The following is a 57671-nucleotide window of genomic DNA, read 5'->3' on the forward strand; positions in this document are numbered from 1 at the left end:
GTCACCCAGGACTGGGACGTCGACTGGGCACCGCTGGGCGTCACGCTGCCCACCCAGCTCGTCGGCCTGCTGTCCGGCCCCTTCACCCCCGACGGCAACAACTTCGCCCACCTGACCAACACCACGTACGACAGCCTGACGGCCAAGGCGAGCACGCTGCCCGGAACCACCGGCTGTTCGCTGTGGGAACGCTCGGAGAGCGCCCTGTTCGACGACGCCGACCTGGTCCCGGTCGTGGACAAGACGCAGACGGTGGCGGCTTGGGACGCGACCTTCCAGATCTCCTCCGGCCTGTTCTCGCCCACCACGATCCGCCTGACAGGGGCCACGAGATGACCGCGCACGCCTCCCCTCCCGCTCACGCCTCCCCTCCCGCTCCCGACCGCCGCGGCCGGCGGCCGGGCGCCGGCTTCCTCGCCCGCCACCTGCTGCGTCTGCTGCTGTCGCTCACCGTCCTGGTCGTGGCGTCCTTCGCGATGATCCACCTGATCCCCGGCGACCCGTTGCGGCAGATGCTCGGACCCTCCGCGCCGAAGGCCCTGGTGGACCAGCGCCGTGCCCAACTGGGCCTCGACCAGCCGCTGGTCGTCCAGTTCGCCCACTACGTGCGGCATCTGTGCACCGGCGACCTGGGCACCTCGTTCTTCTCCTCCGAGCCGGTCAGCGAGATCATCCGCCAGGGCCTGCCCAACACCCTCGCCCTGGCCCTGCTCGCCACACTCGTCGCCCTGGCGGTGGCGATCCCCCTCGGCATGTGGAGCGCGGTGCGTGCCCACCACGGCCGCGGGCGCCGTACCGACACCGTCTTCGCCACGCTCACCGGCGCGGCCGTCGCGGTCCCCGAATACCTCTACGGGCTCGCCCTGCTGCTGGTCCTCGCCCTGGGCGCCCACCTGCTGCCGCCCGCCGGTCTGACCGGCCCGTCCTCCTACGTGCTGCCGGTCCTCTCGCTGGCGATCGCGCCGGCCGCGATGATCGCCCGCCTGGCCCGGGTGGAGACCCTGCGGGAGCTGGACACCGACTACATGCGACTGGCGCGCGCCAAACGCCTGCCCCCGTGGCGTACCTACGCCGTGCACCTGCTGCCCAACACCCTCACCGCGACCCTCACCATGGGCGGCCTGCTGCTCAGCGGCCTGGTCACCGGCAGCGTGCTGGTGGAGAACGTCTTCGCCTGGCCGGGCCTCGGTCTGCGCACGGTCGAGTCGATCACGCAGAAGGACTATCCCGTCGCCCAGGCCATGATCCTCGTCTACGGCGCGCTGGTCCTCGTCATCAACTTCCTCGTCGACGTGGCCCTGGGCGTCCTCGACCCCACGTCCACGCTGTCCGCCGGACCCAAGGAGGCATGATGCGCCGCCTGCTGCGCACCCCCGCCGGACTCGTCGGCACCACCCTGGTCGCCGCCCTGCTGGTCCTCGCCGTCGTCGCGCCGTGGATCTGGGGCTCCGATGCCACCCGCATCAACCCCGCGCAGATCGGCCAGGGATCCAGCGCGGCCCACCTGCTGGGCACCGACGCGCTCGGCCGCGACCTGCTGGCCCGCACGCTGGTCGCCACCCGGCTGACCCTCGGCCTCGCCGCGCTCGCCACCGGCATCGGCACGGCCGCCGGGATCGTGCTGGGCGCCCTGCCCTCCCTGCTGCCGCGCGGCTGGGGCCGCTGCGTCGTCGCGGCCGTCGACATCCTCGTCGCCTTCCCCGCCCTGCTGCTGGCGATGTTCACCGCGGTGGTCACCGGACTCGGCGGGCGCGGAGCGGTCCTGGGCATCGGGGTGGCCCTGGCCCCCACCTTCGCCCGCCTCACCCACACCCTGACCGCGTCCGTCGCCGGCAGCGACTACATCGCCGCCGCGAGGATGCTGCGCGTCCCGCGCCACCGCGTCCTCACCCGGCACGTGCTGCCCAACATCGCCGAGCCGCTGATCCTCAACCTCGCCCAGTCCATGGGCGCCGCGCTGCTCGGGCTGTCCGCGATGTCGTTCCTCGGCATGGGCGTCCAGGCGCCGTCGTACGACTGGGGCCGCCTGCTCAACGACGCCTTCGGGCACGTCTACGTCACCCCGTCCGTGGTCGTCGCCCCCGCGGTCGCGGTCACTCTCGCCGGGCTCGGGTTCATGCTGCTGGGCGACGCGTTCGCCGCGGCGGCCGCCCGCACCATCGACCCCGTCGGCGACGCCGTGCTCCCGGACCTGCCGAAGGCCGCTGCCCCCGCCGACCCCGACGCCGTGCTGGAGATCCGCGACCTGACGGTCGCCTTCCCCGGTGGCGTCACACCCGTCCGCCAGGTCTCCTTGACCGTGCGGCCGGGGGAGATCGTCGGCGTCGTCGGCGAGTCCGGCAGCGGCAAGAGCATGACCGCCGCCGCGATCGGCGACATCGTGCCCCACCCCGGCCTGGTCGGCAGCTCCCGCTCCCGCCTGTGCGGGGTCGACCTCGACACCCTCACCCCCGCCGCCCGGCGCAAGCTCCTCGGCTCCTGCCTGGCCATGGTCTTCCAGGACCCCACCTCCTCCCTCAACCCCGCCCTGCGCGTGGGCGGCCAGCTCGCGGAGGTCGCCACCCTGCACGCCGGAGCCACCAGGGCCCAAGCCCGCGCCCGCGCCGTCGAACGCCTCGACCGGGTGCACATCAAGCACCCCGAGCACGTCATCCGCCAGTACCCCCACGAACTGTCCGGCGGCATGCGGCAGCGCGCCGTCATCGCCATGGGCCTGATGGGCACCCCGCGGCTGATCATCGCCGACGAACCCACCACCGCCCTCGACGTCACCGTCCAGCGTGAAGTCCTGCGCGTGCTGCGCGAGGTGGTGGACGAATCCGCCGCAGGCGCGCTGTTCATCTCCCACGACATCGCCGTCGTCGGCGAACTGTGCGACCGCGTCGCGGTGATGTACGCCGGCCGCGTCGTCGAGGAACTGCCTGCCGCCGACCTCGCCGCCGACGCCCGCCACCCCTACACCCGCGCCCTCATCGGCTCACTGCCCGACATGGCCACCGACCGGTCCGCCCCGCTCACCACGATCCCCGGCCGCCAGCCCGCGCCGGGCGACGTGCCGACCGGCTGCGCCTTCGCCGACCGCTGCGCGCTCACCACCGCACGCTGCGCCACCCGCCCGCGCCTGGTCCGCGACGGACAGCACGCGGTCGCCTGTTGGGAGGTCTCGTGAACATCGAACAACTCACCGTACGGTTCGGCCGCTTCACCGCCGTCGACCACGTCACCCTCGCGGTGCCCGACGGCACCGCGCTCGGCCTGGTCGGCGAGTCCGGCTCCGGCAAGTCCACCCTGGCCCGCGCGGTCGCCGGACTCCTCCCGCACCGCGGCAGCGTCACCGGAGTCACCCCGGGGCGGATCCAGATGGTCTTCCAGGACCCCTACTCCTCCCTCGACCCGCGGATGACCATCGGCGAGGCCGTCCTCGAAGGCGCGCGCACCAGCCGCCACCAGCGCGCCGCGCAGATCACGCGCCTGCTCGACCTGGTCTCGTTGCCCACCTCCTGCGCCGCCAAGTACCCGCGCGAACTGTCCGGCGGGCAGCGGCAGCGCGTCGCGATCGCCCGGGCGCTCGCCGCACGGCCCGAAGTGCTCATCGCCGACGAGATCACCTCCGCCCTGGATGTCTCCGTACAGGGCGCGGTGCTCAACCTGATCCGCGAACTGCGCGCCGAACTCGGCCTGACCATGCTGTTCATCTCCCACAACCTCGCCGTCGTCCGCTACGTCTGCGACACCGTCGCGGTCATGCGCGGCGGCCGCCTCGTCGAGAACGGCCCGGTCGACGAGGTGGTCAACACGCCGACCGACCCCTACACCCGCGCCCTGCTGGACGCCGTACCGCGCCTGGCCCCCGCCTGACGGCGATCGCGCCGCCCCCTCAACCCCCCTTCACCGGAAAGGCGTTGCCGTGTCCGAGGACCTCCACCACCGCGCCGTCGTCGCCGACGCGCACAACGACCTGCTGATGGCCGTCGCCGCCCGCCCCCCGAAGCGCTGGGGCGCCTTCTTCCGCGAACGCTGGCTTCCGCAACTGCGCGAAGGCGGCATCGATCTACAGGTCCTGCCCGTCTTCATCGACGACCCGTACCGCCCCGAAGGCAGCCTCCGGCAGACCCTGCGCATGATCGAATGCGCCCACGTCCTGGCCGAGGAGAACGCCGACCAGGTCGCCCTGTGCACCAGCGGCACCGAGATCGACGCCGCCCTGGCCGCGGGGAAGACCGCCCTCGTCCTCGCGCTGGAGAGCGCCCCCGGCATCGACGCCTCCGTCGAGCTGTTCTCCACCATGCACCGCCTCGGCGTACGGATCGCGTCCATCGCCCACTGGGGCCGCACCCCGCTCGCCGACGGCAGCCGCGAGGACGCCACCGGCAGTCGGCTGACCGCGCCCGGCGTCGCCGCCGTACGGGAGATGGAACGCCTCGGGATCCTCTTCGACGTCTCCCACCTCGGCGCGACCGGCGTCGCCCACGTCCTGGAACTGGCGACCCGCCCGCTGATCGCCACCCACTCCTGCGCCCGCGCGCTGCGCGACCACCACCGCAACCTCACCGACGAGCAGATCCGCGGTGTCGCCGCGACCGGCGGCCTGGTCTGCGTCGCCTTCGTCCCCGACTTCCTCACCGACCGTCAGGACACCGTCCACGTCGACCGGATCGTCGACCACATCGAGTACGTCGTCTCCGTCGCCGGTGTCGACCACGTCGGCATCGGCGCCGACTTCGTCCGCGAGGTCATGACCGACGTCATGCCCCCGTGCTGCGAGGACTTCCCCGATGAGGAGGACCCGGGGTTCACCTTCCCCGGCCTGGAAGGCCCCGCCGGCATGCCCCTGGTGACCAAGGCCCTGCTGACCCGCGGTCTGCCGGAAGCCGACATCCTCAAGATCCTCGGCGGCAACCTGCGCCGCCTGCTCACCACCCACCTGTGACGCCTCCGGGGCTGACCGGCCGCATGCGGTCCCCGGCCGCCCGTTGGTCGTCACGAACGAACCGGTCCCTCACGATTCAGACCGTACGACCAGCGGCCCGCACACCGCGCTCGACAGCATGAACGTGCGATGGCCGCGGACGCCCGGGCGGGCGGACCGCCACGCCGGGGCTCGAAGGGACGGGCGAGCCGGACCGGCGGACCCGAAGCCCCACACCTCCGCGGTCATCGCCACCAGGCGACGGACCACCGCCGCCCTCCGCCACCGAAAGGCAGGCAATGTCCACCGTCGTACCCGACCTCGAGGCCATGCTGGCCGACCTGGAAGCGCTCGTCACCTGCGAGTCCTTCTCGGCCGACCACGCCGCCCTCGCCACCTGCGCCCGCGTCCTCGCCGCCCGTGGCAGCCGCCTGCTCGGCGCGGAGCCCGACCTGATCGTCACCGACGGGGTCACCCACGTGCGCTGGGCCTTCGGCACCCCGCGGGTGCTTCTCCTGGGCCACCACGACACGGTGTGGCCGACCGGCTCCCTGCGCACCCATCCGTGGCAGGTCCGCGACGGCATCGCCACCGGGCCCGGGGTCTTCGACATGAAGGCCGGACTCGTCCAGCTCCTGCACGCCGTCGCCGCGCTGTCCCCGGCCGAACGCGACGGGGTGTGCGTCCTGGTCACCGGCGACGAGGAGGTCGGCGGCGACGCCTCCCGCACCCTCATCGAGGAGACCGCCCGCACCTGTGCCGCCACGTTCGTGCTGGAGGCGTCCGCGGACGGCGGCGCGCTCAAGACCGCCCGCAAGGGGGCCTCCTGGTACGAGATCCACGTCAAGGGCCGCGCGGCGCACGCCGGCCTGGAGCCCCACAAGGGCGTCAACGCGGCCGTGGAAGCGGCCCACCAGATCCTGGCCCTCACCGCCCTCGCCGACCAGGTCGGCGCCGACACCGGCGAGACCGGTACCACGGTCACTCCGACGCTGCTCACCTCCGGCACCACCGGCAACACCGTCCCGGCCGCCGCCCGCATCAGCGTCGACGTCCGCGTCCCCAGCCAGGCCGCGCAACGACGCGTCGACGACCTCGTACGCGGCCTGCGCCCCGTCGACCCGCAAGCCGCACTCCGGGTGAGCGGCGGGCCCAACCGCCCACCCCTGGACGCCGACAGCTCGGCCGCGCTCTACGCCCTCGCCCAGCGCAAGGCCGCCGACCTCGGCATGCCGCCCCTACGAGGTGTCTCCGTCGGGGGAGCCTCCGACGGCAACTTCACCGCGGGCGTCGGCTGCCCCACCCTCGACGGCCTCGGCGCCGTCGGCGGCGGAGCCCACGCCGACCACGAACACGTACAGGTCCACCACCTCCCCACGCGCGCCCGGCTGCTCACCGAACTGATCCGCGAGGTGAACCGATGACCATCCCGGCCCCGGACATCAGAGAACTGCACGACCTGGACGACTTCGCGGACGTCGTCGCCCTCTTCGCCCGCATCTGGCAGTGCCCGCCCGAACACTCCCCGGTCAACGTCGAGCAGATGCGCGCCCTGTCCCACTGCGGCAACTACGTCGCCGGCGCCTACCACCAGGGCCGCCTGGTCGGCGCCTCCGTGGCCTTCCTGTCCGCGCCGGTCGGACGCGGCCTGCACTCCCACGTCACCGGCGCACTGCCCGGGCTCGGCGCGGGCCACGCCCTCAAACTCCACCAGCGCGCCTGGGCTTTGGAACGCGGCCTGGACCGGATCACCTGGACCTACGACCCGCTGGTGCGGCGCAACGCCCACTTCAACCTGGTCAAGCTGGGCGCCCTGCCGGAGGAGTACCTGCCCTCCTTCTACGGGCCCATGGACGACGGCATCAACACCGGCGACGAGACCGACCGCGCCCTGGCCGTCTGGCACCTGCTCGAACCCCGCGCCGAAGCGGCCGCCCTCGGCCACCCCCAGCGTCCCGACCTCCCCTCGGCAACCCACTACGCCCTGCGCGACCACCACGGACGCCCTCGGCCAGGCACCCTCACGGCCGGATCACTCCTCGTCCAACTCCCCGCCGACATCGAGACCTTGCGCAGGACGGACCCCGCAGCCGCGAAGGACTGGCGCCTGGCCCTGCGCGACGTCCTCGGCACCCTTCTGTCCGACGGCGCGAGCGTCATCGGCTTCCACGACAAGAGCAGCTACCTCCTCACCCGAAAGCCCACCGCCTGATGAAGATCACCGGCATCGAACTGCGCCGCATCGCCATGCCCCTGCGCGCCCCGTTCCGCACCTCCTTCGGCACCGAGCACGACCGTGACGTCCTCCTCGTCCGCGTCGTCACCACCCACGGCGACGGCTGGGGCGAATGTGCCGCCATGACCGCCCCCCGCTACAACCACGAATACGTCGACGCGGCCCAGGACCTCCTGCGCCGCCACCTCATCCCCGCCCTGCCCGCCACGGTGGACGCGCACGCGGCCGGCCGCGCCCTGGAGCAGTTCAAGGGCCACAAGATGGCCAAGGCCGCGCTCGAGACCGCGATCCTCGACGCCCAGCTCCGCGCCACCGGCGAGTCCTTCGCCTCCTACCTCGGAGCCGACCGCGCGAGCGTCCCGTGCGGCGTCTCCGTCGGCATCGCCGACTCCCTCCCCGAACTCCTCGACACCGTCGACGACTTCGTCCAGCAGGGTTACGTCCGCATCAAGCTCAAGATCGAACCCGGCTGGGACGTCGAACCCGTCCGCGCGGTACGCGAGCGCTTCGGCGACCAGCTCCTGCTCCAGGTCGACGCCAACGCCGCCTACACCCTCGCCGACGCCCGCCACCTCGCCCGGCTCGACGCGTTCGACCTGCTCCTGATCGAACAGCCCCTCGCCGACGACGACCTCGTCCAGCACGCCCAGCTCGCCCGCCGCCTCACCACCCCGATCTGCCTCGACGAGTCCATCGAGTCCGCAGCCCACGCCGCGGCCGCCATCACCCTCGGCGCCTGCCAGATCATCAACATCAAGCCCGGCCGCGTCGGCGGCTACCTGGAAGCCCGCCGCATCCACGACCTGTGCCGCGCCCACGGCGTCCCCGTCTGGTGCGGCGGAATGCTGGAAACGGGCCTCGGCCGCGCCGCCAACATCGCCCTCGCCGCCCTCCCCGGCTTCACCCTCCCCGGGGACACCTCCGCCTCCAACCGCTACTACGCCACGGACATCACGCCCCCGTTCGAGCTCACCGACGGCCACCTCGAGGTCCCCACCGCCCCCGGCATCGGCACCGACCCCGTCCCGGATGTCCTGGCGGAGGTCACGACGACGACGGAATGGATCGCCCTGTAGGGCCGTCCCGTGAAACGCGACCGTCGGGAGCTGACGCGAAGGACTCTTCGACGGGAGATCCGCCGCGGCGGGCCCTGCCGTTGTGGCGCGGCAGGCGGTGGGCAGAGTCCGGCCGTGCACCGGGTGCCGCCGCTAGACCGCCATCGCCGTGAGCGTGGCGAGTTCGGTGTCGGACAGTGCGATCACGGCGGCTCGGGTGTTCTCCTCCAAGTGGGCGACGCGGGAGGTGCCGGGGATCGGCAGCATCGCCGGGGAGCGCCTGAGCAGCCAGGCGAGCGCGAGCTGTGAGGGCGTCGCACCGTGCCGGCGCGCCAGGGTGGCGAGGGGTCCGTTGCGCCGGGTGAGACGGCCGGTGTCCAGGGGAAACCAGGGGATGAAGCCGATGCCGTGGCGGGTGGCGTGGTCGAGCAGTGGTTCGGCGGTGCGGTCGGTGAGGTTGTACAGGTTCTGCACCGAGACGATCGGCGTGATCCGGGCCGCCGCCTCCACCTCCTCGACGGACACTTCGGAGAGGCCGACGTGACGGATCTTGCCTTCCTCCTGTAGCAGTCTGAGGGCGCCGATCTGGTCCACGAGGGGCACGAGCGGGTCGATGCGGTGCAACTGGAACAGGTCGATGCGCTCCAGACCGAGGTTGCGCAGGCTCAGTTCGACCTGCCGACGCAAGTACTCCGGTCGGCCGACGGGGTGCCACTGGCCCGGTCCGGGGTGGGTGAGACCGGCCTTGGTCGCGATGACCAGGTCGTCCGGGTAGGGGTGCAGGGCCTTCCTGATGAGCTGTTCGGCGATCATCGGACCGTAGCAGTCGGCGGTGTCGATGAAGGTCACCCCCAGGTCCGCGGCCCGGCGCAGGACCCGGACGGCCTCGGCCGGATCCTCCGGGGCACCCAGGGCGCCCGGGCCGGTCAGGTGTTTGGAGCCGAAGCCGAGGCGGGTGACCGTGAGGTCCCCGCCGAGGGCGTACCTGCCCGCGGCCAGGGCCGGGCGCTGGTCCGGGTTCATCGCGGCTCTCCTCGGTTCACTCCGGTGCCGGACCGCCGCTGCCGCGGCGGATGTTGGTGGCGAAGTTCAGGGGGTCGCAGGCGTGGCAGCCGAGGCGCCCGCTGTTGTGGGCGGTTGCCAGGGCGTGGCGTCGGCGGGCGAGGATCGCCTTGGCCGACTCCTCGTGAAGGTTGCCGAAGCCGATGGTGCGGCGTTCCTCCCAGGCGATGGAGTTGCACGGCAGCACGTGGCCGGAGGCGTCGATGTAGAGCTGGCCCAGTTCCACGGTGCAGGAGCGTCCCCGGACGGCGGAGCCGGTCGGGCGGGAGGTACGGACCTCGGTGAGCGGTATGTCGGCGAAGCCGGAGGGGAGCGGGCTGATCAGGGTGGGGCCCGGCCCGGGGGTGGCGTGGAGCGTGGCGACGGTGGTCCTGAGGCGGCGGCGGGTCTCCTCGTTCCAGGTCCTGGCGATGGCTCCCTTGACCGGGATCAGGTGCCACAGGTGCAGGCTCGGCCAGAACGGCAGGGTGGTGAAATCCGCCAGGTCGTCCGCGTTGGTGGGCATGAGAACGGTGTTGAGCTGGCAGAAGACGCCCCGGTCGGAGATCCGGGCCAGTGCCTGCGTGATGTCCTGTTCGGGGAAGGCCGGCAGCTTGCGCCAGGTGGCGTGGCGCTCGGGGTCGGCGAAGTCGCGGGAGTACACGACCTTGGCCAGGCGCGGGGAGTCGAGCAGCCAGTCGTGGCCGGGTTCCAGAACGGTGCCATTGGTGATGAAGCCGAAGTCGAGGCCGAGTCGCCCGGTCAGGGTGAGGAGCGCGTCGAAGTCTGGGTGGGTGACGAACTCCCCACCGGTGAAGATCACGCGCTGCCAGCCCTCGTCGGCCAGGGCACGCAGGGCGTCACGGACGGTGCCGGCCGTGAGGACGCTGTCATCGCGCCAGCTCAGGCACATCGGGCAGCTGGCGTTGCAGGGGTTCTGCAGCGAGAGGTAGGCGGTGCCTTCCAGCTCCGCGGGGTCGGTGGGGTTCAACGGGCCGTCCCTTCGGGTGAGTCGGCGTGGCCGGCACCGTGCCGGGGGGTGGCGGACAGGCGGGCGTCCAGTGCGCTCAGCGCAAGAGTCAGCCGCTCGTGCAGTGCGGTGCCGCCCAGGCGCAGGGTGACCAGTTCCAGGTAGTCCTGGTAGGCGATGGCCCGGGTGTCGAACAGCCAGCCCGCCAGGCACAGTTCTTCGTAGGCACCGGGGCCCAGGGCCTGCCCGGCACCCGAGGCGGTGTCGTGGACGAGGGCGCGCAAGGTCCGGTCGTCGAGGTGGACACGGCGAAGGTAGGGCTCTTCGAGGTTGAGCGAGACCCCGCTGTCCTCGTTGCGCTCCCAGTACCAGAGGTCGTGTTCGTCGAGGAACCTGCACCAGAGCACCGCCAGCACGTACTCGCAGAGCAGTGGTTCGCCCCGTTGGGCACGGTGAGTGTCCTCGTGGGCCTGGAGCAGGAAGACGTACAGGCTCATGATGCCCGCCCGTCCGTGCCGCTCCAGGAGCCGCTCACACTGGCGGGGGCTGAGGCGTTCCACGAACGTGGGCCCGGGGATGGCCGGTGGATAGAACGGGTAGAGCACGGAGTCGCGGAACAGCTCCAGCCAGCTCCGGCCGTCGGGAGGCTGGAAGAGGGCCGGGTCGTAGGTGATCCCGAGGCCGGTCAGGTACCTGCGCCAGCGGCCGAGCAGGTCGTGCACGAGCGGGGTGTCGGTGACGGGTTGTTCCAGCCGCACCGCCGGCAGGCCGGCGCCCGGTATCCCGCGCAGCCGGGAGCGGGTCAGCTCCTGCCAGCGAGCCGCCTGCGGTGCGAAGGGGCGGGAGAAGCGGTCCGCGATGCGGACCCCGAACCCGTCGGCCAGATAGGCGCGGAAGGCGTACCGGTCGACCAGGTAGCCGGGCACCTCCCCGGGTACCGGTGGGGCGTCCGCGGGCCCGGACAGCGCGCGCCAGTCGCGCCCGGCCCGCTCGCGCCAGTGGTCCAGCTCGTCGGTGAAGGAGCCGGTGAACGCGCCGGTGGCCGCCTCGTCGAGCGGGCGGGGCTGCCCCGGCGCCTCGGTGCGGTGGGCCCGCAGCGCGAGGCCGGTCATCGCCGGCCGCCGTTCACGGGCCCGGGCGGCTCGGAAGGCTCGGGCAGCTCAGGCATGACTGTGGCTTTGTCCTGACGTTCCGTCAGATTCGTTGCCTGAAGGATGAGTTCGTCGAGGTCCTGGAACGGCCACAGTGTGACGCCGACCAGGCGTCCCCACAGGTCGCGACAGCGGTGGGCGATCTCCTCGGTGTAGAGGGCGTGCCGGGCCACCACGGGTTCGTCGACGAGCGCCGCGATGTAGAAGCGTTCCAGCCACGGGTGCTCGGCCAGCACCTGTTCGGCCCGCTCGGGGGTGTCCAGGGTGACGGCGACCCGCTGCCAGGCGCTGAGCGCGTCGTGGTCGATGTGCTGGAGGCGGGCGTGCGGCGACACGCGGGGCAGGTGCTCACGCAGGAGCAGCGCCGTCTGCGTGCGGATCTGGGCCAGTTCCTCGAAGGCCTCGAACTGCGGTTCCAGGACGGCTGCCTGGAATTCCGTCAGCAGCGACTTGCCGCCGATCTCGTGGGCCAGGAAGCGCCCGTCGGGCACCTCGCGCAGCCCGGCGTGGCGGATGGCCTTGGCCCGCTCGTGGACCCGCGGGTCGCCGGTGGTGAACATACCGCCGTCGCCGCAACTCAGCGGCTTGGAGGTGTTGAAGCTGAAGGCCGCGCCGTCGCCGAGCGAGCCGACGGCGCGGGTGCCCAGTCGGGCGCCGAGCGCCTGGGCGGCGTCCTCCAGCAGGAGCAGGCCCCGTTCGGTGCAGAACTGCGCCACCCGGCCCGCTCCCGAGGGGTTGCCGAAGGTGTGGACGAAGATCACGGCTCTGGTGTCCGGGGTCAGCACCGCCCGCACGTGCTCGGGCTCGGGGTTGAAGGTGGTGTCGTCGACGTCGCAGAGCACCGGCCGGGCGCCGGTCAGCAGGACGGCCTGGGCGGTGGCCACGAAGGTGGAGCTGGGGATCACCACGTCGTCGCCCGGCCCGATCCCGTGGGCCCGCAGGCCCAGTTCGAGGGCGGCCGTGCCCGCGTTGGTGGTCAGGCACGGCACGCCGAGGAGTTCCTCGGCGCGGGCCTGGACGGCGTTGACGAACCGTCCGCGGTAGATGTTCCACTGCTTGCTGTCCACCAGGTCCAGGAGGTTCTCCCGGATCCGTGCCTCGATGCGCTCCTGGAGGCCGTGTCGGTTCGTCGCCACGTGGGTCCTCTCAGAAGGCGGTGGAGTCGAGGTCGGGCCACTGCTCGTGCAGGCCCTGGAAGTAGGCGGGCAGGGATTCCGGCGCGCGCTCACGCATGATCGTCACCCCGGCACCGAACGGCAGGTCCAGCAGCTGCCACTGCGGGTGGCGTTCCTCGATCTCCAGGAGCAGGCGGCGCGGGCCCGACCACTTGGGGTTGGCGCTGCGGCTGACGGTGTCGTGGAAGATGATCGTGCCGCCGGGCGCCAGCCGGGGCGACATCAGCCGGAAGTCGGTCTCCACCGCCTCGTAGAAGTGCCCTCCGTCGATGAACAGCAGGTCGATCGGCGGGAGCTGGGCACAGGCCTCGGTGGCCGCGAACTGCTCGGTGGTCATCAGATGGTGGACGATGTGCTCCTCGACGCCGAAGGACTTGAACCAGGTGCGCACCTGCTCGGCGTCGGTCCAGAAGTCGTCGTCGAAGGAGGGGTCCACGAAGGTGATGGCGGGCGCGTCGCGGTCGCGCTGAGCCTTGGCGAGCAGGATCGGCACGAAGCCGCGCCCCGAGCCGATGCTCAGCACGACGCGTGGTTCCAGCGCCCTCGTGAGGCCGTAGTACAGCCAGCCGAGCCCGAGGCTGTCGCGGTGCGCGGCGCGCACCGCGTCCGGCGCGTCCCGCCCGCCCCAGGTCGGAGGACCGGCCGGAAGCTTCGCGTGGCCGGTGCGGTTCGGTTCCATGTCGGGATGGGACAGGAAGTGCGACACCCAGTTCTCGTCCATGCGGTCCTCTCCTTACCGTTCAACCTTGTTGAACGTCGATTTGCGAAGCAGCATCCGGGCGACGGCGTTGCCCGCTCCGAGCGACTTGAAGGCCACCGCGAGCGGGACCAGGCCCCGGGCGGAGCGGGTGGCGGCGCCGGTCGCGGGAGGACTGGTGAGCCGCAGCGCCTGCGCGCCCAGTTCGTAGTAGCCGTACATCAGCCCGGTCAGCGCCACCGGTCCACGCCATCCGGCCATGCGGTGGGCGCCGGCGGCGGCGAGGGCGAACACCGCGGGGCGGCACAGCCACCGGCCGGCCAGCGCGGTGTGGGTGAGCAGGGGCAGCACGGTGTCCGGGGCGAGCGAACTCGGCCTGTACCAGCGGAAGAACTGAAGGTTCCCGGAGTACCAGAAGGTGTGCTGGCGGATGAGTCCGGTGTGGCTGGTGGGCGACTGGCAGGCGTCGTCGAAGGGCACCGGATGGATGGCGATGCCTGCCCGGGAGAGCGCGAAGCCGATCTGGATGCCGTCGCACGGTCCGGTCCGGGGGAACCCGCCGACCGCTTCCAGCGTCCGCAAGTCGAAGAACTCGCCGTGGCCCATGCAGTAGGGCGGGAACGGCAGGCTGCGGCCGGCGGCGATCCGGTCCCGGCAGGCGAGCAGCCGGGGGACCTCGAAGATGTGGTTCCACGCGCCCTGGTAGACGGCGTTGGCGTGCAGCAGGCCGCGGCTGCGGGCCAGGGCCTCGCCGTTGGCCAGGTAGGTGACGGTCTGCTGGAACGCCGAGGCCTGCGGGCGGCGGCGCAGTTGGTCGTCGAGGTAGGCCAGCGTCGGCGCCTCGGGACGGGAGTCCGCGTCGTAGACGCCGACCAGGATCCGTTGCCCGGCCAGCCGCTCCCGCACCTGCTCCTGGACGTGGCCGAGCGCGGCGTTGAGCTGGAGGCTGCGGCGCTGCTCGGGGCCGGTGTGGGTGACGACGGTGATCGGCGCGCCGTCGGGGTGGCGCTTGGCGTACTCCTCCACCACCTGGGCGGTGGAGCGCTCGCCGTTCTCCTTCCCGTCGACGGCGACCAGGATCTCGAACCGGTCCGCGGGGTAGTCCAGTTTCCGCAGGTGGGCCAGCGTTCCCTCGATGACCCGTTGTTCGCGCAGCGCCGGGACCAGCAGGAAGACGTAGGCCGTGCCGGGCTCCCGGTCCGCTCGAACGGCCGCGAAGCCTCGGCGGGCCTGGTGCTTCCAGCGGGCCGAGCGCACGATGTTGCGTACGCCCGCGGCCGTGCCGCCGAGCACAGTGACCAGGGCCGCCCGCTCCGCCAGGGCCAGCACGCCGGTGGCCCGCGAACCGCGCCCGCGCGCCCGGCTCACCGGGAGCCGGCCCAGGAGCCGAGGTCCGTCACGGCGGTGACGACGGCATCGGCGAGGGTGGTGATGAGGTCGCGCGGGTAGGCCGCCTCGACGTACTCCAGCAGGACCGCGCCACCGTGCGGGCCGGAGCGCGAGGTGACCACCAGGGCGGGGTCGTGGCGCGTCCCCGGGCGGAGTGCGGGGCGCAGGGCGGTGAGCCGGAGGTCGGGGGTGAAAGGCGTCACCGGGAGCTCCTGGCGGTGGTGGAACAGCAGGTAGGGGCGCTTTCGCAGCCGCTCCACCTCGGCGCCACGGCCCTCGGCACGCAGCTGCGCCAGGGCGGCGGCCAGCGGTGGGGGATCGGTGACCAGGTGCACCAGCTGCCGCCGGGCGTCTTCGAACAGCTCGCCGGGCTCCGCGCAGCGCCGGCGTTCGAAGTGGACGAAGGCCAGCTCGGTCAGGCAGCCGACGGTGGTGTCCGCTCCCGGCAGGTGCCGCCCGGACTGGGAGATCTGGAAGCCGAACTCCTCGCCGTCGACGACCTCACCGACCGCGCGGGCCAGCACGCTCAGGTAGAAGCAGGCGGGTGTGATCCCCCGGGCGGCCAGCGCCGCCTCGCTCGCGGCCGGCACCCGCGGCAGCTCACGCTCGACGGTGGCGGTGCGCCCGGTCGCCAGCGGATCGTGGCCGGGGTGGGCGGGCAGCGGCAGCGGGGGGCGGAACCCGCGCAGGTAGAGATGGTCGACGGCCCGGGCGAGGGCGGCGCGGCCCTCGGGGGTGGCGTACTGCTCGGCCTGGCGGCGCGCGTACTCCTGGTACTGGGTCACCGGGCCCAGCGCGGCCGGCGCGTGGCCGTGGGCCTGGCCGTAGAGCGCGGCGAGTTCGCCGACCAGGATCTCGGCGGACACCTCGTCGAAGGCGATGTGGTCGACGCACAGCGCGAGGACGTGCTCGCTCGCGCCGTCGGTGACCAGCAGGGCACGGACCACGGGACCGTGGGCCATGTCGAAGGGGAGGCGGCCGAATCCCCGCTCGCCGCGGATGGCCTCGATCTCGGCCTCGTGCCGGCCTCGGGGCAGCGTCCGGACCTCCAGCGGCCAGTGGCGCCCGGCGGCCGGGGCGATGACGGCGACGAAGTCGGGGTCATCGCGGTAGCGGGTGGCCAGGATGTCGTGGCGGACGGTCAGGGCGTCCAGGGCGGAGCGCAGCGCCGTCACGTCGAGGGGGCCGCGCAGGCGGTGGAGGATGAGCACCGGCTGGGTGCTGCCGTCGGCCGCGGCGCGGTAGGCGCCCAGCCGGGCGCGCTGTTGCAGGGAGGCCGGCGCGGTGAACTCCCCGGTGGGCGCCGGACCGGGGGAGGGTGCGACCGGCTCCGGTGCCGCCCGCCGTGCGCTCTCCACCGCTTGGGCGACCCGCGCCAGGGTCGGGTTCTCGAACATGACGGCGAGCGGCAGTTCGACGCCGAGCCGGGCGCGGATCCGGGCGACCACCCGGGAAGCGCCGATGGAAGTGCCGCCGCAGCCGAAGAAGTCGTCCCCGGGGCCGACCGCCTCCAGCCGCAGCACCTCGCACCAGATCCGCGCGACCTGGTCCTCCGTCAGGGAGAGCCGCGCACGCGGCTGCGTGGCGGCGGCGGGGGAGGGCAGCAGCAGGCGGTCCACCTTGCCGTTCGCCTTCAGCGGCAGCTCCTCCAGCCACACGTACTGTCCCGGCACCAGGTAGGGCGGCAGCAGGGCCGCGAGGTGCTCGCGCGTCCGGTGGGTGTCCAGCGGCGGCTGCCCGGCGGCGGGCACCAGGTAGGCGACCAGGCGCTGGTCCGTGCCGGGCTCGCGGACCGCGTGCACGAAGGCGTCGGCGACCCGCGGGTGGCGGCGTAACGCGTGCTCGATCTCGCCCGGTTCGATCCGGTGGCCCTCGATCTTGACCTGGTCGTCGATCCGTCCGGCGAAGACGATGTCGCCGTCCGGCCCGCGCCGCCCCAGGTCCCCGCTGCGATAGAGCCGGCGCCCGGGCGTGCCGTCCAGGTGGGGGACGAACCGCTGCTCGGTCAGCTCGGGCGCGCCCAGGTAGCCGTTGGACAGTCCGGCGCCGCCGAGCCACAGTTCGCCCAGCTCCCCGTCCGGCACGACCCGCCCGTCCGGCCCGACGACGTACACCTCGGCGCCGGCGATGGGCCGGCCGATGGGCACCGGGGAGGGGACGGGGCGCTTCGGGTCGATCGTGAACGTGGTACTGAAGACCGTGGTCTCGGTGGGGCCGTACCCCTCGACGAACCGGCAGTCCGGCAGGGCCAGCCGGGCGCGCTCCAGATGCTCCGTGGAGGCCGGCTCGCCACCGGTGAGCAGCACCCGCACCTCGCTGAGGGCCGCCAACTCCTCGTCCACGACGAGGTGGAGGAGCGAGGCGGTGAGGTAGAGCGTGGTGACGCGGAACTCGTGCAGCACCTTGCCGAGGTCGGCGGGGGAGAGCCGTCCGGGCGGGGCGATCACCAGCTCGCCGCCGTTGAGCAGCGGGCCGAAGATCTCCAGCAGGCTGGCGTCGAAGGAGAGCGGGGAGTGCTGGAGCACGGTGTCCCGGGGGCCGAACCGGACGAACTCCTGGTCGCGTACCAGGCGCAGCACCCCGCGATGCGGCACCGAGACGGCCTTGGGCTGACCGGTGGTGCCGGAGGTGGAGAGCACGAAGGCGGCCTGCTGCGCGTCGCGCGGTCCCGGCGGCGGCTCGGTGGCGGGACCGGCCGATCGCAGCTGCGCGAGGCTGAGGACCTCGATGCCCGCGGCCACGGCTCCCGGCGCCAGACCGCTCTCGTCGACGAGGGCCAGCGTGACGCGGGCATCGGCCAGCAGGCCCGCCGTCCGGATGGCCGGCTCGCCGGGGTCCAGCGGGAGGCAGGCCGCTCCGGCGGCGAGCACCCCCAGCAGGGCGACCACCACGGGGGTACCGCGCGCGGCCCGCAGCGCGACCACGTCCGAGGGGCGCACGCCCCTGTCGTGCAGGGCCTGGGCGCACCCCGCCACGTGGGCCTGGAGCTCTCGGTAGGTCAGCCGGCCGTTCGCGTCCCGCACGGCTGTCGCGTCCGGCGTGCGCAGCGCCTGCTCGGCCAGGGCCTCGGGCAGGGAAAGCGGAGCAGGATCCATCTGCTGACTCTCCTTCGGATCGGTTCTGCTGCGGGAGTCCGCAGGGTGCCCGACGAAACGACAGGCGGCGGTGGCCGCCGAAACAGCGGGTGTGCCCTTGTGGGCAAGGCCGTATCCGAAAGGGCAAAACAGCATGCCCTAAAGGTCACGGACATAGTGGCGCACGGGGAATAGGGAGGGCTGGCGCACGGAGAATGGAGAGGCTGTCCGGGCAGGGGTATTTGCCGAATATTGATCGATCATAAGAGGTCCGGTGGTGACCGCGTCAACCCCTGTCGGCGATTTCGCGGATAATTCCGACGAGCTGTCAGTTCCGGCATCGAGGGGGTTGGGCGCCCGGTCGGAACTTCGGACAAAGATTTATGAATCATGCTGAATAGGGTGATCTCGGCCCCCTTGAATGTGGCGCGCGTCACATCTCCGGGTGAATCTGGCATCCCGTCAACCGAGAAGTTATGTTGATCCGCGGACCCTCATTCTGGGTTTCCCGGTGAAATCGATATTCCTCCAGCGTGAACACCCGCGCGGAGCAGGCGCCCGTTCCGGTGGCGAAAGGAAAGAGACATGCATTCCCCTGGTGGCCTGCTGAGAAACTGACCGGCCCGCATTTCGACAGGAGTCGGCCACGCGGCTCGGCCGCGAGATCGGCGATCGCGGGCGCGCTCCCGGCTCCCGGCCCCGGGCCGCCCCTGACACTGCGGCGCCGCCACCCCGGCGTCGCCATGCCCGAGCGCCGCCACGGCAGCGAACCGCCCCGCAGGCCCGCAGGAGAAAACATGACAGTCAATCAGGCCAGTGCCGCCGATGGCGGTTGTCGGACCCCCCTGTCCGTAGGGCAGCAGGCCATGTGGGTCGCCTGGCAGATCGACCCGGACCAGTGGACGCACATCATCCCGCTGGCCTTCGACGTCGAGGGCGAGCTCGACACGGCACGGCTGCACGACGCGCTGGCCGCGGTCACCCGCAGGTACCCGCAACTGCTCGGCCGGGTCGTCGAGAGCGCGGGCGTCGCGGTACTGGACTGGTCGGCGATGCCGCCCGCGCCGGTGCGCGAACGGCAGACGGCCGAACCGGCGGAACAGGCCGCCCGAAGCGCCTGGCAGCACCCCTTCGACCTGCGTGGCGGACCCCTGATCCGCGCGGACGTCATCCACCATCCCGACGGCACGCTGCTCCTGATCGCCATCCACCACCTGGTCTGTGACGGCGCGTCGGTCCTCACCCTGCTGCACGAGCTGACCCGCGCCTGGAGCGGGCAGGAGCTCGGCGAGCCCGACCACGTGGCACTGCTGGAGGCCTCGTCCAGGCACTCGCACGCACTGGCCGAGGGCCCCGAGGGCGCATCCCACCGGGACTACTGGCGCGGCTTCCTCGGCGCCGACCCACCCGCCTTCGAACTCCCCGCGCCCCTGGAACCGCCGCGCTACCAGGTCCTGGGCGGCCCGCTGGATCCCGCGCTGCTGGAGCGCGTCGCCGCCGTCGCCGACCGGCTCCAGGTCAGCCGCTTCACGGTGATGTTCGCCGCCTTCTTCGTGCTGCTGCGCCGCTACAGCGGGCAGGACCGCCTGCTGGCCTCCGTCCCGTTCCACGGCCGGGGCCTGCCCGGCACACAGGGGCTGGTCGGCTACTTCGTCAACGCCCTGCCCGTCGTGCAGACGGTCACCGGGTCCGACAGCTACGCCGAGCTGATCACCCGGCTGCACCAGGACGTGCGCGCCTGTCTGCGCCACGGCGACCTGCCGCTGCCGGCCATCCTGCGGGCCGCCGACCTCACCGGCCCCGCCGCCCACGCGCGCACCCACCAGGTGGTCTTCCAGTGGTGGGACGCCGGGCGCCACGAGCACGTCGACGTACGCGCGTTACGGCTCACCGACCCGCGCGGCAACTCCGCCGTGCTGAGCCTGCGCCCGCTGGAGAGCACCGCGGACTACCGGGCGACCCTGATGCTGCGCGGTGACAAGGGCGGCCTGTCGATCCTCTGGAAGGACCCGGGCGCCACCGTGGGAACGAGCCTGCTCACCGCGATGGCATCCGACTACCTGGCGCTGCTGGAAGACCTCTGCGATTGTCCCGAGCGCCGCATCCATGACGTGGCTGCCGCACTGGAGCAGGCCAAGCAGGCCAACCATGCTGACCAGGGCAGCGGGGGCGATCGGAGCGCCGCCCGGGACGGCGGGCAGAGCGCCGCCGGGTCGACGGGGCCGTACTTCAGCCGGGACGAACTGATCGCCGCCGGGGCGCCGCCGGCCGCGACCCGCACGCTCGCCGCCGTGCCGGTAGGCGTGCCGGTGCTCGTCGTCGACCAGGACGGCAACCCGGCACCCCTCGGTGTGCCCGGACGGCTCTGGCTCGACCTCGCGCCCGCCACCTCCGGCCACGGCGCCGACCAGGACGCGGCGCCCGTCGACGGCCAGTGGCTGCCGCTCGGCACCGCCGCCGACGGCATCGCGCTGCGCACCCCCCTCCTTGCCAGGACCCTGCCCGGTTCGCGGCTGGAACTCCTCGGCCTCGCCACCGGGCCCGCCCCCGCCACCGGGCCGGACCTCGCCGCCCCGGCTGCCGCCGGGCAGCACCCCACGGGCGCGGCCGACCCCGGCAGCCTGGCGGCGCTGGCCGGGATCTGGAAACAGGTCCTGGTCATGGACGCGCCGCTCGCGCAGGACTCCTTCTTCGAACTCGGCGGCCACTCCCTGCTGGTCGGCCGACTGGTCACCGAGGTGGAGGAGCAGCTCGGCGTGCGGATCTCGCTGCGCGACGTGTTCGACCACCCCAGGCTCGGCCAGCTGGCCGAGCTCGTCGACGAGCGCCGAAGCGCCACCGGCCAGGGCCCGGCACCCGACGGCCCGGCACCCCACGCCGCACAGACCGCCGCCTCCGGCTTCCAGGAGCGGATCTGGCTGGCCGAGCGGATGGACCCCGGCCACGCGGTCTACAACATCGTGCTGGCCTGGCGGCTGCGGGGCCGACTGGACCCGGGCATCCTGGAGAAGGCATTGGCGGCCCTGGTGGCCCGTCACGAGATCCTGCGGACCCGGTTCCTGGACGACGACGGCCGACTGGTCCAACAGATCGAAAGCCCCTGGTCCCCCGAGCTCGAACACCACGACCTCACGCGTCTGCCCGAGCAGCAGCGCTCCCCGGCGCTCGAACACTGGCTGCGCAAGGCCGCGCGCACCCCCTTCGACCCCGCCACCGGACGACTGGTCCGCTTCGCCCTGGCCGATTTGGACCAGGACACCCAGGCGCTGCTGGTCTGCGCCCACCACCTGGTGCTGGACGGCGAGTCCGTCCAGGTGCTGGCGGCCGAACTGGCCACGGGCTACGCGGCCGCCGCGCACGGCGGTACGCCGCGCGAGCCGCAACCGGCGCAGTACCGGGACTTCGTCACGGCCTCCCGCGACCCACGCGTGCGCGCCGCCGCCACCGCGGCCGCCGAGTTCTGGGCCGAGCGCCTCGCCGGTGCCCCGCCGCGCCTGCCGCTCGCGCCGCCGACCGTGCCCCAGCCGGACGGCGCGTTCGTCCTGGAACTGCCGGACGACCTGCTCGCCCGCCTGCGCCAGGTCGGGACCGGACGCGCGACCTCGTGGTTCATGATCGCCGCGAGCGCGGTGGCCGCCGCCCTGCACCGCCTGACCGGCCGGCTCGACGTCACGTTCGCGGTGCCGGTGGTCGACGGCGCCGGCGGCAGCCTGCCCGGTCTGCTCGGCCCTCGCCTGGGCACGGCGATCCTGCGCTCACGGCGCGAGGCCGGCCAGACGCTCGGCGACCTGCTGGACGCCATGCGCGAGACGGTCCTGCTCCTCGCCGACCACCCGGGCGCGCCGCTGGAGAAGGTCGTCTCCCGCCTGGCGCCGCCCCGCAGTGCCACCACCACCCCGTTTGCCGACGTCATGCTCAACCTCAACGTCAGGTCCGCCGAGCCGGTGGCGATCGGCGAGGCCCTGATGACACCGTTGCCCAGCGACGAACGCTTCGGCTACGAGGCCAAGTTCGGGCTCACGCTCACCTTCGTCGAGGACCGCGGACGCCTGCGCGCCGGGCTGTCCCACCGCGGGGACCGCTTCGACGCGGCGGACATGCGCAAGCTGGGCCGATGGCTCAGCACCCTGCTGGGCGCCTTCGCCGACCACCTCGCCACCCCGCTGGAGGAGCTGGACCCGGCGGACCCGACGCACTGAGACCACCCGCACCCGGATCCGCCGGCGCAGCCGGCCCCTGCCCCGCCTGCCACCGATCCACCGATCCAAGAGGTGAGGAGCGTCATGTCCGGGATCACCGGCTGGGTCGACCGCCACCGTGACCTGACCCGCGAGAGCGCCGCCGTGGCCGCGATGACCGCCCGACTCGTCCGCGGCACCCACGGCGACCGGCAATGGAGCGCCCCGCACGCCCTGCTGGGCCACCGCGCCGACGCCCCGGAACCGCTGGGGGCACCGCCCGCGGCGGTCCAGGAGCACGGCCGCACGCTCGCCGCGATCACCTTCGACGGCGTCCTCGACAACGCCACGCAGCTGCGCTCCGCACTCGACCCGCCCGGACCGCTCATCACCGACGCGCAGCTGATCCTGCACGGGTACCTGCGCTGGGGCTGCGCGGTGGCCGAGCGACTGGAGGGCCTGTTCGCGTTCGCGATCTGGGATGCCCGGAGCAGTGAACTGGTGCTCGGCCGGGACCGTTTCGGCATCAAACCGCTGAGCTACCTGCCACTGCCGCACGGCGCGCTCTTCGCCTCCGAGGCGGCGGCACTGGGCGCGCACCCGCTGATCGACAACGAACTCGACGCCGAAGGCCTGTGCTCGCTACTCGCCCAGGTGCGCCGCCCGGGCCACTCGGCGCTGCGCCGGGTCCGCGAGGTCCGCCCCGGACACCTGGTCCGGCTGGGCCCGGACGGCGTGCGCGAGCACCGGTACTGGGCCCTGGAGGCGCACCCGCACACCGAGGACCTGGCCTCGACGATCGCCACCACCCGCGCCCTGCTCGAAGAGGTCATCGCCCGCGAGGCGGCGGCCTGCTCGCCCGCCGCCGTCCTGCTCTCCGGCGGCCTGGACTCCAGCACCCTCACCGCCCTGGTGGCCCAGCGCGCCGGGCCCGCGCCGCGGACCTTCACCGTCTCGTTCGGCGACAGCGCCGCCACCGTGCCCGACCGGCCGTTCGCCCAGGCAGTGGTGGACCACCTGGGCTGCGAGCACCACGAGATCCTCGTCGACCCCGCCACCCTGACCCACCCGCCGACCCTGGAAGCCGTACTGGCGGCCAAGGACTTCCCCTCACCCTTCGGGGACAAGAACCTGACGCCCTACCTGTTCTACCGTCAAGTCGCCGCGGAAACCCCGGTGGCGCTCAGCGGCGAGGCCGCCGACGCGGTCTTCGGCGGCCTGATCAGCGACCAGGAGCGGGCCTCCACCGAGCACCGGACCTTCCCCTGGATCGAACGCGCCCGCGCCTTCGGGCTGGACAACGGGATCGGCAACGACCTGTTCGACCAGGACCTGCTGCGCGGGATCGACTTCACCGGCTTCTGCGCCGAGCGGTACCAGGAGGCCCGCCAGGAGGTGCCGCACCTGCCCGGCGCCCCCGCCGACGACCGGCGGGCCCGGGAGATCGACTACCTGCACATGACCCGGCTCTACGAGCAGGCGGTGAACCATTCCGAGCGACTGGCCGCCGCCGCTGGGCTCCAGGTCCGCTTCCCGTTCTCCGACCACCGCCTCTTCCGCTACCTGTACAACGTCCCCTGGCGGATGAAGTCCTTCGACGGCCGGGACAAGAGCCTGCTGCGCACGATCGCCGCCGACCTGCTGCCCGCCTCGGTCCTCGACCGGCCCAAGGTGCCCTTCCCGATCACCTACCACGCCGGTTACAAGCAGTCGCTGGCCGAGCGGCTGCGCGAGGTCCTGACCGACCACGACGCCCCCGTGCGGCCGTTGCTCGACCTGCCCAAGGCCTGGCAGGTCGTCGACGACCCGGGCCGGCTGGACCGCGGTGGCTGGCTGGGCCGCGCCGACACCGAGATGGTGCTGCAACTCGACGGCTGGCTGCGTGCCCGCCGGATCCGCCCGGCCCTGTGACCCCGCCTCCCTCGTCCACCCCCGCCCCGGAATCCCCACGGAAGGCGCCACGCGATGACCGAGCCCGCCCAGGACAGGAGCCTGCTGCTCCACGACCTCTTCGATCGCCAGGCCCTGCGCCACCCCGACAAGGTCGCGGTACGCGACCAGCACGGCGAGCTGACCTACGCCCGGACGGCCCAGCAGGCCGAGCGACTGGCCGCGCTGCTGCGGCAGCGCTGCCCGCAGCCCGGTGCGCGGATCGGACTGCACCTGCGGCGCGGCACACAGCTGGTCGTCGCCATGCTCGCGGTGCTCCGCGGCGGACACACCTACGTCCCGCTGGACCCGGCCTACCCCGCGCGGCGGCTGCTCTTCACCGCCCAGGACGCGGACCTGGCCCTGGTGCTCTCCGACCAGCCGCTGCCCGCCGAACTCACCGCCCTGCCCGTGCTGCGGCTGGACGCGCCCGCCCCGCCGACCGCGCAGGCGCCCGCGCCGGCGCGCCCGGTGGACCCCGGTACGCCGGCCTACGTCATCTACACCTCCGGCTCGACCGGCCGCCCCAAGGGCGTTCCGGTCCCGCACCGCAACGTGGCCGCCCTGATCCGGGCCTGCGAGCCGCGCTGCGAAACGGGCCCCGAAGACGTGTGGACGCTCTTCCACTCCTACGCGTTCGACTTCTCGGTGTGGGAGATCTGGGGCGCCCTGCTGAGCGGGGCGACCCTGGTGGTGGTACCGCCGGAGGTGGCGGCCTCGCCCCAGGCGACCCTGGACCTGCTGGCCCGCGAAGGCGTCACGGTCTTCAACGTGGTCCCGTCGGTCTTCCGCCACCTCGCGCGGACGGCGCCCAGCCGTCGCACCGCGGTCCCGTCCGCACTGCGCTACGTGATCTTCGGCGGCGAGTCGATCGACGTCCGCGACATCCGCGACTGGCGGGCGGCCCTCGGCCGCGGCACCCGGTTCGTCAACACCTACGGCATCACCGAGTCCACCGTCTTCGTCACCTTGCGTCCGCTCACCGACGAGGAACTCGACCGGGAGCCGGACACGACGGGCCAGGCGGCCTTCGCCTCCGACCTGGGGGAGCCGCTGGACGGCTGGCAGCTGCGGGTCGTCGACGAGCACGGCGCGGACATCCAGCCCGGCCGGACCGGGGAGATCCTGGTCTTGGGAGCGGGCATCGCCGCCGGATACCTCGACATGCCCCAGCTGACCGCCGAGCGCTTCCCCCTGCTGCCGGACGCCGACGGCACCATCCGCCGGCACTACCGCAGCGGCGACCTGGCCAGGCTGCTGCCCGACGGCACCTACTGCTACGCGGGGCGGGCCGACGACCAGGTCAAGGTCAACGGCCACCGGATCGAACTGGGCGAGGTCGAGGCGCGCCTGCGGGAGGCCCCCGGCATCCGCGACCTGGCGGTCGTGTGTGCGCTCAGCCGACTCGGCGAGCCGCAACTGACGGCCTTCTACACCCCCGCCGACCCGTCCGCCCCCGACCACGCCCCCACCGCGCAGCCGCCGTCGCCGGACCAGTTGCGCAGCCACGCCCGCCTCGTGCTGCCCGCCCACATGGTGCCGACCCGCTTCGTCCCGCTGCCCGAGCTGCCGATCAACCCCTCGGGCAAGACCGACCGCCGAGCCCTGGCCGACCTGGACACCACCCGCCCCCGCCGCTGACCCGCCCCGCTGCCTCCCGGAGTCGGGCGGCGTTCCGGTGCGCCCCTACGGCAGATCCCGGCGCATCAGGTCGGCGTAGGTCTCGCGGCGCACCACGGCCCGGTGCGCGCCGTCGCGGACGAAGACCACCGGCGGGCGGCGCGCACCGTTGTAGTTGTTGCTCAGCGCATAGGTGTAAGCGCCGGTGACCGGCACGGCGATCAGGTCCCCGACGCGCGGGTCCGCCAGCGGGACGTCGGCGCTGAGCGTGTCGCCGGACTCGCAGTGCCGGCCCACCAGGCGGCACACCTCACCCCCGCCGGTCGGGCGGTCGGCGACGGCCGCCTCGAAGCGCTGCTGGTAGAGGGAGACTTCGAGGTTGTCGCCCATGCCGCCGTCGACAGCGACGAAGGTGTGGCCTGCGCCGCGCTTGACGGAGACGACCCGGTACAGCGAGACGCCGGACTCGGCGACCATCGAGCGGCCCGGCTCGATGAGGATGCGGGCGTCAGCGGGCAGCAGGTGCCGGGCGACATCCGTGATGGCGTCGAGGTACGCCTCCACCGTGGGCGGCCGGTCGGCGTACGTGTAGCGGGAACCGAGGCCGCCGCCCAGGTCGTACACGGCGAACTCGCCGAGTTCGGCGACCGCCTCGACGGCCTGCGCGAAGGGTGCGAGGTCCAGGATCTGCGACCCGACGTGCACGTGGACGCCGTCCAACCGCAGCCGGTCGCTGCCGCGCAGCCGCGCGATCGCCTCCCGGGCCTGCGGCAGGGGCAGACCGAACTTGGAGCCCGTCTGGCCGGTGGACACGGCCTCGTGGGTGTCGGGGCGGATACCGGGGGTGACCCGGACCAGTACCCCCTGCTCCGCCGCGGTACCGGCGAGGATCTTCTCCAGCCGGTCGATGTCGTCGAAGTTGTCGACGACGACCGTCCCGGCGCCGGCCTCCACGGCGAGGCGCAACTCCTCCTCGGTCTTGGCGTTGCCGTGGACGACCAGACCGGCCGGGTCCGCGCCCGCGGCCAGGGCGAGGGTCAGCTCGCCGCCGCCGGCCACGTCGATGCCCAGGCCCTCCTCCGCGAGTAGCCGGATGACGGCGGTGCAGGGAAAGGCCTTGGAGGCGAAGACGACGCGGGAGTTCGGCCGACGGGCGGCCAGACCGTCGGCGTACCGGCGGGCGCGGGCGCGGACCGATCCCTCGTCCAGGATCAGCGCGGGAGTGCCGTATGACTCGGCGAGTTCGACCACCGGTACGCCGCCGATCACCAGTCCGCCGCTCCCGTCCCGGGTGGTCCCGGGCGGGAACAGCCCCAGCAGTTCCCGGCCCGCCTGCGTCTGCGTCGTTGCCATCCACGCTCCCTGTGCCACTGATCCGTCCCGCTCTCCTGCCATGCTCCCGCTACGGTCACCCCGGATCATCGTTGACATCGTCAATGCGTGGCTCCCAGACTTGACGCCCACAACAGTCCTTCGCATCGGGGGTGCGTCATGCGGGAGTCCGGCGCTCGGGGGCACCTGCCCGTTCGTCAGCTCGTGGACAACGTCGGCCCGGCGCTGCTGCGCCTGGTCCAGGAGGGGACCGGCAGCGGCGGGCCGCTCACCGACATCGCCATCCACGCCCCGGGTGCGCCGGCACAGCTCGGACCTGGATGCGTGGTGCTGGGTGTCGGCGTGACCACGGAGGCCGAACTGCGCGAGCTGACCGCGGCCATGCGGCAGGCCGGCGCGGAGGTGCTGGCGGTCAAGGCCCCGGTGCCGCCGTCGGCCGACGACAAACCGTCGATCATCGAGGTCAACCGGGACGCGTCCTGGATGCACGTGGCGACGACCGTCCGCGAGCAACTGCTCGAGTACGCGAGGACGCGCGTGCGCTCGGTCGGCAGCGGCGCGGAGCTGTTCGCCCTGGCGAACGCCGTATACGAGGCCGTCGGCGCCCCGGTCACCATCGAGGACCGCTTCTCCGCGCTGGTCGCCTGGTCGGAGGGGCAGGACCGGACCGACTCCGAGCGGATCGAGACCATCCTGGGGCGGGCCGTGCAGCAACGGACGCTCGCCGAGCAGCGCGACCGTCAGGAGTTCGAGCGGCTCCATGCCAGCACCGACCCGGTGTACATGGAGGCGACCGGGGCGGATCAGCTGGCACGGGTCGCCATCGCGGTCCGGGCCGGTTCGGACGTCCTTGGCTACATCTGGGCCGCCGTCACCGGGCCGCTCGACGCGGCGGCCACAGCCCGGCTGCGCGAATTCGCGCCCCTGGTCGCGCTACAGCTGGTCGGACTGCGCACGGAGACCGGCTACGCCCGCCGCCAGCGCGGCGAGCTGGCCGCCGCGGTACTCGGCGGGACGGCCGACCCGGTGGAGGCGAGCCGCCTACAGCTGGGCTCCGGCCCGGTCTGTGTCCTGGCCGCGGCCCCGCGGCTGGCCGGGAGCACGGGCTCCGACGCGCTGGACGCCGCCATGCTGCGCCGGTTCGCGGACACGCTGGAGTACTTCCTGGCGGCCGTGCACCCCCGTTCAGCCCTGGTGACGGGCACCGGAGCGGTGTACGTCCTGGCCGCCTGGCCTCCGGAACACGCCACGTCCCTGGAATCGGCCGTCACCCTGGCCCGCGACTTCCTCGCGCGGACCCCACTGGCCGGTGACTACGTGGTCGCCGTCGGCGGCCCGGCCGCATCGACGGGCCGGATCGCCGAGGTGCGGGCGCAGGCCGACGCCGCACTGCGGGCGCTGCGGCACCCGGCCGTCCGCGGACCGGCCGTGCGCACCGTGGAGGACATGGCACTGGCGGTGCTGCTGCTGCACCTCGCCGACGCGACCGAGGCGCTCGGCCTGCCGGACGCCGGCGGCGCGCTGCACCGGCTGCGCCAGGAAGAGGGCCAGGACGGTCCGCTGGCGGCGACCCTGGCCGCCTATCTCGACGCCGCCGCAGTCACCGACACTGCGGCGGATGCCCTGCACATCCACCCCAACACCATGCGCTACCGGCTGCGCCGTATCCGCGAGGTCTCCGGGCTGGACTTCGCCGACGCCGACGCCATGCTGCTCGCGCACCTCCAGCTGCGGGTGCGCGAGCTGCGGGCGGGCGCTTCTCAAGGCTCCGGCTGATCCCGGAACGAGCGCGTGTAGCGGCACCCGTCCAGGTCGACCCAGAGCACCGCGCCGTCCGGGGCGGGGCCGGACGTCAGGCGCTCCGGCAGCCGGGGATCGGCTCCGACGCGGAACGTCCCGTCGTCGAGCGGGACGAGTTCCGGTTCGTCGCAGGGCGCTTCCACGCCGGTCGCGGCGATCATGTGCAGTCGTCCCGCCCGCTGCACGATGCTGAAGCCGGGATACCACGGGGTGTAGCTCCGGTAGCGACCTGCGAGTGCGTGCGGGGGAGCGGCCGGCGCGGAGGGGCCGGGGCCCAGTGACTCGGGTCCGCAGAGCCAGCGTCCGTCCAGGCAGTGGTGGTAGGCCGACCATCCCGGGTGATCGCACACCAGCCGCCCGTCCCCCGCGTCGTACAGCCTGCCGGTCACCCCGTCCGAGGTGAGCGAGAGACCGCCGTCCCCCGTGGTCTCCACGCGGATCCGGCGCGGCGTCGTTCCGTGGATCCCGACGTAGCGCTGGGCGTCGGGAATCCGCTCCGGGTCGAACAGCGCCGGATCCGCCGGGGCTCCCTGGACGACGGCGAGCACATGGCGGGCGAAGCGGTCGATGATCTGGCACTCGCCGGGTGCGTTGGTCAGCACGGCGACACCGTGCCCACCGTCGGTGTCGACGGCGAGGTACGAGCGGTATCCGACCATCCCGCCGGCGTGCGTCAGCCAGGTGTGGCCGTCGATCACTTCCACGTCCACGCCGAGCGCGTAGCCGGAACCGACCCCGTCGGCAGGCACCGTGACGATCTGCCGGAAACGCTCCGGCCCGATGATCCTGGTGCCGTCCAGGCTGCCCCGGCCCAGTAGCATGCGGGCGAACAGCCCCAGGTCGGAAGCGGTTGCCAGCACGTTCCCGTCGGCCGCCGAATACTCGAAGAAGCCGGCCGGCACGAGCGGGGCCGACGGCAGCGGCGGGCGGTCGTCGCGCAGGAACCGGTACCCGGTGGCAAGTCTGTTGATGTCCCCGTCGGCGAGGTCTTCGTGAGCGATCCGCGCCGCCGAGTCGCGCATGCCCAGGGGCCACAGCAGCCGTCCGGCCATGGCGTCCGCCAGCGATTCCCCCGTCACCTGCTCGACGATCAACCCCAGCAGGTTGTAGCCCTCGTTGGAGTAGTGGAACAGCTCGCCTGGTTCGGCCCACGTCCTCGCATCGCGCAGCGCGTAGCCGCGTGCGGCGGCGTCGGGCAGCGCGTCGGCCCCGGCCACCAGGCCGGAGGTGTGCCGCAGGAGGTGCCGGACGGTGATCGCGCGGGAGCCGCCGTTCGGGGCGAACCAGGGCAGGTGGTCGGCGACCGCCGCGTCGAGGTCCACCTTCCCCTCGTCCGCCAGTATGCCGATCAGGAAGGCGGTGAAGGTCTTGCTGACGGAACCGATCTCGAACCGCGTGCGACGGGAGACCGGCGCCCCGGACTCCGCGTTCGCGAATCCCGCGGTGACGAAGGCGGACTCGCCGGTCCCGTCGACGACGCTGATCGCGATTCCCGGCACCGGCCACGAGGCCCGCAACCGCTCCGCGAGCCCGGAAACCACTCGTTGCACATCCATCAGACGCCCGCCTTCCGTGAACCGAATCCCGCGAACCGGTCCGGACCCAGCTCGACCTGGGAGGAGTCGATCTCCGCGTCCGGCCGGTCGCCCTTGACGAACCGTCGGCACAGCGGGTAGAGCAGCACGGCCAGCAGGGCCACCGCGAGACTGATGCCGAACGTCGCGGCCTCGTCGACCGCCGTACCCCACGCCAGATACACGATCATCGCTGTGGGCAGCGCGACGACCAGGACCGCGCCGGGCCAGCCGCCGGGGACCCGAAACGGCCGGAGCATCTGCGGATACCTCCACCGCAGGACCAGGAAGGCCACGAATTCCAGCAGGATCGCGGCCAGGGTGAGCAGCACCATGGCCCGCAGGATCGAGCTGAAGTCGACGGCGGAGAGCACCACGACGACGGTGGTGATCGTCAACAGCGCGCCCACCGGCGTGTCGAACCGCCTGCTGTCCCGGGCCATCCAGCGCGGCAGGTACGCGTCCGCGGCGAGTGCCCGCGGGACCCTGGTGCTCGTCAGCAGGATCGCCATGAACAGCCCCACCAGGGAGAGCGCCGATCCCAGGGAGATCAGCACCTTCAGCCAGACTCCGCCCAGGGCGCCGCCGACCACGACGAAGTCACCCTCGACCCAGTCGGCGGGCGAACCCCGGTGCAGCCCGCTGCCGATGGCGGCGATGGTGGGCAACAGGTAGGCGGTGATGATCAGCGGAACCGCGATGAGCAGGGCCCGGGTGTAGGTCCGGTGCGCGTCGGCGACCTCGCCCAGCACGGTGCTCGGGCCGTCGAAGCCGAGGTACAGCCACACGATCACGCTGAGCGCACCGGCCACCGACGAGTGGACGCTCTGTCCCGGCACCATGAAGGGCGAGAGCACGTTGATCCCGTTGCCGACCGCATGCCAGATGCCGAGGACCGTCAACACCGCGAACGGCGCGAGGATGAGCAGCATCATCCCGACCGAGTACTCGCTCACCGCCTTGGAGCCGCGGTAGTTCAGGTACGCCATCGGGACGATGAGGGCGACGGTGACGATCCAGTGCAGGTCCACGACGAAACCGCCGTGGAACAGGTCCACGATCACCAGCCCCTTCCCGCGAGCGAGGTCCGGGACCCAGGTGGCCAGGTAGTCGACCAGCAGGATCGGGTAGAGGGCGAGGTTCAGCACCGACCCGATCGAATTCCAGGCCCCGAACACGAATGCCGCACCTCTGCCGAGCGCGATCTTCGTCCAGTAGTAGTAGCCGCCGTCGACCGGTATCGCGGCGCTCAACTCCGCCGCCACCAGAGCGTTCGGCACACCGAAGACGACCGGCACCAAGACGATCATCAGCAGGGTCATGCCCGGACCGGCGCTGGAGAGTGAGGCTTCGAGTCCGAAGGGTCCTCCGGACACCGTGAAGAAGAAGATTCCGACCAGGGGCAGCACGCCGAGCGTGCGTCGGCCCGCCCCGGGTGCCGACCGCGTGACTTCCGACGGGACCAGTTCGGTCATCCTGAGCTCCACTCTCCGATCGTGCCTGGTCGGCACACCGTATGGGGGCGTCACCGAGGCCGTCCTCGTCGTACGCGCCAAAGCAGCGGCCCGCCGATTGTCGCCGCCACCAACGCCGGGCTGTTCCACCCGGAGCGCGGTGCTTGTGGCTGAGCCGGGCGTTGACGCGGGTGAGGGCCAGCGGCCCTTGACCCGGACGAGGATGCCCGTGCCGCCGGACCTTGGGCGTGTACCGGCCCGCTCATCGAGATTCATGGCGAAGATGTCGAGAACGTGCCGCCGGCTCCGTCCCAGGGATGTCAGCAGCTACCACCGGCTGCGCGAAGAAGAAGGAGAGACCAGCATGGCGATTCAGCGGATGGACAACGTCGGCATCGTCGTCGAGGACATGGATGCCGCCATCGCGTTCTTCGTGAAACTCGGTATGCAGCTGGAGGGCAGAACAGAGGTCGAGGGCCTCTTCGCCGACCAGTGCACCGGACTCGACGGCGTCCGCTGTGACATCGCGATGATCCGCACCCCGGACGGTCACGGCCGGCTCGAGCTCGCGAAGTACCACAGCCCCGAGGCGATCAGCGCCGGGCCGCGCAACCGGCCCCACAACATCCTGGGCACGCACCGCGTCATGTTCGCTGTCGACGACATCGAGGACACCGTTGCCCGCCTGCGCACCCACGGCGCCGAGCTGGTCGGCGAGCTGGCACAGTACGAGGACAGCTATCGGCTCTGCTACGTCCGCGGTCCCGAGGGCATCATCGTCGGACTCGCCGAGCAGCTCAGCTGAGGGCTGGCGAAGGCCCCAGCACACCGGGGCCTTCGCAGCGGGGGAGGGTGAGCCGATGCCGGGAGAGACAGCCCGACTCGGCTTGGTCCCCCGCGCCTTAACCGGGTAGACGCCCTTCCCGGCCGGAGGGTCTACCTCTGCTGGTTGCGTCGGATGCTGGTTGCGTCGGAAGGCCCCGTTGCGGGCCTCAGCCGGCGACGGGGCCTTCCTACGCAACCAGCGCCTGACAACTTCAACGGCCTGGTCGGCGTTCTGGACGCGCAAGGGCACCCGTGTGACCCAGGGCAGTTCGCCGTGGTCATCACCGGACTGAACTCCGGAGAGGTCCGCGTGACCGTCGATGTCCGCACGGAACCGCCCGCGGTCGTCGATCGCGACGACTGGGACGAGATCGTCGAAGCCAGCCCGGCCCTGGGCGGCCCGCGGCCTGGCCTGTCGACCATGATGCCCACCGAAGGACTCCTGGAACTGCCCGACTTCTCGGAAGCCGGCCTGGGTCCCTACCGGGTACGTGTGCACGCGAGAGGAAGGGACGCAGCCAACGAAGTCATGGACCTGCCCGAAGGCGCCGAGCCCATCGAAGAACACCTGATCCAGGTCTGGAGCACCCCCGCTGCCCCTATGCACGTGCACCAGCAGACAGACGCTTACGGAAAGACCATGCTGCCCGCCTCCGAAGCCTGACCAACCCGGCGCGTGGCTGGCTGGGCGGGGAGGCGCACATCCTTGCCCAGCCTCGAGCGGCTGGTTTCACCTGCGTCAGTGCTCTGAGGCGGGTGACCTTTGGTCGCCCGGTGGCTGCGGGCGGGTAGAACACCGGGGCAGGCCGGGATCGACGAGGCGCGAGCCGGGAGGGTGCCGTGGGGAAAAGCGAACGGGCCATTATGCGGCAGTGGCGTTGGTCGGCGCAGGCATGGCCTTGACGGGGTGTCAAGCATCGTCCGAGCGGACGCGAAAGCTCCGATGGCGAGTGGGTCGTCAAATCCCCCTGGGTGGGGCGGGGTAGCCATCACGTGGCTACCGGACGACCCTTGTCGACTGGGTCGCCACCCTCGTGCCGCAGGACGGTGACGAGCCGGCCGAACAGGTCTATCCACGAGGGTTCCGACGCCGTGATCACACCAGCCACAGCAAGATCATCTCACCTGTGATCAGCACTTACGGGACAACGCCTAGCTGAAACGCGCCACGAAGCGCCGCTGCCACGGCGTTTCCACCGCTCTATGGGAATAGTGCTCGCGCACGTACGCCACGGCCTTGTCGTTCGGGACGCCGTCCAGGATGGCCAAGCAGGACATCGCCGTGCCCGTGCGGCCGAAGCCGCCGCCGCAAGCGATTTCCACTCGTTCGGACTCGGATCGGCTCAGGAGTTCGCGCAGGGACGCCGTGAAGGCCTGCCGGTCCGTGGGGAGCCAGAAGTCCGGCCAGCGGACCCAGCGGCTCTCCCAGGCGACCTCCGGAGGCTGACGGCCGCGCAGGTAGAGCGCGAAGTGGGGTTCCGGCCCCGGGGGGAGCGGATTGCGCAGGCCACGGCCGCGTACCAGGCGGCCCGAGGGCAGCCGTAAGACACCTTCTTCTGTGGGTTCCCAATGAGCGTCCACGGTCCCAGCCTATCCGTCGAACACCCCGCCTCCGCAGGGAATTCCATACTTCGGGTGGATCTGTTCTGTCCTGCGCCCCCCTTGCACCTGCCCTCAGTGAAGGCGCAGCCTCAGCTCTGCCAGCTGACGCAGGCCCGGCACCGGCACCCACGTCTGGTCCGGCGATTCCAGCGACGCATCCGGGAAGCGTTCGAAGAGCGCTCGCAGCGCCACCTCGCACTCCTGCCTCGCCAGCGCTGCCCCCAGGCAGTAGTGCGCGCCCAGCCCGAAGCCGATGTGCCCGTCGCCCGGCTTGGAGGAGCGGCGTGTGACGTCCAGGCGGTCCGGGTCGTCGAACTCGCGCGGGTCGCGGTTCGCCGACACCACCACCAGCTGGACGGCCTCGCCCGCGCGGACCACCTGCCCGCCGACCTCGACGTTTTCGGTCGCGTACCGAAGCTGTGTGATGAGGATCGAGCCGCACCACCGCACCAGCTCGTCCACCGCCGTCGGCCACAGCCCAGGATGCTCACGCAGCGCCCGCAGCTGGGCGGGATGGCCCAGCAGGGCGAGCGCGCCGTTGCCGATCAGGTTGGCCGTGGTCTCGTGGCCCGCGGTGGCCAGGCCCTGACGTGCGGCCCGGAACACCGCCAGCGGCCGGGACCGACGGCTCCACCGTCGCGGCGGTGTGGATTCCCGTTGCGGACCTGTACGAGGCGATGCTGTCGTCGGCGGCCGCCGACGCGCTGCGCATGATGGGATCCGGGAGGAGCACCGATCCGACGGCAGGCCACTGCCCTTGACGGGCACACCCAAGCTGCGGCGCCCGCTTGCCCGTCGACACGGCATGACCCGGTCACGCTGTTCTCGCGTCCTCACCGACCAGGAAGGGGTGCAGCAGCGCGAGTAGGGCGCGGGGCCGGTGCAGCGGGATGATGTGGCCACAGTCCTCGATGACGTGTCCGGTGAGATCGTCGGTGAAGGGGCGCAGTTGGCGTTCCAGCGCGGCACCGACGGGCCGGGCGCCCAGCGCCATGGTCGGCACCGTCAGGCGGGAAGCGGCGACCACCCGCTCGATCTGTGCCGCGCTCTCGGGCAGAGCCCGGTAATACGAGAATGCGCAGCGCAATGCTTCGCGGCCGGTGTATGCGCGGACGAAGGCCTCCCGGAGAGCGGGGCGCACCCCGCCGCCGAGCGTGCCGGCGTTCAGGAACCAGTCGACGTAGGCGCCCTCGTTGCCCTCCAGCACGGTCTCGGCGAGTCCGGGCGCGGCGGAGTGGAAGCCGAACCACCACGGCGGCCCGTCGGCGAGGAAGTCCTCGGCGCCGGGCAGCCTGCCCAGAACGGCCTCCATGACGACGAGGCGCTGGACGAGACCCGTGCGGCGCAGGGCGAGGAGGAAGGCCGGCGCGACGCCCGCGTCGGGACCGCCCGAGCGGCACGTCGCCCCTCGACCTGCCGGAGCGTACGCGAGCCCCGCCTCCCCGCGTCCCGGACGGACGGGGGCGCCGGTCGGGCGCGGGAGGCGGGGCCGGTTGCCGGCGGTGCGGTACGGGGGACCGCGCCGCCGGGGCTTCAGCGGTACCGGGCGCGACCGACGGCCGCCGCCGCGGTCAGGGGTACTGAAAGGACCGCGGCCAAAAGGAACATCGGCCGGTAGTGGTGGGCTTGGGCGGCGCCGGAGGCCAGTCCGCTGGCGACCGCGCTGCCGACGTAGAGCGAGACTCCGAACATTGCCACGCCGGTGGCCCGGGCGGTCGGCGACAGGGCGGTCGCCCACGACTGGATGGTGGAGTGCATGAACGACCAGCCGCCACCCAGCAGCAGCGCCGTTCCCACGAGTGCCTGAGGCGACTGACTGCCCGAGGCGATGAGATAGGCAACCGCCATCTGCGTACCGCCCACCACGATCAGCCGTACCGGTGTCCACCGGCCGACCAGTCGCTTGACCACCTGGGCCGCCGTCATCGAGCCCACGCCGTACAGCGCGGCCACGGCACCCGCGAGCGCCGTCGGCACGCCGTTGGCCTCCAGCGCCGGTGCCAGGTAGGTGAGGAAGCCCAGCAGCACGGCTCCTTCCACCATGGCAACCGCCATCACGAACCACTGCCAGCGCGACGCCATCACCACCCGGAACGGTGCGAGGAGCGACGCCGTCCGGTGCCGGGGAGGCTCCTGCAACCGCCGCAACCCCACCACCAGGTAGGCCGCGAGCAACCCGGGCAGGGCGAAGACCAGCCGCCAGCTCACCCAGTGCGCCAGAGCCCCCGCCACCACGGTGGCCACTGCCGTGCCCAGCGCGAACGCCGTCATCAGGTCACTCAGCGGGCGTTGCCGGAGGGCGGCCGGGACGACGTCGCCGACATAGGTCAGCGAAGCGGCGATGGAGGCCGCGAAGAACGCCCCGGCCAGCGCGCGGGCGCCGATCAACTCCGGGCCGCCGGACGCCAGCGCCGAGCCGAACGCCGCCAGCGCCGCCCCGGCAAGCGAGATCCGCATCACCCGCACCCGGCCGATCCGGTCGCTGGCCAGCCCCCACACCGGCTGCATCAGCCCGTACGCCAGGTAGTAGCCGCTGGCCGCCAGAACCACCATGGGCAGCGGCTCACCGAGCTGATGTCCGATCAGCACCAACATGGGGGCGATGCAGAAGCGGTCGAAGTTGCTCACGAATCCGGCGGCCCGCAGCAACCACAGGGCTCTCCCCGGCAGCCCGTCCCCCCTGGCCCGGGCCGGAGCGGGTGCCGGTGGCGTGACCGGAGCAGGGTCCGGGGTGGTGGCGGTCATCACAGGACACTCCTTCTTGCTGCTGTCCGACAGCTCCATCGGGTAACTCCAGCTCACCATCGGTCGGCCGTGGCCGGATCCGTCAGCCGATTACCATCACTGACAGCCTGTCCGGCGGCCGCCCCGACGGCGGCGGGCTTGGCTGTAAGGGGCACGGCACGTGCGCACGCAGGTGAGGGCGAGGGGACAGGGCGGATGGGACGGCCGTACGAAGCGGTGACCGGGGAGCCGTCCGGCGCACGCACACCACGCCAGGAGCTGGGCGCGTTCCTGCGTTCGCGTCGGGAACGGCTGTCGCCCAGTCAGCTCGGCCTGCCCGGCTCGTCCCGCCGCCGCACCCCGGGGCTGCGGCGCGGGGAGGTCGCGCAGCTCGCGGGCATCAGCGCCTCCTGGTACGCGTGGCTGGAACAGGGCAGGGTGCGCACCTCGGAACAGGTGCTGCGTGCGGTGGCCCGCGCCTTGCGGCTGGACGCGGCCGAGACCGCACACGTGCTGTCCTTCGTCGAGGAGGCGCCGCCCGCTGCGCAGGCGCCCACTTGGGTGTCGCGCAACCTGCTGACCCTGGTGCGCACCCTGGACCCGAATCCGGCCGTGGTACTCGACCCGCACTGGGACCTGCTGGCCTGGAACTGCGGCTACGCGGCGCTGCTGACCGATCCCGCGAGGCTGCCCGCCAAGCGGCGCAACCTCCTGTGGCTGGTGTTCCGCTGGACGCCCGCCCGGAGCCTGCTGGCCGACTGGGAGGGCGAGGCGCGGGCGCTGCTGGGACAGTTCCGGGCCCAGGCGGCCCGTCATCCGGACGACGGGCGGTACGCGGAGATCGTCGCCGAACTGCTGGCCGACCCGGACGCGGCTCGCTGGTACCACCGACGAGAGACCACCGGCTTCCAGCCCGCGGTCCGCCACTTCCGCCACCAGGAGGCCGGCGACCTGCGGCTGCGCTACGTCAAACTGGCCGCCGTCGACGAACCCGCGCACCACCTGCTGGCCTACCTCCCCGACGACCGGGCGTCGGAAAACGCGCTGCGCGACCTGAGCGTCACAGGGCGGGCCGCGTGGAACGCGGGCAGGCCGAAGGCCGGCACAGGGTGAGGGCCCGCGCCGGCCTTCGGCGTCGCGGCGGAGCACCCGCCGCGGGGTGATCCCGCCGGCCAGGGGCTCAGCCGGTGAACACCGCCTTCATCACACCGCCGGAGCGGACCGCCTCCAGCGCCTCGGCGTGGCGCTCCAGCGGGAACGCGGTCACGAGCCGGGCCAGGTCGAAGCGGGCGGCGAGGGTGGGCAGCATCCGCACGTACTCGACCAGGTGGGCACCGGTGAACGCCCATGAGCCGATGACGTCGAGCTGCCGGTACACGATCTGATGGGGATTGACCAGGGTGTCCCCGGCGTCCGTGTACTGGCCGATGACCAGGTAGGAGCCCCCGCGCCGGGCCAGGGTGAGGCCCTGTGCCACCGCTGCGGGGACCCCCACGCACTCGATCACCAGGTCCGCGCCGCCGCCGGTCAGCGAGCGCACCTGTTCCAGCACCGCGTCCGGATCGTCGGCGCCGGTGACGTCCAGGTGGACGTCACCGATGCCCGCGTCCGAGGCCAACTCCAGCCGTTCGGCGGGGCCGCCCACCACGATGACGCGTGCCGCCCCCGCGAGCTGGGCGAACGCCGCGGCGGCCAGCCCGACCGGGCCGCTGCCCTGCACCACGACCGTCTCGCCCACCCGCACCGGACGCCGTTCGTACAGCGCGTGCACGACGGTCGGGCCCGCGCAGGCCAGGGCCATCGCCGCCAGCGGCTCGACGCCCTGTGCCGACTTCACCACGGTGGTGCCAGGCTGGAGCACGATGGTGTCCGCCCAGGAGCCGGAGAGCGCCTCGCCGTCACCGACCGCGCGGTTCACACCGTAGGTACGGCGGTTCTCGCACAGCGTGGGCTCGCGGTACCGACGGCACGGCGGGCAGGTTCCGCAGGCGATGGACGACGCCCACATCACGGTGTCGCCCGGAGCCAGTTCGGCGCCGAGCGCGTCGCGTACGGTGCCCGCTCCCAGCTCCCGCACCGTCCCGTAGCCCTCGTGACCGAGCACCAGCGGCAACGGGATCGGCAGGTGGCCCTGCTGCAGATGCAGGTCGGTGCCGCACACCCCGCCGTAGCAGTCGCCGACGACCATCCCGCCCGCCGGAGCGGACGGCACGGCGAACGTGCGCAGCGCCAGCGGCGCGCCGAACTCCTCCAGCACCACTGCGCGGCCGGTCATGCGGACACCCCCGTCAGGGCGCCGGACAGCGGGCCCTCCAGTGGCGCCAGTGGCTCGCTGTCCCGGCAGACCACGTACTCCGGACGCGGCTCGCGGGGCCCCTGCGGCAGGTTGGCGCAGTCGTTGTAGGTGGCGATCAGTAGTCGGCGCGGGAAGGGTGACATGTTGGGTGCGGAGCCGTGCACGATCTCGGGGGAGAACAACACCACGGAACCCGCAGGCCCCTTGGGGCTGACCATGCCGAAACGGTCCGCGTACGAGGCCAGTTGGTCGGCTGTGAGTGAGATGTCGTCGGGGTCGAGGTGCTGCTCGGAGCGGGCACCGGCGGCACGGTCCTCGCGTACGAGCCCGCCGCGGTGCGAGCCGGGCAGGAAGATGACCGGGCCGTTGAACTCGGTGACGGCGTCGAGGTAGACCCCGATGTTGACCTGGCGGGGCGCGGGCAGCCCGTCGGCGATCCGCCAGGCCAGGAAGTCCTGGTGCCACGCCCACTTCTCGCCGCCGAAGGCCGGCTTCGCGTTGATCTTGAACTGGTAGACGTACACGTCATCGGTGAGCAACTGCCGTACCGGCGTCAGCACCCGTGAGTCCCGGATCAGCGCCGCGAACTCGCGCTGCCGGTGGTGGGAGGCGTAGACGGCGCGCACCCGCGAACCGTCCTGCTCGGCCACCAGGTGCGGTCCCGGCACCTCGCAGTCACGCCGGAAGGCGTCGCGCAGCAGTTCCACCTCCGTGCTGTCGAGCAGCGAGTCCAGCATCAGGAAGCCGTTCTCGTGGTACTCGTCGATCTGTCGCTGTGTGAGCTGGGTCAAAGACATGTGGTGCGGTCCTCCGTAGTGGCGGGGCGTTCCCGGGCAGGGGATTCACCCCATGAAATGTCCGCCGTCGACCACCAGATGCTGGCCGGTGACGTAGGCGCTGGCCTCGCCGACGAGGAACTCCAGGGCGTCGGCGATCTCGCGCGGTGATCCGGTGCGGCGCTGCGGCACGGTCGCCAGCACCGCGGCCCGTCGTTCCGGGTCGTCGAGCCGGTAGCGCTCGATGACCTCGGATGTCTCGGTGAACCCCGGCAGCAGGGCGTTGACTCGCACGTGCGGCGCCAGTTCCAGCGCCATGCACCGGGTCAGCTGGAGCAGGCCCGCCTTGGCGGAGCAGTAGTTGGCACCGTCGGCGCGCGGCCGGATCGCCGTGGTCGCACCGATGTTGACGATGCTGCCGCGCCCGGCCCCCACCATCGCCGGGGCCAGGGCGCGGCTGAGGTGGAACGGGCCGGACAGATTCGTCTCGAGCACATCCCGCCACTGGTCGTCGCCCATGGTCAGGAACGGCCCGTCACGGTTGACGCCCGCGTTGTTGACCAGCACGCCGGGAGCACCGTAGCGGTCGAGGACGTGGGCGCAGGCCGCGCGTACCTCGTCCGGCACGGCCACGTTCACCCGCAGCGCGCTGATCGCGCCGTCGCCCGCCCGCTCAGCCCGCCGTGCGGCGTCCTCGTCACCGCGGTAGAGCGCGACCACCGGGTGACCGAGCCTGGCGAGCCGCAGGCTCAACTCCAGCCCGATGCCCCGGGTGCCGCCGCTGACCACGGCGGCCGGGGCGGTGGCGGTGGTCATCCGGCGACCAGATCGCCACGCTGGAGGCCGGAGCCCTCCGGCACGTCCGCCGGGTCGCCGCCGCACTGGAGCACCGCGTTGTCGGCGTCCACGAACACCACGCTGGGAACGAACGAACGGGCCTGCGAGTCCGGCATGTCGCAGTACGCGATGATGATGACCCGGTCACCGGGGCTGATCAGGCGGGCGGCGGCGCCGTTGATGCCGATGACACCGGAGCCGGCGGGCCCCTCGATGACATAGGTCGACAGGCGGTTGCCGTTCTCGATGTCGACCACGTCGACCTTCTCGCCGGGCAGCAGGTCGGCAGCCGCCATCAGGTCGGAGTCGATGGTCAGGGAGCCGACGTAGTGCAGGTCGGCCTGGGTGACGGTGGCGCGGTGGATCTTCGACTTCATCATGGTGCGGTTCATCGTGGATGTCCTTCGTCGGATGCGCCGCGCAGCGCGCGGCGACTGGGAGGGGTTGGGGCCGGGGAAGCAGGTCACATCGGCCAGCCGGCGTACCGACGGCGGCCGTAGAGCAGAGGCGCGCGGTCGGGGGCGACCATCCGGGCGTCCAGTACGTCGCCGACGACGATGGTGTGGTCGCCGGAGGGCAGCAGGTCCGCTACCGCACACTCGGCGACCGCGTGCGCGTCCTCGTGCAGCACCGGCAGCCCGGTGACGCCGGAACGCTCCCAGGGCACCTGGGCGAAACGGTCGACGTCCCGGCGGGTAAAGGTCTGCGCGGCGCGCTGCCCGGCGGTGTGCAGCAGGTTGACCACGAACGTGCCACGCTCGGCGATCACCGGCAGGGTGTTGCCCGTGTGGGCGGCGCACACCAGCAGGCGTGGCGGGTCGAGCGACAGCGAGCACAACGCCGTGCAGGTGAAGCCGTACGGCCGCTCCCGCGCGTCGGCGGTGGTGATGACCGCCACTCCCGCCGGGTGCGAGCCCATCAGCGCTCGGAACGCCTCCTGCGCCCGCGCCGTGTCCTGCCCGACCGGGGTCACCACGCGAACGCCCGAGCGTCGAAGAGGTTGACGCCGGCGGCGGCCTTGCCCAGGTACTCCAGGCACTCCAGCGGTTTGGCGGGCATCACGTTGGCGAACGACGCCTCCCTGACGAGGCGTTCCAGCGGATGACTGCGACTGACCGCGGCCGATCCGCAGACCCTCAGCGCGTCCTGGGCGAGCGCGGGACCGGTTTCGCCGACGACGTACTTCGCCGCGTGCACCATCGCGTTCGCCTGGATGCTGCCGCGTTCGCGCTCCACCTGTTCACCGGCCTCGTGCACCAGTGCCCGGGCGGCCATCAGCCGTGCCGACATCCTCCCCAGCTCCTGTTGGAGCACCGGGGAGGCTGCGCGTTCGGGCGAGTCGCTGACGTACCGGGCGGTCTGGTCGAACAGGGCCTCGGCGATGCCCAGGTAGGCGCCGGTGTACCCGGCGATCATCCAGTGCGGTTCGCGCACGACCTTGAACAGCGACATCCCCTCGACGCCCAGGTACAGCCGGGAGCGCGGGACGCGCACGTCGGTCAGGGTCATCGGCGCGGTACTCGTGCCGTACATCGCGGACAACGTGTGAACGGGGCCGAAGGAGACACCGGGGTCGTCGGCGGCGACCACGAAGTGGGAGACGTCGGCGGTGTCCTCGGGGCCATCGGCCGCGGCGGCCACCACGTAGTAGTCGGCCACCCCGGCGAGCGAGACGAACGACTTCTCCCCGCTCAGGACGTAGGTGTCGCCGTCCTGGTCGAGCCGGTAGCGCGTGCGCATGCCGCGGAGCTTGGCGCCGCGGCCCGCCTCGGAGGTGGCCGAGGCGAAGAGCTTGCGCCCCTGGACCACCTCGCCCAGCATCCAGGAGCGGAACCGGTCCGCCGCCGGTGGCAGAGGAGTGTTGTAGGAGTCGGCGAGGGCGCCGATCACGACGTGGTGCATGTTGAAGCCCAGCGCGGCGGCACCGTTGTACGCGCCGAGGGCCGCCAGCACGCGCCAGTAGGAGCCGAAGCCCAGCCCGAGGCCACCGGCCTGGGGAGGAGCGAGCATGCCGAGCAGTCCGCTCTCGCGCAGGATCTCGTAGGTGCTCCGGCTCTCCACGCGTCCGGCGTCGACGTCGGACGCGAGCGGAGCGAGGGCCTCACCGGCCTCCGCCGCCAGTTTGAGCGTGTCGTCCAGGTCTGTTGGATTCATCGGTGTCCTCGGGCTTCAGTTCTCGACCGGCAGGCCGAATTGGCGGGCGACGCCCACGCGCAGCAGGTCGTTGGGGCCGGCGTAGGTGAGGGCCGCCATCGGGCTGTGCAGGTCGGCGGGGAGCGGGGAGCCAGGCAGGAAGGCCCGCACCCCCGACAGGGCGGTGGCGTGCTCGGTCATCCGTACGTAGTCCTCGGACACGGAGATCTTGGTGAGCGACGCCTCGGCCGCGAGCTGCCGGGCCGGGGTCCCGGCGTCCAGCGCGGCCGCCATCGCGTACAGCTGCGTACGGGAGCGGTGCAGTGCCATCGCCATGTCGCTGACGCGAGCCGCCACTTGGTGGCTGGCGCCCATCCGCCGCTCGAAGTGCTCCCGCTGGTCGGCCCACTCCACGGTGCGGCGCAGCATCAGGCGCATCGGCCCCAGCGCGTAGCCCATGATCAGGGCACGTTCCCACGCGGTGGTCGAGGCCATCACCGCCAGCCCCGACCCTTCTTCGCCGATGAGGGCGCAGGCGGGCAACCGGGCCTGGTCGAAAAGCAGTTCACCCATCGGAACGGTGGGCAGCGCGGTCTTGTCGAAGGTCTCGCCGCGCGTGACGCCGGGCGACGGCACCGGCACCAGGAAGGCAGAGAGCGCGAACGGGGAGCGCCCGGCACCGGTGCGGGCGAAGACGACGGCGAGGTCGGCCACGGGCGCGGCGGTGACGAAGGTCTTCGCGCCGTCGAGCGCGTAGCCGTCGCCGTCCCGCCTGGCGGTGGTGCGCATGGAGAACGGGTCGCTGCCGCCGCCGCGTTCGGTGAGGGCGTGACACAGCAGCACGGCCCCGTCGGCGATGTCGGCCGGCGTCCGCCCGGGCAGTCCGGACAGTGCGTCGCGCAACGGGTACTGCATGCCCACGAGTTGGGAGGTGAGCGCGTAGCACAGCCCCGGGTCGACGCCGGCCAGGCCGATGCCTTCGACCGCGGCGAGTGAGCGGGTGACGGGTCCGACGGCGCAGCCGTCCGTATCGGCCTGAGCGCCGTCCCGTGCCCCGTCGGCCGGCAACCGCAGCACGTCCAGGCCGGCGAGGGCCTGCCATGCCGCACGGAAGTCGTCCGCGGCTGTCCTGGCCACCAGTGGGAGGGCGCGCTCGCGGTAGTCGTCGACGATACGCTCGACGGCGGCCGGTCCACCGCGCAGCAGGCGTTCGACGGCCGCGCTCACGCCTTGGTCCCGCGCGGCACGGACTGCACCACGGCCCACAGCGCCTTGGGGGTACGGAAGTTGGCCGCGACGATCTCGGTCTCGGGCAGCGCGATGCCGTGCTCCGCACCGAGCGCGGCGACGATCTCCATGATCGCCAGGGAGTCCAGCAGCCCCATCTCCAGCAGCGGGCTGTCCGGGACCAGGCTCCGAGGGTCCTCGCCCCGGCCCCAGGTGATGTGGGCGGCGATGAGGGCGCAGAGGTCTTCGACGGTGTTCACGCGGATGTCTCCTGGGTGATGAGGATTCGGGACTCGGTGGGGGAGCCGGAGGGGAAGGCGGCCGCGCCCAGCGCGCGCCGGTCGACCTTGCCGCTCACGGTGGTGGGCAGGGCGGCCAGTGGCACGACGCGGTCCGGCAGCATGCGCTTGGGCAGCGCGCCGCGCAGCGCGGCCAGCAGTTCCCGCTCCCCGGCCGTGGTCTGGGCGTAGACCCAGATCTCGCCGGAGTGGTCGCCGTCCTTGGCGACCGCGGCCGCGGTGACCACCTGGTCCAGTTCCAGCGCGGCGTTCTCCACGTCCAGCAGGTCGATGCGGTGGCCGCGCCGCTTGACCTGGGAGTCGCGGCGACCGCGCAGGAAGACCCGGCCGTCCGCGGTGATCCGTGCGATGTCCCCGGTGGCGTAGGCCCGCCGGGTCACGCCGTCGCGGAACGCAACGGTCACCGTCGGGTCGCTCAACTCGCCGTCGCGAAGGTAGCCCTGGAAGACGGTGGGGCCGGCGACGTGGATCTCGCCGTCCCCGTCGGTCGGGCAGCCCTGCTCGTCCAGCACCTCGATGTGGACGCCGCCGATGCCCCGGCCGATGGTCATCTCCTGGTCGGCACTCCAGTCGGAAGGCACACGGTGGTAGGTGCAGGCGTTGGTCTCGGTCGGACCGTAGAGGTTGTAGAACGGCCGGTCGCCCAGCAGCCTCAGGCACTCCTGGAGCAGGTCGGGGACGAAGGGCTCGCCGCCGAACGCCGCGACGCGCAAGGAGGCCGGCACCGCGTCGGCGAAACCGCCCTGCCGCAGCATGTTGTGATAGAGCGAGGGCACCGCCATGAAGGCGGTGATCCGCCGTTCCCCGAGCCAGGTCACCACGTCCCGGGCGAACGACCGCAGCACGTCCGGCAGAACAACCGTGCACGCGCCCGCCGCCGCGGCGCTGAAGAGGTCGAACGTGGTGAGGTCGAAGGTCAGGGCGGCCTGTGAGCCGATGCGGTCGTCCGGGGTGAGCGCGAACTCCCGCGCCGCCCACAACGCGTAGTGCGCCACGTTGGCGTGGGAGAGCAGTACGCCCTTGGGCCAGCCGGTGCTGCCGGAGGTGAACAGCACGTAGCCGCCGGCGTCGGCTGGGGCGGGCAGCGGTGCCGGACGGTCGGCCTGGGCGACCACCTCGATCCAGTTCAGCCCGTTGGGGAGTTCGCCCTCCCGGGGTGCCCCCGGGTGCCGGCCCTCGCGCGCGGCGTCGGCCGCGGCCCGGCAGGCGGAGCCGGCGCGATCCGTGGTGAGCAGCACAGAGATCCCGGCGTTGCGGATCATGCGTGCCGTGCGGGCCGCGGGGTCGGCGACGTCCAGCGGTGCCACCACGGCTCCGGCGCGCAGCGCGGCGTACAGCGCGATGACGGTGGCCGGGGTCTTCGGGGCGTACACCCCGACGCGCACACCCGGCGTCACACCGTGGGCGGCCAGCTCGGCGGCGAGCACCCGGACCTCGGCCTCCAGCGCCGACCAGGTCCAGGTACGCCCTTCGCCCTCCAGCGCGGGCCGGTCGGGGTGGCGGACGGCCGCGGCGGCCAGCAGACCGTCGAGCCGGATGTCGCCGGCGTCGTCGAGATCCGTCACAGCGCGCCACCCAGGGCGGCGGCGCGATCGCCGAGGGCTTCCGTGGCGAGGAAGCGCGTGACGGTGTCGATGACCAGGTCGGGGCAGACCAGGTACGGGTAGTGGTCGCATTCCTCGGGCACCAGGCGCCGCACGGGGCCGTCCACCGCGCGTTCGAGCGCGTCCAGTTGGGCCAGCGATCCGTACTCGTCGCGGTCGCCCTGGATCATCAGCACCGGCGCGGTCACGTCGAGGTCGTTCTCGATGGACCAGTCGCGGAACTCCTCAGAGAGCCACACCCCGCTCCAGCCTTCGAAGACCGCCGCCGGGTCGTCGTGGACCAGCGCGAGCCTGCGGGCGAGCGGGCCTGCCGCGTAGGACGCCTTGGCGGCCTCGATGCCGATCCTGTTCTCCTCCTCGAAGTACAGGTGTGGTCCCATCACCACGACGGCCTCGACCGGGCGAACGGAGGCGTACAGCAGCGCGGCGGAACCACCGTCGCTGTGTCCGACCAGTACCGGTTCACGGATGTCCAGCAGATCCAGCAGCTCCGGCAGCTCGCGCCAGCCGTGGTCGTGGACGTAACGGGCGGTGCGGGGCGACGGCAGTCGTCCGGAACCGCCGTTCCCCAGACGGGAGTAGACCAGTGCGCGTCGCCCGGTGGCGGCGGCCAGCGCGGCGGGGAAGCGGCCCCAGGCGGCGACACAGCCCAGCCCGCCGTGCAGGAAGACCAGCGGCGCGCGGTCCGGGTCGCCGTCGATCAGGACGTGTTCCACAGGGCCATGTCGGGTCTCGACTACCGGCACATCAATTCCTTAGGTGTGTCATGGGGGGTGGGTACGGAAAAAGGCGAACGAGCATGCGGACAGGGACCGCACGTGTTTCCCGACCGGACGTCCTGCTTTTTGTGCGGGAAGTGACGGCCGGGGAAATCAGGCAGCCTTGAGGCTTCGTGAGTGCACTGGATATGCGTGCGAATGGAAAATCACTCTGCCGCGCGACGGGACGCCGGTGGCGGGCAGGGAAGGATGGCCGGCCGCCGGGCGGACCGCGGGCCTGCTGAGCCGTCGGGCCACGCCCGGCGGGCGACACCGGTCACAGCGAACGGTATCGGGCAGGGCTGCCGTACGGGATTGTCGTCGGGCGCGGCGAAGCGCAGCCCGGCGCCGTCGTGGCACCTTTGACCAGCAGCTTCACGGCGTTGGTGAAGGGTCTCTCAGCGAGCCCGGTAGCGGGCCCTGGCCGTCGACCGCGGGCCCCGCTTCACCCGCGTGATCGTGTCCGGTCCCGGTCGTGTGCGGCCGGAAACCCTGCGAGAGGAAAACGTCATCACTAACCCCCGTTGTGATCCTGGTCTGCCGTGGCCCGGTGGTCCTGGGGTAATCGCTGAATGCGTCACCTCTTGGCGGACCGGCCCGTCCGGCATCGCTGCCCACACTAAGCAGGCCGGGACCGGATAGGGAAATAGCGATGGCGCATCACCTATGCTCTGGACGCATGGATGTGGACCTACGTCATTTACGCGGATTCCTCGCCGTGGCCGAGGAGGGCGGTTTCACCGCCGCGGGCCGGCGGTTGCACGTGGCTCAGCCGACGCTGACCCGCAACATCCGCGCGCTGGAGGAGACGCTGGGGGTGCGGTTGTTCGACCGTACGACCCGCAGGACCGAACTGACCGCCAAGGGAGCCGAGTTGCACCGCGCCCTCGTCCCGCTGCTGCGCCAGTTGGACGCCGTGCTGGACGAGATGTGCGAGGGCGAGCGGCTGCGACTGGGGTTCAGCTGGGGCCTGCCCGACGGGCTGGCGCGGCTGGCCGCGCGCTTCGATGGCGAGACCGGTGTGAGTGTGGAGTTCGTGCGGTGCGACAGCCCTGCCGCCCGACTGGAGACCGGCGACGTCGACCTGGCGCTGCTGCGGGGAACCCGGTTGCCCCGGGGCCTGCGCAGCGCGTTCCTCTACGACGACAGCCGGGTGGCGGCGGTGCCCGCCTTCTGGCCGCTGGCTGCCAGACGTGAACTGAGCTGGGCCGAACTCGCCGACTGGCCGCTGGTGGTGAACACCAGGAGCGGGGTGACCACGCCGGACATGTGGCCACCGGGTGAGCGGCCGGTCGTCGGAGCCGAGTGCGGCAACTACGACGAGTGGCTGGAGAAGGTGGCGCTGGGGCTCGGCGTGGGAACCGCGCCGGCGGCGACGGCGCGCCGCTACAGCCATCCCGAGGTGCGCTTCGTGCCGTTGTCCGACGGCCCGGCGGTCAGCACTCACCTCGCGTACCCCTCGCACGGCGCCCATCCGCGGGCGGCCCTGCTCGCGAACGTGGCGGCGCGGGAGGGCGTCGCGTTGCGGGACGGGTCCGAGCGGGGCTGAGGCCCGCGAGGTCACCGTGCGCCGTCCGCGGCCGTTTCCGGCGACCCGCCGACCGTTGCCGGAGCGGGCCGCGGGCACCCGCGCATCGGAAGGAATTCACCCGCCCGGCCGATTTACCTGTCCAGCCCCCCGGTTTTCCCGCCCTCGAACAACCTTGACGGGCTGCTCAGGGGTCAACTACTGTCCCGCTCGGCCCCAGGCGAACAGCCCAGGGGCCGGGCGGCAATACCGAGGAGAACGGGCGTCCACCTACTCGCCCGTAACCAAGCGGCCGCTTTTTTCTGGGCTACCAGCCGACGGGGGTCGCAAGTGCCAATTCATGACGTGCCCGTACGGCACGCCTTTTGTGGCGTGCCCGGGCGGACGCGATGGCGATCCGTCCACGGGACGCTCCACTGCGAACCCGGCCGTGCGTCCAGTCACCCGGTTCCGCCGTGCTGAGCCGATTCCTTCCCGCCCCCGGGCCCTCGCGCACCATCACAGGGATAACCCTGGTGCACACGATGGGACAGGGCCTGTGGATGGCGATCAGCGCCATTTACGCGACTCGTGTCATCGGGCTGTCCCCGACCGGATTCGGTCTGGGCGTGGCTGCCGCGGCGGCCGTCTCCCTCGCGATGAGCACGCCGACCGGCCATCTGGCCGACCGCGTCGGTCCGCGGTCCGTCCAGGTGTGGTCGTTCGTGGCACTCGGTCCGCTCACCGCCGCCCTGTTGCTCGTCCACGGCTTCACCGGATACGTGGTCGTGATGGCGGTCCAGGCGGTCGCGTACAGCGCCAGCCGCAGCGCGCGGATGGCGATGATCGCCGGTGTCGTGCCGCCCGCGGAACGGGTACGCACCCGTGCCTACCTGCGGGCCACCACCAACGTCAGCGTCGCGCTCGGCGCCGCGGTGGCCGGCGGGCTGCTGGTCGTCGGCACCGACTACGCCTACCGCTGGGCGGTCGCCTTCAACGCCGCCACGTACACGACCGCGGGCCTGCTCACCGTCATGCTGCCGACCGTGCCGCCCCAGGCGGCCAGGCCCGGCGCACGACTGGAGGTGCTGCGCGACCGGCCCTTCCTGAGCCTGGTTGTGGTGGACGGTGTGCTGTCCATGCACAACCAACTCCTCGACGTGGTCCTGCCGCTGTGGGTGATCGACCGCACCAGTGCCCCGCGCTGGATGGCCGCCGTCGTGCTCCTGCTGAACACGGTCGCCGTGGTGCTGCTCCAGGTCCGGATCTCGCGCGGCACCGACGAGCCGCGCAGTGCCGCCCGAGCGGTCCGGCATGGTGGTCTGTTCCTCGCACTGGCCTGCGTGATCTTCGGATTCAGCCGGGGCGTGCCCGCCCTGGAGGCGTCCGTGCTGCTCGCGCTCGGGGCGGTGGCCCACGTCATGGGGGAGATCCGCCAGGCGGCGGGCAGTTGGGGTGTGTCGTTCGGGCTGGCCCCCGACCACGCCCAGGGCCAGTACCAGGGGACCTACCAGATGGGCGCCGACCTGGGAAAGCTCGTCGCTCCCGCTGTCCTGACCTGGCTCGCCATCGAGCACGGCAGGCCGGGGTGGTGGGTCATGGCGATCGTCTTCGCCGCCTCCGGCGCGGCCTTTCCGCCGCTGGTGGCGTGGGCGCGACGCCGTGGTCCGGCACTGCCGGATCCGGTGGAGCCGGCGGCCGAAGCGGTGCGGTGACAGCCGGGCAGGCGCTCGCACGCATCCGCCTCGCAGGCCCCGTATTTCCTGGCCCCGATCCGAATCCGAAATGCCGGTGAACATCTGAACGCCGCCGTGTCGGTGCCGGGTGGCTTTTTGAGGAAATCCATCCATGCCGTCTCCTGTACGGCATGCCGCTGAAAGAGAATGCGATACGGCGGGCAAAGTCGTGCGTTCCCGCCCGAGTTCCTCGTGCTCTTTGTGATGCGTCGGAATAATTTCTTTCGCCGGTAGGCGAGATGCTGTATCAATTGATTGCGGTCCCGTTGCGAACGGGGCAATGACGATTACGGGAGAATGATGACCGTGGACGAGATGTCCGTCGGCCCCGGCCAGGCAACCGAGGAAATCCAGAAATCCGTTCCCGCTCTTCAGTTCCCGGTCACCGGTTCCCGTCCTGAGCGCGGTGCCCTCGAATTCGGTGTCGTCAGCTGGACCGGCCAGGAGGTGCGGCAGCTCAGCGCGTTCGTCGCCGAGAGGGGGCTGTCGGCAGTCGACCTGTTCCGGGCGGCCTTCGCCGTACTGCTCCACCGCTACAGCGGGCAGGACGACCTGACGCTGCTGCACGTGGACGCCGACGACGCGGGCGTCCGGCGCGCGACCCCGGTGCGCTCCCGCACAGCCGATCACACGCCCTTCTCGGCGCTGACCGCGGCCCTGGCGTCACGCTGTCGCACCGCCGGGACCGAGGAACCGGTCCGCCCGCTCGCCGACGTCCTCGGAGACGGCCTTCACGCCGGCTTCCTGCGGGGCACCCTCCGCCAGGGCGGGCCCGTCGCCGAGGACCACCCGGCGTGCGCCGACCTGCACCTGCTGCTGGCCGTGGAAGACAGCGCCGGGGGACCGACGTTCACGCTGCGCTACGACCGTGCGGTGTTCACCTCCGCGTTCATCTCGCGGCTCGCCGCCAACTACCGCACCCTGCTCCTCGACGCCTGTGCCCGGCCCGCCGCCGACGTGCGCGACCTCGACATCCTCTCGCCCCAGGAACGCGGCCTGCTGGTCGCCGGGATCGGGGCGCGCGCCCTGGAGTACGACCGGGAGGCCTGCGTACACCGACTCGTGGAGGCCCAGGCAGACCGCACACCGCACGCCCCCGCCGTCGAGTACGCCGGCCGCACACTCAGCTACGCCGAACTCGACGCCACCGCCAACCGGCTCGCCCGGGCGCTGCGGCGTCTCGGAGCCGTCCACGGCGGGCGGATCGGGGTCTCCGTCGGCCGCACCGAGCGCATCGTGTGCCTGCTGCTGGCGATCCACAAGGCAGGCTGCGCCTACGTACCCCTCGACCCCGCGTACCCGGCCGACCGCCTCGGTGCCATCGCCGCCAGCGCCGCAATGACCCTGGTGGTCCACGACGCCGGGGCCACCCCGCAGTGGCTGAGCCGCACCGGACTGCCCGGTGTACCCCTCGATGCGCTCTGGGACGCGGCGCGGGAGGAGGAGGCTGCCCGTACGGAACCGGTCGACGCCGGCACAGCCACCCACCTGATCTACACCTCGGGGTCCACAGGCGCCCCCAAGGGTGTGGTCATCACCCACCGCAACGTCACCGCACTGCTCGCGTGGGCCCACGACACCTACACCCGCGAGGAGTTGTCCCGGGTGCTGTTCGGCACCTCCCTCAACTTCGACCTGTCCGTCTTCGAACTGTGGGCCCCGCTGACCGTAGGCGGCACGGTGGTGGTCGCGGAGAACGTCCTCACGCTCACCGAGGACGCGTCCCTCGCGCCGACGCTGGTCAACACCGTCCCGAGCGCCCTGTCCGTCCTGCTGCGGCGCGCGGCGGTCCCCGACAGCGTGAGCGTCGTCAACGTGGCGGGCGAACCGCTGCCCGGGGAACTCGTCGACGGCGTGCTGTCCGGCACCCGGGCGGGGCGCGTGTTCAACCTGTACGGACCCTCGGAGGACACCACCTACTCCACCGGGCGCTGCTTCACCGTGCCCTGTGATGACCGGCCGACCATCGGCACACCGCTGCCCAACACCCGCGTCCACCTGCTCGACGAGGCCGGACGCCTGGTGCCGTACGGCGTGCCCGGTGAGATCCACCTGTCCGGCGACGGCGTTGCCGTCGGCTACAGCGGTGACCCCGAGCGCACGGCCGCCGTGTTCGTCGAGCCGCCGTCCGAACTCGCCGGTACCGGACGGCTCTACCGCACGGGCGACCTCGCACGCTGGACTCAGGACGGGGAACTCGACTTCCTGGGGCGCCGCGACAACCAGGTCAAGGTGCGCGGCTACCGCATCGAACTCGGTGAGATCGAGGCGGCCGCGCGGCGCCTCGCGGGGGTGGAGGACGTGGCCGCCGTGACCGTCCGCGCGGGCGGAGAACAGCGCATCGTGGCCTACCTCGCCGACGCGCACGCAGGCCTGACCCCCGAGCGGGTCTCCGCGCACCTGGAGACCCAACTGCCGCACTACATGCGGCCCTCACGCGTGATCGTCGAGCCCCGACTGCCCCGGCTCCCCAACGGCAAGACCGACCGCAAGGCCCTGGGCTCCCGCTCCATCGACTGGGGCGAGGCAGGCGCCGGGGAGCTGACGGATCCGCTCCATGCGCGTGTCGGCGCGGTGTGGGCCGAACTGCTCGGCGTCGCCGCCCCCGGACCCGGGCTCGACTTCTTCTCGGTCGGCGGCCACTCCCTGCTCGCCAACCTGCTCGCGGCGCGGCTGACGGATCTGGCCGGGCACCCGGTGCGGGTGGCGGAGGTCTACGCCAACCGCACCATCGCCGAGCAGGCACGACTGCTGACGGGCACCCGGTCGGGCCCGGGCGGGACGGGCCCGACCGTGATCGGCACCGTCCTGCGCGAGTCCGCCGCCGGTCACGGTGTCCCCGGAGCCGGTGCGGCCTTCTTCGCCGACGGCACCGTCGAGTACGCCTACCAGGGTCACGCCGACCTCGAACGAGACGTCCCGTACACCGCCGCCACCCGGCAGCGGATGACCTGCGTGACCAAGGTGCTCATCGCCTGTGTCGCCCTGATGCTGGTCGACCGGGGCGTCCTGGAGCTCGACGCGCCCCTGGCGCCCCTGCTGCCCGAGGGATTCCGGCGCCGGGGCGGCGACACCGCGCAGGTGACGCTACGTCAACTCCTGTCCCACACCAGTGGCATCGACGACTCCTGGGAGGTATGGCACGAAATCGACCAGCCGGACCTCACCGGCTACGTGACCGGCTTCCGCGACTACCAGCAGCTGTTCGAACCCGGCACCATCTTCGCTTACTCGGCCTGCGGAACCTCCGTCGTCGCCCTGCTGATCGAACGGGTCACCGGCGCCCCGTGGCGGCGCGCCGTCAACGAGATGCTCCTGTCGCCACTGGGCATCAAGGAGATACCCGAGACCAACGACCCGGGTGACCACTACGCGGACGAGGTGGCCACCGGGTACCTGTGGAACGCGGACGACAAGCGCTACCAGCGCTTCGAACCCGGACCGCAGACCGTCGCCGACGACGCCGCGTCCTCCTTCGCCGTCTGCCTCACCACCGAGGACCTGGTGGCGCTCGCCCGCTTCGCTCTCGCCGACGGTGTCACCCCCGACGGCCGCAGGCTGCTGTCGCGGGAACTGGCCACCGCGATGCGCACACCCCAGATCGACATCCCCGGCCACCACTTCATGCACGCCTGGGGACTGGGCTGGCTGCTGTTCGGCCCCAGCGCCTTCGGCTTCAACTCCAACGGCAGCGGCCACCACAACTTCATCCAGGTCTTCCCCGAACGTGGCGCCTTCCTGATCCTGCTGGCCAACGCCTACCCGGCGTTCGGCGTCTACGAGGACCTGATCCAGTCGCTCACCGGCGAGCGGCTCATCCGCACCGGCCGCCCGTTCGACCTCGCCCTGGACGACTGCGCCGGGCGGTACGAGTGCGACGGCTACCGCCTGGACGTCACCCGCGGACAGCAGCGGCTGGAGTACGCCTACCACGAGCGGGCCCGTGACGGTTCCTGGACGCCACTGGACGAGGGCGAACTCGTCCTCACCGGCGCGGGTGGCTTCAGCTCGATGTCGGAACGCAACATCCTCGCCGGTTCCATCTCCTTCATCCCGGCCGCGGGTACGAAGGACCCGGCATTCGTCCGCATGGGCCAGCGCGTAGCGGCCAAGGTCCGATGAGCAAGGAGCTCCCCATGCCCCGCAGACACGTCGTCTTCGTGACCTGGAAGACCGGGAACGCCCCGGCGTTCGAGGCCGCGGCACGGCTCGGCCACCACGTCACCCTCATCCGCTCCGCCCGGATGGAGCGCTCGCAGAACATCGACTTCGACACCACCCCGTACGGCAGGTTCGTCGACGACGTGCGCCTGCTGCCGGACGCCACCGACCTCGACGAACTGCGCGCCTGCATAACCTCCCTGCACCGGGAACGCCCGATCGACGGATTCGTGGCCACCGTCGACGCCCTCGTCGTCCCCGTCGCGGTGATCGCCGAAGAGCTGGGCATCCCGTTCACCAGCGCCGAGGGCGCGCGCACCGCCAAGCGCAAGGACCGCTGCCGCGCCGTGCTGACCGAGGCCGGCATCGACGCCACCCCCTACCGCGTGGTGAACGGCCTCGCCGAGGCCCGGGAGTTCGCCGACGGCACCGGATACCCGGTGGTGCTCAAGCCCGCGTGCGGCTCGGCCAGCGAAGGCGCCCACGTCGTCGCGGACGAGACCGCGCTGGACAAGCTGTTCCAGGACATCGACCCGCACGGCACCACGTACGGGCAAGGCGTGCTGATGGAGGAATACCTCACCGGCCGGTTCGTCTCGGCCGAAGTGGGCCTGGTCGAGGGCCGGTTCCTGCCACTGGCCGTCAGCGAGCGCTCGACGTGGCAGGACCACGAGGCGCTGGAGACTGGCACCACCATTCCGGCCGGGATCACCGGGGCGGACCACACGGCCGTCATGGCGTTCGCCGAACAGGTGGTGCGCGCCGTCGGCCTGGGCATGGGCATCTTCCACGTGGAGATCATGATCGGTGACGACGGACGGCCCCGGCTGATCGAACTCAACCCCCGGCTCATGGGCTCCTGCCTGCCCAACCTCTTCCGGCTCGCCGGCGGCGGCGACCTGTTCACCTGGCTGGTGCGCATCCACCTCGGCGAGGACCCCGGCGTCGAACCCCCGGGCTTCACCGGCTACGCCACCGTCCGCTGGTTCGGTGCCGTGGAACGGCAGCCGACCCCCGCCGCCGCCCCGGACCTCTCTTGGGCCGACGAGTACGGGCCCGCGCTGCACTCCCTGACCGTGCGCTACCCGGACGCCCCCTTCCTGGAGCCCTGCCGCGGCAACCTCGGCAACTTCGGCGAGGTCCAGGTCGTACACCCCGACCATGACACATCCATCCGGATCGCCCGCCGTGTCGTCGAGCGGGTCCACAACCAGCTCGGCTTCGAGGTGACGAGGTGAACGACGTGAACGACGCAGACGTCCTTTACGCGCCGACCAGGGCCAGACTGAGCGGGCTCGGCCTCCCGGACGGCGACAACTGCGTCCTGGCGACCTCCGCGGCCACCTTCGACGACGGATCCCACTTCCGGATCGAGGTGCCCACGATCAACTCGGTGGGTGCCGCGCAGACCGTGCTGACCGAGACGAGCCGCCGCGGGCTGACCGTCAACCGCGTCACCGAGACGCTCGGCATGTACCGCCACACCCTCGGCGAGCTGCGCGACTACGTCGCCCTCGGCGAGGAGTACGGCGCCGAGATCCTCATGTCGGTGGGTCCCCGCGCCAGCCACGACATCGGCGGCAGCGTCCAGACCCCCGAGGGCGTGCGCATCGGGTACCGGCTGCGCGGCCAGGAACAGATCGTTCGCGCCGTCGAGGACGTGATGCGCGCCATCGAGTGCGGCGTGCGCGGCTTCGTGGTCTACGACGAGGGCCTGCTGTGGGTCCTCAGCAGGCTGCGTACCGCCGGCGACCTGCCCGAGGAGACCCACCTGAAGGTCTCCGCGCACTGCGGCCACGCCAACTCGGCGTCTGCGCAGATGCTGGAGATGCTCGGCGCCAACAGCTTCAACCCGGTGCGTGACCTGACGCTGCCGATGATCGCCTCCATCCGCCGGGCCATCACCATCCCCGTGGACATCCACGTCGACAACCCGAGGATGTCCGGCGGTTTCGTGCGCACCTACGACGCGCCGGAGTTCGTCCGCGTCGCCTCGCCCGTCTACCTCAAGACCGGCAACAGCGCGCTGGAAGGCCACGGCACCAAGCCGACGGCCGCACAACTCGAGGACATCACGCGGCAGATCGAGATCGTCACGGAGTTCCTGTCCCGCCACTACCCCGACGCCCGCCAGTCGCCCGCCAGGGTCAGTCGCGCCGGCGTCATGGGCTAGCCCGCGCAGGCACCGCGCCGCGCCGTCGGTCACCGGCGCGCGCCACCGTCTGGTCCGTGCCCCGGGCACGACCGCGACCGTCAGGCCCCGCACCCGAGCAGGGCCACGATCCAAGGGACCTTCCTCCTCCATGTGCCGTATCTATGGCCGCTTCGGCGAGCCGTACGCCGACGACACCGAAGACGACGTGCTCGAGGGCGTCGCCCGCAGGCTGCTGCACGGCGGCCCCGACGCACAGAGCCGCACCCGCGACCACACCGCCGCGCTCGGCAACAACCGTCTCGCCGTCCAGGGAGTTGCCACCGGCGACCAGCCCTTCCACCTGCCGGGCCTCACCTGTGTCTTCAACGGCGAGATCTACAACCACCGCGCCCTGCGCGCGCAACTCGCCGCCCAGGGCGTCCGCTTCGAGGGCGACTGCGACGGCGACGTGCTGCTCCCGCTCTACGAGCGGTACGGCGACGCCTTCGTCGAGCGGCTGGAGGGCATGTTCGCCATCGCCGTCGTGGACCGCCGGGGCGAGCCGTGCCTGAAGCTGTTCACCGACCACGCGGGCATGAAGTCGCTGTACTACTACGTCTCGCGGGACGGCCGGCGGCTGTGCTTCGCCTCCGAACTCCAGGCACTGGCCCGCTTTCCCGACTTCCCCGACGCGATCGATCCGTCGGCGGTCGACCGCTACCTCGGTGGCCGCGCGGTGTGGGGCCCCGGCACGGTCTACCGTGACGTGGCGACCCTGCCGCCCGGTGGCGCCCTGCGCTTCGCCCAGGGGCGCCTGACCCGATGGACCACCGCCCCCGGCACTGCGGGGGAGGAGCCTGCGATCCCGGCGACGGTGGAGGAGGCGGGCAGCGTCCTCGACGCCCTGCTGCGCGACGAACTCGGCCGCATGCTCGACGCCGACGTCCCGGCGTGCGTCATCACCAGCGGCGGGCTCGACTCCAGCTACCTGACCGCTCTGAGCCGCACCCTCGTTCCCGACCTCGCCTCCTTCAACATCGCCTACAGCGGTGACTGGCCGGCCGACGAACGGCACTTCGCCGCGCAGGTGGCCCGCCACTGCGGCACGCGCCACCACCAGGTGATCGTGGATCCCGGCGACTTCCCCGAACTCGTCGACCGCTTCGTGCGCCACCTCGACCAGCCCAACAACGCACCGCACAGCCTCAGCACGTACGCCCTGTTCGAGGCGATCCACCAGGCCGGATTCAAGGTCGCCCTCACCGGCGACGGCGCCGACGAGTTGTTCGGCGGCTACGCCCGCTACGTCAAGGCAGCGCGCGACGACTCCGCCGACTGGCACCGCGCCTACCAGGACACCATGGCCGTCGCGGGTCCGGCGGCGCTGCGCCGGCTCTACAGTGACGACTTCCGACGGGAGGTGGAGACCGGCGGCGGGTACTTCGGCGACCGAAGCGGTGACCGGCTG

Annotated in this window: 44 protein-coding genes and 2 pseudogenes (2 of these 46 cut by a window edge); 21 read left to right on the forward strand and 25 right to left on the reverse strand. The window is 72.2% G+C overall.

The genetic code is table 11. The features are described 5' to 3' along the window. From K7472_RS02420 to menC, 8 genes are all read left to right on the forward strand, one after another. Positions 1-336 carry the 3' end of an ABC transporter substrate-binding protein gene (locus K7472_RS02420; RefSeq protein ID WP_222973409.1) on the forward strand. It extends 1248 nt beyond the left edge of the window, so only the last 336 of its 1584 coding nucleotides appear in the window; the start codon falls outside the window, past its left edge; the stop codon is at positions 334-336. Continuing rightward, the gene (locus K7472_RS02425) at positions 333-1352 is read left to right on the forward strand and encodes an ABC transporter permease (RefSeq protein WP_222973411.1); all 1020 of its coding nucleotides are present in this window, start codon (positions 333-335) and stop codon (positions 1350-1352) included. The genes K7472_RS02420 and K7472_RS02425 overlap by 4 nt, the downstream gene beginning before the upstream one ends. Continuing rightward, the gene (locus tag K7472_RS02430) at positions 1349-3169 is read left to right on the forward strand and encodes a dipeptide/oligopeptide/nickel ABC transporter permease/ATP-binding protein (RefSeq protein ID WP_252394923.1); all 1821 of its coding nucleotides are present in this window, start codon (positions 1349-1351) and stop codon (positions 3167-3169) included. Before K7472_RS02425 ends, K7472_RS02430 begins: the two co-directional genes overlap by 4 nt. Continuing rightward, entirely contained in the window at positions 3166-3858 is a 693-nt protein-coding gene (locus tag K7472_RS02435; RefSeq protein ID WP_222973414.1) for an ABC transporter ATP-binding protein, read from the forward strand. The genes K7472_RS02430 and K7472_RS02435 overlap by 4 nt, the downstream gene beginning before the upstream one ends. A gap of 49 nt (positions 3859-3907) precedes the next feature. Continuing rightward, positions 3908-4930 carry a dipeptidase gene (locus tag K7472_RS02440; protein WP_222973416.1) on the forward strand — a complete coding sequence of 341 codons (1023 nt, stop codon included), beginning with the start codon at positions 3908-3910 and terminating at the stop codon, positions 4928-4930. A 278-nt stretch (positions 4931-5208) separates the two neighbouring features. Then, a complete protein-coding gene (locus K7472_RS02445; RefSeq protein WP_252394925.1) occupies positions 5209-6333 on the forward strand; it encodes a M20 family metallopeptidase in 1125 nt (374 codons plus the stop codon). After that, positions 6330-7121, forward strand: coding sequence for a GNAT family N-acetyltransferase (locus tag K7472_RS02450; protein WP_252394926.1), 792 nt, complete (start codon positions 6330-6332; stop codon positions 7119-7121). Before K7472_RS02445 ends, K7472_RS02450 begins: the two co-directional genes overlap by 4 nt. Next, complete coding sequence (gene menC / locus K7472_RS02455) at positions 7121-8221, forward strand: o-succinylbenzoate synthase (RefSeq protein WP_222973418.1); 1101 nt, start codon at positions 7121-7123, stop codon at positions 8219-8221. The genes K7472_RS02450 and menC overlap by 1 nt, the downstream gene beginning before the upstream one ends. Positions 8222-8353: 132 nt before the next feature. Here the strand turns inward: menC and K7472_RS02460 are convergent, their stop codons facing one another. The 7 genes from K7472_RS02460 to K7472_RS02490 are packed head-to-tail and all read right to left on the reverse strand — an operon-like array spanning position 8354 to position 17718. Beyond that, a complete protein-coding gene (locus K7472_RS02460) occupies positions 8354-9223 on the reverse strand; it encodes an aldo/keto reductase (RefSeq protein WP_222973420.1) in 870 nt (289 codons plus the stop codon). Between the two features lie 16 nt (positions 9224-9239). Continuing rightward, positions 9240-10232 carry a radical SAM/SPASM domain-containing protein gene (locus K7472_RS02465; RefSeq protein WP_222973422.1) on the reverse strand — a complete coding sequence of 331 codons (993 nt, stop codon included), beginning with the start codon at positions 10230-10232 and terminating at the stop codon, positions 9240-9242. Beyond that, entirely contained in the window at positions 10229-11323 is a 1095-nt protein-coding gene (locus tag K7472_RS02470) for a hypothetical protein (protein ID WP_222973424.1), read from the reverse strand. The genes K7472_RS02465 and K7472_RS02470 overlap by 4 nt, the downstream gene beginning before the upstream one ends. Beyond that, entirely contained in the window at positions 11320-12498 is a 1179-nt protein-coding gene (locus tag K7472_RS02475; protein WP_222973426.1) for a DegT/DnrJ/EryC1/StrS family aminotransferase, read from the reverse strand. The genes K7472_RS02470 and K7472_RS02475 overlap by 4 nt, the downstream gene beginning before the upstream one ends. Before the next feature lie 10 nt (positions 12499-12508). Continuing rightward, complete coding sequence (locus K7472_RS02480) at positions 12509-13258, reverse strand: class I SAM-dependent methyltransferase (protein ID WP_222973428.1); 750 nt, start codon at positions 13256-13258, stop codon at positions 12509-12511. Positions 13259-13270: 12 nt separating this feature from the next. Beyond that, positions 13271-14602, reverse strand: a complete 1332-nt coding sequence (locus tag K7472_RS02485; RefSeq protein ID WP_222973429.1) for a glycosyltransferase — start codon at positions 14600-14602, stop codon at positions 13271-13273. Then, positions 14599-17718, reverse strand: a complete 3120-nt coding sequence (locus tag K7472_RS02490) for a non-ribosomal peptide synthetase (protein WP_222973430.1) — start codon at positions 17716-17718, stop codon at positions 14599-14601. The genes K7472_RS02485 and K7472_RS02490 overlap by 4 nt, the downstream gene beginning before the upstream one ends. Positions 17719-18494: 776 nt before the next feature. On the opposite strand from K7472_RS02490, the gene K7472_RS02495 reads away from it, so the two are divergent. The 3 genes from K7472_RS02495 (at position 18495) to K7472_RS02505 (ending at position 25445) form a co-directional block, all read left to right on the forward strand. Then, positions 18495-21896 (forward strand): condensation domain-containing protein, encoded by a 3402-nt coding sequence (locus tag K7472_RS02495; protein ID WP_222973431.1) that lies wholly within the window; start codon positions 18495-18497, stop codon positions 21894-21896. A gap of 84 nt (positions 21897-21980) precedes the next feature. Beyond that, positions 21981-23786 carry an asparagine synthase (glutamine-hydrolyzing) gene (gene asnB / locus K7472_RS02500; RefSeq protein ID WP_222973432.1) on the forward strand — a complete coding sequence of 602 codons (1806 nt, stop codon included), beginning with the start codon at positions 21981-21983 and terminating at the stop codon, positions 23784-23786. 54 nt (positions 23787-23840) lie between these two features. After that, positions 23841-25445 (forward strand): amino acid adenylation domain-containing protein, encoded by a 1605-nt coding sequence (locus tag K7472_RS02505; protein WP_222973433.1) that lies wholly within the window; start codon positions 23841-23843, stop codon positions 25443-25445. Between the two features lie 45 nt (positions 25446-25490). Here K7472_RS02505 and lysA read toward each other — a convergent pair whose 3' ends face one another. Next, complete coding sequence (gene lysA / locus K7472_RS02510) at positions 25491-26777, reverse strand: diaminopimelate decarboxylase (RefSeq protein WP_222973434.1); 1287 nt, start codon at positions 26775-26777, stop codon at positions 25491-25493. Between the two features lie 138 nt (positions 26778-26915). Between lysA and K7472_RS02515 the strand changes: the two genes are divergently transcribed. Next, entirely contained in the window at positions 26916-28532 is a 1617-nt protein-coding gene (locus K7472_RS02515) for a PucR family transcriptional regulator (protein WP_222973435.1), read from the forward strand. Here the strand turns inward: K7472_RS02515 and K7472_RS02520 are convergent. Both K7472_RS02520 and K7472_RS02525 read right to left on the reverse strand, forming a co-directional pair. Next, complete coding sequence (locus tag K7472_RS02520) at positions 28517-30112, reverse strand: serine hydrolase domain-containing protein (protein WP_222973436.1); 1596 nt, start codon at positions 30110-30112, stop codon at positions 28517-28519. The genes K7472_RS02515 and K7472_RS02520 overlap by 16 nt on opposite strands. Beyond that, positions 30112-31605: an APC family permease gene (locus K7472_RS02525; protein ID WP_222973437.1), complete on the reverse strand. Its 1494-nt coding sequence runs from the start codon at positions 31603-31605 to the stop codon at positions 30112-30114. The genes K7472_RS02520 and K7472_RS02525 overlap by 1 nt, the downstream gene beginning before the upstream one ends. 343 nt (positions 31606-31948) lie before the next feature. Between K7472_RS02525 and K7472_RS02530 the strand changes: the two genes are divergently transcribed. Together K7472_RS02530 and K7472_RS02535 are read left to right on the forward strand one after the other, a co-directional pair. After that, positions 31949-32389 (forward strand): VOC family protein, encoded by a 441-nt coding sequence (locus K7472_RS02530; RefSeq protein WP_222973438.1) that lies wholly within the window; start codon positions 31949-31951, stop codon positions 32387-32389. Between the two features lie 294 nt (positions 32390-32683). Next, on the forward strand, positions 32684-33073 hold the full coding sequence (locus tag K7472_RS02535; RefSeq protein WP_222973439.1) for a hypothetical protein: 390 nt from the start codon (positions 32684-32686) through the stop codon (positions 33071-33073). Positions 33074-33410: 337 nt separating this feature from the next. Here K7472_RS02535 and K7472_RS02540 read toward each other — a convergent pair. The 5 genes and pseudogenes from K7472_RS02540 to K7472_RS02560 form a co-directional block, all read right to left on the reverse strand. Beyond that, a pseudogene (locus tag K7472_RS02540) lies at positions 33411-33518 on the reverse strand (IS5/IS1182 family transposase); the annotation flags it as partial. Between the two features lie 43 nt (positions 33519-33561). After that, positions 33562-33990: a protein-tyrosine phosphatase family protein gene (locus K7472_RS02545; RefSeq protein ID WP_222973442.1), complete on the reverse strand. Its 429-nt coding sequence runs from the start codon at positions 33988-33990 to the stop codon at positions 33562-33564. Positions 33991-34083: 93 nt separating this feature from the next. Continuing rightward, complete coding sequence (locus K7472_RS02550) at positions 34084-34617, reverse strand: cytochrome P450 (protein WP_308013732.1); 534 nt, start codon at positions 34615-34617, stop codon at positions 34084-34086. 208 nt (positions 34618-34825) lie between these two features. Then, positions 34826-35398, reverse strand: a pseudogene (locus K7472_RS02555) (alpha/beta fold hydrolase); the annotation flags it as partial. A 146-nt stretch (positions 35399-35544) separates the two neighbouring features. Beyond that, positions 35545-36756 carry an MFS transporter gene (locus tag K7472_RS02560; protein ID WP_222973445.1) on the reverse strand — a complete coding sequence of 404 codons (1212 nt, stop codon included), beginning with the start codon at positions 36754-36756 and terminating at the stop codon, positions 35545-35547. 195 nt (positions 36757-36951) lie between these two features. Here K7472_RS02560 and K7472_RS02565 point away from each other — a divergent pair, with 195 nt between their 5' ends. Further along, the gene (locus K7472_RS02565) at positions 36952-37848 is read left to right on the forward strand and encodes a helix-turn-helix domain-containing protein (RefSeq protein ID WP_222973447.1); all 897 of its coding nucleotides are present in this window, start codon (positions 36952-36954) and stop codon (positions 37846-37848) included. 67 nt (positions 37849-37915) lie between these two features. Here K7472_RS02565 and K7472_RS02570 read toward each other — a convergent pair whose 3' ends face one another. The 10 genes from K7472_RS02570 to K7472_RS02615 form a co-directional block, all read right to left on the reverse strand. Continuing rightward, a complete protein-coding gene (locus K7472_RS02570) occupies positions 37916-39010 on the reverse strand; it encodes a zinc-binding dehydrogenase (protein WP_222973449.1) in 1095 nt (364 codons plus the stop codon). Further along, the gene (locus K7472_RS02575) at positions 39007-39828 is read right to left on the reverse strand and encodes a phytanoyl-CoA dioxygenase family protein (protein ID WP_222973451.1); all 822 of its coding nucleotides are present in this window, start codon (positions 39826-39828) and stop codon (positions 39007-39009) included. Before K7472_RS02575 ends, K7472_RS02570 begins: the two co-directional genes overlap by 4 nt. 45 nt (positions 39829-39873) lie before the next feature. Further along, on the reverse strand, positions 39874-40623 hold the full coding sequence (locus K7472_RS02580; protein WP_222973453.1) for an SDR family NAD(P)-dependent oxidoreductase: 750 nt from the start codon (positions 40621-40623) through the stop codon (positions 39874-39876). Continuing rightward, positions 40620-41036 (reverse strand): aspartate 1-decarboxylase, encoded by a 417-nt coding sequence (panD, locus tag K7472_RS02585; RefSeq protein ID WP_222973455.1) that lies wholly within the window; start codon positions 41034-41036, stop codon positions 40620-40622. Before panD ends, K7472_RS02580 begins: the two co-directional genes overlap by 4 nt. 71 nt (positions 41037-41107) lie before the next feature. Continuing rightward, complete coding sequence (locus tag K7472_RS02590) at positions 41108-41620, reverse strand: flavin reductase family protein (protein WP_222973458.1); 513 nt, start codon at positions 41618-41620, stop codon at positions 41108-41110. Continuing rightward, complete coding sequence (locus K7472_RS02595) at positions 41614-42798, reverse strand: acyl-CoA dehydrogenase family protein (RefSeq protein WP_222973460.1); 1185 nt, start codon at positions 42796-42798, stop codon at positions 41614-41616. Before K7472_RS02595 ends, K7472_RS02590 begins: the two co-directional genes overlap by 7 nt. 15 nt (positions 42799-42813) lie before the next feature. Beyond that, a complete protein-coding gene (locus K7472_RS02600) occupies positions 42814-44004 on the reverse strand; it encodes an acyl-CoA dehydrogenase family protein (RefSeq protein ID WP_308013733.1) in 1191 nt (396 codons plus the stop codon). After that, positions 44001-44264: an acyl carrier protein gene (locus K7472_RS33345; protein WP_222973462.1), complete on the reverse strand. Its 264-nt coding sequence runs from the start codon at positions 44262-44264 to the stop codon at positions 44001-44003. The genes K7472_RS02600 and K7472_RS33345 overlap by 4 nt, the downstream gene beginning before the upstream one ends. Further along, positions 44261-45868 (reverse strand): amino acid adenylation domain-containing protein, encoded by a 1608-nt coding sequence (locus K7472_RS02610; RefSeq protein WP_222973463.1) that lies wholly within the window; start codon positions 45866-45868, stop codon positions 44261-44263. Before K7472_RS02610 ends, K7472_RS33345 begins: the two co-directional genes overlap by 4 nt. Beyond that, the gene (locus tag K7472_RS02615) at positions 45865-46653 is read right to left on the reverse strand and encodes an alpha/beta fold hydrolase (RefSeq protein ID WP_222973464.1); all 789 of its coding nucleotides are present in this window, start codon (positions 46651-46653) and stop codon (positions 45865-45867) included. The genes K7472_RS02610 and K7472_RS02615 overlap by 4 nt, the downstream gene beginning before the upstream one ends. Before the next feature lie 691 nt (positions 46654-47344). On the opposite strand from K7472_RS02615, the gene K7472_RS02620 reads away from it, so the two are divergent. The 6 genes from K7472_RS02620 to asnB (K7472_RS02645) all read left to right on the forward strand — a co-directional run. Then, the gene (locus K7472_RS02620) at positions 47345-48214 is read left to right on the forward strand and encodes a LysR family transcriptional regulator (RefSeq protein ID WP_252394929.1); all 870 of its coding nucleotides are present in this window, start codon (positions 47345-47347) and stop codon (positions 48212-48214) included. 494 nt (positions 48215-48708) lie between these two features. Then, positions 48709-49887: an MFS transporter gene (locus tag K7472_RS02625; RefSeq protein WP_308013734.1), complete on the forward strand. Its 1179-nt coding sequence runs from the start codon at positions 48709-48711 to the stop codon at positions 49885-49887. 336 nt (positions 49888-50223) lie between these two features. Beyond that, entirely contained in the window at positions 50224-54030 is a 3807-nt protein-coding gene (locus K7472_RS02630) for a non-ribosomal peptide synthetase (RefSeq protein WP_222973555.1), read from the forward strand. Positions 54031-54044: 14 nt separating this feature from the next. After that, positions 54045-55307 (forward strand): ATP-grasp domain-containing protein, encoded by a 1263-nt coding sequence (locus K7472_RS02635; RefSeq protein ID WP_252394930.1) that lies wholly within the window; start codon positions 54045-54047, stop codon positions 55305-55307. Between the two features lie 5 nt (positions 55308-55312). Next, positions 55313-56242: a U32 family peptidase gene (locus K7472_RS02640; RefSeq protein ID WP_222973471.1), complete on the forward strand. Its 930-nt coding sequence runs from the start codon at positions 55313-55315 to the stop codon at positions 56240-56242. Positions 56243-56372: 130 nt separating this feature from the next. Further along, positions 56373-57671, forward strand: the 5' portion of a protein-coding gene (gene asnB, locus K7472_RS02645) for an asparagine synthase (glutamine-hydrolyzing) (protein ID WP_222973473.1). 507 nt of this gene lie beyond the right edge of the window; 1299 of the gene's 1806 nt are visible here — the first part of the coding sequence; the start codon lies at positions 56373-56375; its stop codon lies off the right edge, out of view.

It is taken from the genome of Streptantibioticus parmotrematis, assembly GCF_019890615.1.
GTDB lineage: Bacteria > Actinomycetota > Actinomycetes > Streptomycetales > Streptomycetaceae > Streptantibioticus_D > Streptantibioticus_D parmotrematis.

Coding starts and splice junctions, on each gene's coding strand:
- K7472_RS02525 (WP_222973437.1), bottom strand. CDS start 31,605: ATGACCGAACTGGTCCCGTCGGAAGTCACGCGGTCGGCACCCGGGGCG.
- K7472_RS02515 (WP_222973435.1), top strand. CDS start 26,916: ATGCGGGAGTCCGGCGCTCGGGGGCACCTGCCCGTTCGTCAGCTCGTG.
- K7472_RS02445 (WP_252394925.1), top strand. CDS start 5,209: ATGTCCACCGTCGTACCCGACCTCGAGGCCATGCTGGCCGACCTGGAA.
- K7472_RS02620 (WP_252394929.1), top strand. CDS start 47,345: ATGGATGTGGACCTACGTCATTTACGCGGATTCCTCGCCGTGGCCGAG.
- panD (WP_222973455.1), bottom strand. CDS start 41,036: ATGAACCGCACCATGATGAAGTCGAAGATCCACCGCGCCACCGTCACC.
- K7472_RS02430 (WP_252394923.1), top strand. CDS start 1,349: ATGATGCGCCGCCTGCTGCGCACCCCCGCCGGACTCGTCGGCACCACC.
- K7472_RS02470 (WP_222973424.1), bottom strand. CDS start 11,323: ATGACCGGCCTCGCGCTGCGGGCCCACCGCACCGAGGCGCCGGGGCAG.
- K7472_RS02450 (WP_252394926.1), top strand. CDS start 6,330: ATGACCATCCCGGCCCCGGACATCAGAGAACTGCACGACCTGGACGAC.
- K7472_RS02565 (WP_222973447.1), top strand. CDS start 36,952: ATGGGACGGCCGTACGAAGCGGTGACCGGGGAGCCGTCCGGCGCACGC.
- K7472_RS02505 (WP_222973433.1), top strand. CDS start 23,841: ATGACCGAGCCCGCCCAGGACAGGAGCCTGCTGCTCCACGACCTCTTC.
- asnB (WP_222973432.1), top strand. CDS start 21,981: ATGTCCGGGATCACCGGCTGGGTCGACCGCCACCGTGACCTGACCCGC.
- K7472_RS02595 (WP_222973460.1), bottom strand. CDS start 42,798: ATGAATCCAACAGACCTGGACGACACGCTCAAACTGGCGGCGGAGGCC.
- K7472_RS02530 (WP_222973438.1), top strand. CDS start 31,949: ATGGCGATTCAGCGGATGGACAACGTCGGCATCGTCGTCGAGGACATG.
- menC (WP_222973418.1), top strand. CDS start 7,121: ATGAAGATCACCGGCATCGAACTGCGCCGCATCGCCATGCCCCTGCGC.
- K7472_RS02560 (WP_222973445.1), bottom strand. CDS start 36,756: ATGACCGCCACCACCCCGGACCCTGCTCCGGTCACGCCACCGGCACCC.
- K7472_RS02460 (WP_222973420.1), bottom strand. CDS start 9,223: ATGAACCCGGACCAGCGCCCGGCCCTGGCCGCGGGCAGGTACGCCCTC.
- K7472_RS02425 (WP_222973411.1), top strand. CDS start 333: ATGACCGCGCACGCCTCCCCTCCCGCTCACGCCTCCCCTCCCGCTCCC.
- K7472_RS02495 (WP_222973431.1), top strand. CDS start 18,495: ATGACAGTCAATCAGGCCAGTGCCGCCGATGGCGGTTGTCGGACCCCC.
- K7472_RS02570 (WP_222973449.1), bottom strand. CDS start 39,010: ATGACCGGCCGCGCAGTGGTGCTGGAGGAGTTCGGCGCGCCGCTGGCG.
- K7472_RS02520 (WP_222973436.1), bottom strand. CDS start 30,112: ATGGATGTGCAACGAGTGGTTTCCGGGCTCGCGGAGCGGTTGCGGGCC.
- K7472_RS02490 (WP_222973430.1), bottom strand. CDS start 17,718: ATGGATCCTGCTCCGCTTTCCCTGCCCGAGGCCCTGGCCGAGCAGGCG.
- lysA (WP_222973434.1), bottom strand. CDS start 26,777: ATGGCAACGACGCAGACGCAGGCGGGCCGGGAACTGCTGGGGCTGTTC.
- K7472_RS02575 (WP_222973451.1), bottom strand. CDS start 39,828: ATGTCTTTGACCCAGCTCACACAGCGACAGATCGACGAGTACCACGAG.
- K7472_RS02580 (WP_222973453.1), bottom strand. CDS start 40,623: ATGACCACCGCCACCGCCCCGGCCGCCGTGGTCAGCGGCGGCACCCGG.
- K7472_RS02480 (WP_222973428.1), bottom strand. CDS start 13,258: ATGGACGAGAACTGGGTGTCGCACTTCCTGTCCCATCCCGACATGGAA.
- K7472_RS02630 (WP_222973555.1), top strand. CDS start 50,224: ATGTCCGTCGGCCCCGGCCAGGCAACCGAGGAAATCCAGAAATCCGTT.
- K7472_RS02635 (WP_252394930.1), top strand. CDS start 54,045: ATGCCCCGCAGACACGTCGTCTTCGTGACCTGGAAGACCGGGAACGCC.